This is a genomic window from Paenibacillus sp. Soil522 (assembly GCF_001428245.1).
In the GTDB taxonomy this organism is placed as follows: Bacteria; Bacillota; Bacilli; order Paenibacillales; family Paenibacillaceae; genus Pristimantibacillus.
Genome location: NZ_LMRV01000051.1, coordinates 1 through 49,839 on the forward strand (window position 1 = coordinate 1; position 49,839 = coordinate 49,839).

The 49,839-nt window shown below is 41.5% G+C and carries 55 protein-coding genes and 4 pseudogenes; 57 read left to right on the forward strand and 2 right to left on the reverse strand.

Annotation, left to right across the window (positions count from 1 at the left end; all coding sequences use genetic code 11):
• The 43 genes and pseudogenes from ASG81_RS16740 to ASG81_RS16955 all read left to right on the forward strand — a co-directional run.
• Positions 1 to 476: GyrI-like domain-containing protein (locus ASG81_RS16740; protein WP_327205174.1), on the forward strand; the 476-nt coding region annotated here is incomplete at its 5' end.
• Between the two features lie 623 nt (positions 477 to 1,099).
• Positions 1,100 to 1,573, forward strand: coding sequence for a TetR/AcrR family transcriptional regulator (locus tag ASG81_RS16745; RefSeq protein WP_081417392.1), 474 nt, complete (start codon positions 1,100 to 1,102; stop codon positions 1,571 to 1,573).
• A 37-nt stretch (positions 1,574 to 1,610) separates the two neighbouring features.
• The gene (locus ASG81_RS16750) at positions 1,611 to 2,072 is read left to right on the forward strand and encodes a DUF2269 family protein (RefSeq protein WP_056636503.1); all 462 of its coding nucleotides are present in this window, start codon (positions 1,611 to 1,613) and stop codon (positions 2,070 to 2,072) included.
• Positions 2,073 to 2,086: 14 nt separating this feature from the next.
• A complete protein-coding gene (locus ASG81_RS16755; protein WP_056636505.1) occupies positions 2,087 to 2,521 on the forward strand; it encodes a DoxX family protein in 435 nt (144 codons plus the stop codon).
• 349 nt (positions 2,522 to 2,870) lie between these two features.
• On the forward strand, positions 2,871 to 3,419 hold the full coding sequence (locus tag ASG81_RS16760; protein ID WP_056636507.1) for a nucleotidyltransferase domain-containing protein: 549 nt from the start codon (positions 2,871 to 2,873) through the stop codon (positions 3,417 to 3,419).
• A 173-nt stretch (positions 3,420 to 3,592) separates the two neighbouring features.
• On the forward strand, positions 3,593 to 3,892 hold the full coding sequence (locus tag ASG81_RS16765) for a PepSY domain-containing protein (RefSeq protein ID WP_056636509.1): 300 nt from the start codon (positions 3,593 to 3,595) through the stop codon (positions 3,890 to 3,892).
• A gap of 279 nt (positions 3,893 to 4,171) precedes the next feature.
• On the forward strand, positions 4,172 to 5,746 hold the full coding sequence (locus ASG81_RS16770; RefSeq protein ID WP_056636511.1) for a class I adenylate-forming enzyme family protein: 1,575 nt from the start codon (positions 4,172 to 4,174) through the stop codon (positions 5,744 to 5,746).
• Positions 5,747 to 5,785: 39 nt separating this feature from the next.
• A complete protein-coding gene (locus ASG81_RS16775) occupies positions 5,786 to 6,013 on the forward strand; it encodes a hypothetical protein (protein WP_056636513.1) in 228 nt (75 codons plus the stop codon).
• A 793-nt stretch (positions 6,014 to 6,806) separates the two neighbouring features.
• Positions 6,807 to 7,196 (forward strand): VOC family protein, encoded by a 390-nt coding sequence (locus ASG81_RS16780; protein WP_056636515.1) that lies wholly within the window; start codon positions 6,807 to 6,809, stop codon positions 7,194 to 7,196.
• A gap of 127 nt (positions 7,197 to 7,323) precedes the next feature.
• Entirely contained in the window at positions 7,324 to 7,719 is a 396-nt protein-coding gene (locus tag ASG81_RS16785) for a hypothetical protein (protein WP_056636517.1), read from the forward strand.
• Positions 7,720 to 8,038: 319 nt separating this feature from the next.
• Positions 8,039 to 8,749, forward strand: coding sequence for a nucleotidyltransferase domain-containing protein (locus ASG81_RS16790; protein ID WP_056636519.1), 711 nt, complete (start codon positions 8,039 to 8,041; stop codon positions 8,747 to 8,749).
• Between the two features lie 157 nt (positions 8,750 to 8,906).
• Positions 8,907 to 9,284 carry a hypothetical protein gene (locus ASG81_RS16795; protein WP_056636521.1) on the forward strand — a complete coding sequence of 126 codons (378 nt, stop codon included), beginning with the start codon at positions 8,907 to 8,909 and terminating at the stop codon, positions 9,282 to 9,284.
• Between the two features lie 290 nt (positions 9,285 to 9,574).
• On the forward strand, positions 9,575 to 9,910 hold the full coding sequence (locus tag ASG81_RS16800) for a PepSY domain-containing protein (protein ID WP_056636522.1): 336 nt from the start codon (positions 9,575 to 9,577) through the stop codon (positions 9,908 to 9,910).
• An 875-nt stretch (positions 9,911 to 10,785) separates the two neighbouring features.
• The gene (locus tag ASG81_RS16810) at positions 10,786 to 11,082 is read left to right on the forward strand and encodes a hypothetical protein (protein WP_056636528.1); all 297 of its coding nucleotides are present in this window, start codon (positions 10,786 to 10,788) and stop codon (positions 11,080 to 11,082) included.
• A 147-nt stretch (positions 11,083 to 11,229) separates the two neighbouring features.
• Positions 11,230 to 12,216 (forward strand): annotated as a pseudogene (locus ASG81_RS34020) (DUF3885 domain-containing protein).
• 214 nt (positions 12,217 to 12,430) lie between these two features.
• Positions 12,431 to 13,669, forward strand: a complete 1,239-nt coding sequence (locus ASG81_RS16830) for a DUF5050 domain-containing protein (RefSeq protein ID WP_056636535.1) — start codon at positions 12,431 to 12,433, stop codon at positions 13,667 to 13,669.
• A complete protein-coding gene (locus ASG81_RS34025; RefSeq protein WP_442952897.1) occupies positions 13,606 to 13,794 on the forward strand; it encodes a DUF5050 domain-containing protein in 189 nt (62 codons plus the stop codon). Before ASG81_RS16830 ends, ASG81_RS34025 begins: the two co-directional genes overlap by 64 nt.
• 445 nt (positions 13,795 to 14,239) lie before the next feature.
• On the forward strand, positions 14,240 to 14,503 hold the full coding sequence (locus ASG81_RS34030; protein ID WP_056636539.1) for a copper amine oxidase N-terminal domain-containing protein: 264 nt from the start codon (positions 14,240 to 14,242) through the stop codon (positions 14,501 to 14,503).
• A gap of 234 nt (positions 14,504 to 14,737) precedes the next feature.
• Entirely contained in the window at positions 14,738 to 15,076 is a 339-nt protein-coding gene (locus ASG81_RS16845; RefSeq protein WP_056636541.1) for a VOC family protein, read from the forward strand.
• A gap of 16 nt (positions 15,077 to 15,092) precedes the next feature.
• Positions 15,093 to 15,239, forward strand: coding sequence for a phosphotransferase-like protein (locus ASG81_RS32845; RefSeq protein ID WP_235548907.1), 147 nt, complete (start codon positions 15,093 to 15,095; stop codon positions 15,237 to 15,239).
• Positions 15,240 to 15,441: 202 nt separating this feature from the next.
• Positions 15,442 to 15,771, forward strand: coding sequence for a DUF3892 domain-containing protein (locus ASG81_RS16850; RefSeq protein WP_056636606.1), 330 nt, complete (start codon positions 15,442 to 15,444; stop codon positions 15,769 to 15,771).
• 178 nt (positions 15,772 to 15,949) lie between these two features.
• On the forward strand, positions 15,950 to 16,948 hold the full coding sequence (locus tag ASG81_RS16855; RefSeq protein ID WP_056636543.1) for a S41 family peptidase: 999 nt from the start codon (positions 15,950 to 15,952) through the stop codon (positions 16,946 to 16,948).
• Between the two features lie 370 nt (positions 16,949 to 17,318).
• Entirely contained in the window at positions 17,319 to 18,245 is a 927-nt protein-coding gene (locus tag ASG81_RS16860; protein ID WP_056636608.1) for a phosphotransferase family protein, read from the forward strand.
• 400 nt (positions 18,246 to 18,645) lie between these two features.
• Positions 18,646 to 19,047, forward strand: coding sequence for a hypothetical protein (locus ASG81_RS16865; RefSeq protein WP_056636544.1), 402 nt, complete (start codon positions 18,646 to 18,648; stop codon positions 19,045 to 19,047).
• A gap of 315 nt (positions 19,048 to 19,362) precedes the next feature.
• A complete protein-coding gene (gene hisB, locus ASG81_RS16870) occupies positions 19,363 to 19,947 on the forward strand; it encodes an imidazoleglycerol-phosphate dehydratase HisB (protein ID WP_056636610.1) in 585 nt (194 codons plus the stop codon).
• Positions 19,948 to 20,211: 264 nt separating this feature from the next.
• Positions 20,212 to 20,766 (forward strand): RNA polymerase sigma factor, encoded by a 555-nt coding sequence (locus tag ASG81_RS16875; RefSeq protein ID WP_235548908.1) that lies wholly within the window; start codon positions 20,212 to 20,214, stop codon positions 20,764 to 20,766.
• Positions 20,727 to 21,743 carry a hypothetical protein gene (locus ASG81_RS16880; RefSeq protein WP_056636548.1) on the forward strand — a complete coding sequence of 339 codons (1,017 nt, stop codon included), beginning with the start codon at positions 20,727 to 20,729 and terminating at the stop codon, positions 21,741 to 21,743. The genes ASG81_RS16875 and ASG81_RS16880 overlap by 40 nt, the downstream gene beginning before the upstream one ends.
• A 334-nt stretch (positions 21,744 to 22,077) precedes the next feature.
• On the forward strand, positions 22,078 to 22,938 hold the full coding sequence (locus tag ASG81_RS16885; protein ID WP_056636550.1) for an AraC family transcriptional regulator: 861 nt from the start codon (positions 22,078 to 22,080) through the stop codon (positions 22,936 to 22,938).
• Between the two features lie 40 nt (positions 22,939 to 22,978).
• On the forward strand, positions 22,979 to 23,971 hold the full coding sequence (locus ASG81_RS16890; protein WP_235548909.1) for a phosphotransferase enzyme family protein: 993 nt from the start codon (positions 22,979 to 22,981) through the stop codon (positions 23,969 to 23,971).
• A 162-nt stretch (positions 23,972 to 24,133) separates the two neighbouring features.
• Positions 24,134 to 24,988: pseudogene (locus tag ASG81_RS30985) on the forward strand (IS1595 family transposase); the annotation flags it as partial.
• 316 nt (positions 24,989 to 25,304) lie between these two features.
• Positions 25,305 to 25,832 (forward strand): hypothetical protein, encoded by a 528-nt coding sequence (locus ASG81_RS16900; RefSeq protein WP_056636556.1) that lies wholly within the window; start codon positions 25,305 to 25,307, stop codon positions 25,830 to 25,832.
• Positions 25,833 to 26,152: 320 nt separating this feature from the next.
• Positions 26,153 to 26,455, forward strand: coding sequence for a winged helix-turn-helix domain-containing protein (locus tag ASG81_RS34035; RefSeq protein WP_056636558.1), 303 nt, complete (start codon positions 26,153 to 26,155; stop codon positions 26,453 to 26,455).
• Positions 26,456 to 26,539: 84 nt separating this feature from the next.
• Positions 26,540 to 26,915: pseudogene (locus tag ASG81_RS16910) on the forward strand (SMI1/KNR4 family protein).
• A gap of 154 nt (positions 26,916 to 27,069) precedes the next feature.
• Positions 27,070 to 27,726: an HD domain-containing protein gene (locus ASG81_RS16915; protein ID WP_056636561.1), complete on the forward strand. Its 657-nt coding sequence runs from the start codon at positions 27,070 to 27,072 to the stop codon at positions 27,724 to 27,726.
• Between the two features lie 156 nt (positions 27,727 to 27,882).
• Complete coding sequence (locus tag ASG81_RS16920) at positions 27,883 to 28,389, forward strand: hypothetical protein (protein WP_056636563.1); 507 nt, start codon at positions 27,883 to 27,885, stop codon at positions 28,387 to 28,389.
• A gap of 460 nt (positions 28,390 to 28,849) precedes the next feature.
• Entirely contained in the window at positions 28,850 to 29,221 is a 372-nt protein-coding gene (locus ASG81_RS16925) for a hypothetical protein (protein ID WP_056636565.1), read from the forward strand.
• A 984-nt stretch (positions 29,222 to 30,205) separates the two neighbouring features.
• Positions 30,206 to 31,819, forward strand: coding sequence for a group II intron reverse transcriptase/maturase (gene ltrA / locus ASG81_RS16930; RefSeq protein ID WP_081417400.1), 1,614 nt, complete (start codon positions 30,206 to 30,208; stop codon positions 31,817 to 31,819).
• A gap of 100 nt (positions 31,820 to 31,919) precedes the next feature.
• On the forward strand, positions 31,920 to 32,489 hold the full coding sequence (locus ASG81_RS16935) for a hypothetical protein (protein ID WP_056636567.1): 570 nt from the start codon (positions 31,920 to 31,922) through the stop codon (positions 32,487 to 32,489).
• A 412-nt stretch (positions 32,490 to 32,901) separates the two neighbouring features.
• A complete protein-coding gene (locus ASG81_RS16940; RefSeq protein WP_056636569.1) occupies positions 32,902 to 34,068 on the forward strand; it encodes a serine hydrolase domain-containing protein in 1,167 nt (388 codons plus the stop codon).
• Between the two features lie 195 nt (positions 34,069 to 34,263).
• Positions 34,264 to 34,779, forward strand: a complete 516-nt coding sequence (locus ASG81_RS30990; protein WP_056636571.1) for a site-specific integrase — start codon at positions 34,264 to 34,266, stop codon at positions 34,777 to 34,779.
• 76 nt (positions 34,780 to 34,855) lie between these two features.
• Complete coding sequence (locus ASG81_RS30995; RefSeq protein ID WP_235548910.1) at positions 34,856 to 35,302, forward strand: tyrosine-type recombinase/integrase; 447 nt, start codon at positions 34,856 to 34,858, stop codon at positions 35,300 to 35,302.
• 130 nt (positions 35,303 to 35,432) lie between these two features.
• Complete coding sequence (locus ASG81_RS16950) at positions 35,433 to 36,011, forward strand: GDSL-type esterase/lipase family protein (RefSeq protein ID WP_056636573.1); 579 nt, start codon at positions 35,433 to 35,435, stop codon at positions 36,009 to 36,011.
• 280 nt (positions 36,012 to 36,291) lie between these two features.
• Positions 36,292 to 36,987 (forward strand): HAD family hydrolase, encoded by a 696-nt coding sequence (locus tag ASG81_RS16955; RefSeq protein WP_056636574.1) that lies wholly within the window; start codon positions 36,292 to 36,294, stop codon positions 36,985 to 36,987.
• Between the two features lie 319 nt (positions 36,988 to 37,306).
• On the opposite strand, the gene ASG81_RS16960 is transcribed toward ASG81_RS16955, so the two are convergent.
• Positions 37,307 to 37,621: a PepSY domain-containing protein gene (locus ASG81_RS16960; RefSeq protein ID WP_056636576.1), complete on the reverse strand. Its 315-nt coding sequence runs from the start codon at positions 37,619 to 37,621 to the stop codon at positions 37,307 to 37,309.
• Between the two features lie 250 nt (positions 37,622 to 37,871).
• Between ASG81_RS16960 and ASG81_RS16965 the strand changes: the two genes are divergently transcribed.
• The 14 genes and pseudogenes from ASG81_RS16965 to ASG81_RS17030 all read left to right on the forward strand — a co-directional run bounded on the left by ASG81_RS16965 (position 37,872) and on the right by ASG81_RS17030 (position 48,939).
• Entirely contained in the window at positions 37,872 to 38,279 is a 408-nt protein-coding gene (locus tag ASG81_RS16965) for a DUF2500 domain-containing protein (RefSeq protein ID WP_056636578.1), read from the forward strand.
• A gap of 221 nt (positions 38,280 to 38,500) precedes the next feature.
• A complete protein-coding gene (locus ASG81_RS16970) occupies positions 38,501 to 38,731 on the forward strand; it encodes a hypothetical protein (protein ID WP_056636581.1) in 231 nt (76 codons plus the stop codon).
• A 495-nt stretch (positions 38,732 to 39,226) separates the two neighbouring features.
• Positions 39,227 to 40,245 (forward strand): annotated as a pseudogene (locus ASG81_RS16980) (S66 family peptidase).
• A 59-nt stretch (positions 40,246 to 40,304) separates the two neighbouring features.
• On the forward strand, positions 40,305 to 40,820 hold the full coding sequence (locus ASG81_RS16985) for a DNA topology modulation protein (RefSeq protein WP_056636584.1): 516 nt from the start codon (positions 40,305 to 40,307) through the stop codon (positions 40,818 to 40,820).
• A gap of 147 nt (positions 40,821 to 40,967) precedes the next feature.
• Positions 40,968 to 41,468, forward strand: coding sequence for a hypothetical protein (locus ASG81_RS16990; protein WP_056636586.1), 501 nt, complete (start codon positions 40,968 to 40,970; stop codon positions 41,466 to 41,468).
• A 265-nt stretch (positions 41,469 to 41,733) separates the two neighbouring features.
• Positions 41,734 to 42,081, forward strand: a complete 348-nt coding sequence (locus ASG81_RS16995; RefSeq protein WP_162255033.1) for a hypothetical protein — start codon at positions 41,734 to 41,736, stop codon at positions 42,079 to 42,081.
• Between the two features lie 230 nt (positions 42,082 to 42,311).
• Positions 42,312 to 42,776 carry a hypothetical protein gene (locus ASG81_RS17000; RefSeq protein WP_056636590.1) on the forward strand — a complete coding sequence of 155 codons (465 nt, stop codon included), beginning with the start codon at positions 42,312 to 42,314 and terminating at the stop codon, positions 42,774 to 42,776.
• A gap of 321 nt (positions 42,777 to 43,097) precedes the next feature.
• A complete protein-coding gene (locus ASG81_RS17005; protein WP_056636593.1) occupies positions 43,098 to 43,508 on the forward strand; it encodes a GntR family transcriptional regulator in 411 nt (136 codons plus the stop codon).
• Positions 43,483 to 44,364: an ABC transporter ATP-binding protein gene (locus tag ASG81_RS17010; RefSeq protein ID WP_056636594.1), complete on the forward strand. Its 882-nt coding sequence runs from the start codon at positions 43,483 to 43,485 to the stop codon at positions 44,362 to 44,364. Before ASG81_RS17005 ends, ASG81_RS17010 begins: the two co-directional genes overlap by 26 nt.
• Positions 44,357 to 45,388, forward strand: a complete 1,032-nt coding sequence (locus tag ASG81_RS17015) for a hypothetical protein (RefSeq protein ID WP_056636596.1) — start codon at positions 44,357 to 44,359, stop codon at positions 45,386 to 45,388. The genes ASG81_RS17010 and ASG81_RS17015 overlap by 8 nt, the downstream gene beginning before the upstream one ends.
• A gap of 26 nt (positions 45,389 to 45,414) precedes the next feature.
• Positions 45,415 to 45,627, forward strand: a complete 213-nt coding sequence (locus ASG81_RS31000) for a hypothetical protein (protein WP_162255034.1) — start codon at positions 45,415 to 45,417, stop codon at positions 45,625 to 45,627.
• Positions 45,628 to 45,668: 41 nt separating this feature from the next.
• Positions 45,669 to 45,803: an Imm7 family immunity protein gene (locus ASG81_RS31005; RefSeq protein ID WP_235548911.1), complete on the forward strand. Its 135-nt coding sequence runs from the start codon at positions 45,669 to 45,671 to the stop codon at positions 45,801 to 45,803.
• A gap of 522 nt (positions 45,804 to 46,325) precedes the next feature.
• Positions 46,326 to 48,119 carry an RCC1 domain-containing protein gene (locus ASG81_RS31010; protein ID WP_268795786.1) on the forward strand — a complete coding sequence of 598 codons (1,794 nt, stop codon included), beginning with the start codon at positions 46,326 to 46,328 and terminating at the stop codon, positions 48,117 to 48,119.
• Positions 48,120 to 48,366: 247 nt separating this feature from the next.
• Positions 48,367 to 48,939 (forward strand): GNAT family N-acetyltransferase, encoded by a 573-nt coding sequence (locus ASG81_RS17030; RefSeq protein ID WP_056636599.1) that lies wholly within the window; start codon positions 48,367 to 48,369, stop codon positions 48,937 to 48,939.
• 44 nt (positions 48,940 to 48,983) lie between these two features.
• On the opposite strand, the gene ASG81_RS17035 is transcribed toward ASG81_RS17030, so the two are convergent.
• Positions 48,984 to 49,439, reverse strand: coding sequence for a hypothetical protein (locus tag ASG81_RS17035; RefSeq protein WP_056636601.1), 456 nt, complete (start codon positions 49,437 to 49,439; stop codon positions 48,984 to 48,986).
• Between the last annotated feature and the right edge of the window lie 400 nt (positions 49,440 to 49,839).

Here is a 49,839-nt window from a genome sequence, read left to right on the forward strand (position 1 = left end):
GTTTTCAGTTATTGGTAAATTGGGGGAAGGACTTGCAGTTGAAGGCCCAGTTTTCAGTTATTGGTAAATTGGGGGAAGGACTTGCAGTTGAAGGSCCAATGTGGATACCACCATTATGGCAAGAGGCAAATAGTAACTTTGCTGAGATAAGCAATCTCGCGAAGTTGGATGCTGAAGGTAACATTACTGGCATTTGGGGTGCTATGAGTGATGTTGATGAGAAGTTTGAAAGATGGAAAGAAGAAGGTAAATATTTAGCAGGATGCGAAGTTACAGACGACGCTATTGCCCCAAATGGATGGACAAAATGGGTCATTCCAGCATTCAAATATGTTGTAACAAAATGTACTCAAGATTCTTATCAAAACATTTTTAATCATATGATTGCAGATTATTTACCCCAAAACAATTATCAAATCGTTGGAGCAATTCAAGAATTTTACAACCCTAAAGATAATGCCGGTAAACATTTTTAATCATATGATTGCAGATTATTTACCCCAAAACAATTATCAAATCGTTGGAGCAATTCAAGAATTTTACAACCCTAAAGATAATGCCGGTGAATTGTATTTATACTTCCCAGTTGAAAAAATATAATTACCCTCGCATTACGCTCCCATGGAAGAACGCAATTAATTCCATAATCTGTGGTGTCGCGTGAGCGGCATGGATGGCTAACGGGTACGATAGTGGAGGAGCTTGCTTTACTGCAGCTCCTTTTTTTTCATTCGTCAGTACCAAACAAATTTCTAAACGGTTCGGAAACATATTTCGAGTACGCATTTAGAGTGGAATAAAATCAATGGTAGCTGCAATATTTTTTTCATTCGTCAGTACCAAACAAATTTCTAAACGGTTCGGAAACATATTTCGAGTACGCATTTAGAGTGGAATAAAATCAATGGTAGCTGCAATCTCATTTTGATCAAAACCAACTTTCACGCGCTCACAGCCAAGCCTACGATGGTGAGTTCCGAAAAAAACTATGGGAAATAAGCGAGAAATTGATACAGTCTATTTACAGACCGATGGTCGGTATTTATAATGAGCTTATAGACATAAATTGACGAGTATAATCGCATACGGAGGGATTACATTGAAGCAAGAGGAACGCAGGCAGCAAACAACTGGACTGCTGCTTGATTCGACCAAAGAGCTGATACGGGAAAAAGGATGCCACTCCGTCACAATGAAGGACATCATGGATAGATCGGGATTGTCAAAGGGAGCTATCTTCCATTACGTGAAGAGCAAGGACGAAATCTTTGCYTGGGTGCTRCAGCAGCGGCTTAATGAGACCAACGAACGTTTTATGAATGAAGTGGAGCAAGGCGGCAAAACGTTTGATAGACCCATGCAGAAGATCATAGACAGTCTTCCGGCGCTGGAAGATRCGCAGGATGTGACGAACAAGGTCYTGATATATTTGCTTGGAAAAGAAGATCAGCCTGCAGTYGCGGAAGCACTTAAGCAGTTTTATGAACGGTCTGTGCATTTATCCAAGCAGTGGATTTTGCTCCGRTATCTTTTAATACGCAAGATTTTTCTTCGTTTATGGTTACTATTTTAAAGCCCCAATAAGTAGAAGAAGAAAGGAAGAGTGCACCATGAACTTGTGGTTAACGCTGCATCTGATTGGAGTCGTGTTATTCTTGGGAAATATCATTACGGCGGCTTTTTGGAAGGTTCGGGCGGATTTGCTGAAAAACCCCGCCCTCATTCACAGCACGGTAAAAAACGTCATGCTTGCCGATTATGTGTTTACACTCCCGGGTCTCGTGTTCATAATCGTCTCGGGTATTGCGATGGCCGTAAGGGCGGAAATGCCGATGTCGGGGCTGAACTGGCTTTCTCTTTCGCTGATTTTGTTTGCCGTCACCGGCATCATCTGGTTAGCCGTTCTCATTCCGCTGCAGCGCGCAATGATCCGCCACAGCGCTCAATGCATCGAAAGCGGGAACATCTCCAAAGCTTACCGTAAAGCGTCCCTCTTTTGGGCCATTTTCGGCATCGCCGCTACATTGCTGCCGATCATTATTTTATATTTTATGATAACGAAAGGTTTCTAACCGGGGGGATAAAGATGGTACCTTTATTTGCGCTTGTTGCTTCGTTTCTGCTGTTCTGGGTTTTCGGCCTATTCGGCTKGCCATATTTCGAAGGTTGGCATACTCCGCTTCAGGGAGCRGTAGTCGTCATGCTGCTGCTTGCCGCTTCCGCTCACTGGGGAAAAAGACGTCCTGACTTAATCCGCATGGTTCCATCGGCTTTTCCGAATCCGGATTGGATCGTGACGGCCACCGGGTGGCTGGAAATTGCCGGAGCCGTCGGCATTCTGTTCCCYGCAACCTCTCACACGGCTTCCATCTGCTTGACGGTGCTGCTGGCGGTCATGTTCCCCGCCAATGTGCGGGCAGCTCGGGAAAGATTGACGATCGGCGGGAAACCAACGCCTAAGCTGCTTGTCCGAACATTAATGCAGCTCGTGTTTCTTGCGGCGGTCCTTTTGGCGGGTTAAGTCCGGATGGYCACGAGAGCAGAAAAATCACCTGGGGGACGTGCGGTGGACGTATCAGTTTCTTGATGCGTACGGCCGGCATCTGATCGACCCTGACCGGCAACGTCTTTGTGGGTTGGTATCAGCCTTAATGTGATTCAACTAACGGGGACGATAGTTCAATTATGACACGAAGGCAGCCGGCCAGAACGATCGGCTGCCTTTCCACGCTAACTGGCAAGTTTACGTGGTGGCTTCATCAATAGTTAGCTGCTTATGAAGCAGGAAAATCAAGGATAATGACGAAGGGATTCAACTAGTAATAGTATTTTGAGGGGGAGTAGTTATTCATTCTGATTTAGACTTTCTCATGAATGTAATGAAGAATTTTCAGAAGCCATGGTTTATATCCGGAGGTTGGGTAGTCGATATTGCCTTGGGTAGAGTAACAAGAGTGCATGACGATCTCGATATTTGTATATATCGTGAGGATGTTAAAGAAGCACTTGGTTATTTTGAGAATTGGGAAATTAAAGTCGCGGTACCAGGTAAAAACCGTCTTGTTGACTATGAACAGTTTAGTGACTTATCATTACCCAGATATTGTTTACATCTTTTCAGGGATAAGGACTTTATAGAAATTCTACTTACTGAACGTGAGGGGGATAAAGTTCTTTTCCGAAAAAATAAAAATATAACCATGCACACAAATGATTTTGCCCTAAATGATCGTGATGGAAGACCCTTTGTGAACCCGTTATGGCAGTTGCTGTTTAAAAGTTTGAACCCAAGAGAAAAAGATAATGAGGATTTCAATAATTATGTCACAATCATGAATGATAAGCAGAAGCTATGGCTTGCTAGTAAGATACGTATAATGAAACCTGATTCTGTATGGCTAGAGAAACTTGCGTTTTGACCACTAGGATTGATCATTGCGCTAACGGGTACGATAGTTCCATAATGCTTCACAACGTAGGCTGCTGATGATTCGCTCGGCAGCCTGTTGTGGTAATGGGCAGTCAGCAACTTTTTTATGTTTAATTCGTCTAATAACAACAGTAGCATGTCATGATGATAAGGGATGAATTTATGAAGAAGATTTTACTAATTTTTCTCATTGCTTTATTCATGAGTTTAATTACTGCTTGTAATACATCCAAAAAAATTTCAGAAGAAGAAGCAAAACAGATAGCATTAACCCGTGCTGAAGAGATAGATAAATCTCTTTCAAGAACCTATATAGTCCATGAAGTATCAAAAGGCTCAGAATCTTCAAAACCTGTTTGGATGATTAATCTGATAAACGTTGACAAAACATCAGTTTCTTCTTCTCTATGGTTCTATATCGATGCAAAGACAGGCAAAATACTCATGGTAAACGGTTATTAACTGGGATAGAACCAAGGATTTTATTAAGCTAACGGGTACAAGAGCTCAATAAATACCCTATAAGGCTGCCGGTACAGATCAGTGGCCTTTTTGACCTAACGGGGGCAGTTTAGCTCAACATCACAGGCGGTAACCGATTTCTTGGTAGAAGAGCGAATTTATCAGGAGAACTGATGAATTTGATTGGAAAACCTGATTCTAAAAAACTTCCATATTTGAGGTATAATCTTCTTATTCCTTGTTTTCATACCTGAAAAATGAACTATTGGAGGCGACATCATGCTACTATCTGAACGCTTGCCATTGGCAACAAGGTTGCACCCAGCGGCACCAGCGCTTTTACGTCACGGCCAGACTATGAATTATGGGGAACTTCATCGCCTTGCTGAACAACTCAGTAATGCCCTGTATGCCGAGGGTCTCCGTCCCGGTGACCGAATTGCTCTTCTTGGTGATCCTGATCCCCAACTTGTTGTAGCGCTCTATGCCTCGGTTGGGATCGGTGCCATCCCGCTCGCGGTGTCCCCTTTGCTAGCTGTACCTGAAATTGCAGCCATTCTTGAGGATGCGGAACCGTACATCCTCATCCATGACATTCGTCACGCCGATTCCGCTAACTCCACGGTACAACTTCTCTCGAATCCTCCGAAACTGTTCTCCACTGAAGTAGGTTCTACTTCTCCTATGCTGAGTTCTTTAATACAGAAGGATCTTGATTCATCTCCAGATGACGGTTGTAAGCGAAATGCAGATGAAACAGCCGTTCTGATCTATACAGGCGGAACAACGGGCAGACCCAAGGGGGTAATGCATTCGCATCGCGGCATGGCAGCCTGGAATCAGTTTACTCCCTCCGCTGGGTTTGGTTATGATATTGAACGTCGTGTACTGGTGCTTAACATTTCGCATCTTGTCGGGCAATTCCAGCTATGGGCGACCATGGCTGCCGGAGGCTGTTTGGTCTTTTTGGATGATTATCCGGCAAATGTGCACAGCATAATAGAAGCCGTGGAACGCGACCGGATTACGCATCTCAGTACGGTCGGCCAACTGCTTCGCGACCTTATCCGCGAGGTATCCGCAACCGGTAAAGATATGCAAAGCTTGAAAGTGATCGGTTGCGGTGGGTCCATCATTCCACCAAAAACCTTGCGGGACGCGGTTGGACAATTCCCAGCCGCAATAATCGTCAACAACTATTCGCAAGCGGAATGCGGAATGTCTATCAGCCGATCATTTCCCAAACATCATCTAGACGATCCGATTCGTCTTCGATCAGTAGGTCATCCAGCTGATCTAGCTCTCCAGGGGGAACAGGCATTTCAAGTTCGGATCATCGCAGAGGATGACCGGGAGGCGGAAGTAAACGAGTCCGGTGAAATAGTTGTTCGTGGTGCGCAGACTATGATAGGGTATTGGCGCCAACCAGAGGCGACTAAAGAAGCGATGCTCGATGGCTGGATCCGCACAGGAGACGTCGGTTGCCTAGATGCTGATGGCTACCTTTATGTATTGGATCGCCTGAAGGATATGGTTATTGTAGGCGGTTCCAATGTGTACTGTGCTGAAGTGGAGCAGGTGATTTCATCTCATAAAATGGTTAATGATGCAGTCGTCATCGGACTCCCACTTTCCGGCGAAGGTGAGTCGCTCGTCGCTTGCGTAGTTCTTCGGGACAGAGGTAGCCTGGACTTGGCACAGCTGCAGGCGTTTTGCGAACCGAGTCTCGCACGACACAAATGGCCAACTCATCTTTTCATTCTAGATCATTTGCCTCGGACTGCTGTGGATAAGGTAGACAAAAAGCGGCTGCGCAAACAACTATCCTCATCTGTATCCGAAGGGTTAAGCTAACGTGTACGATAGTTCAATGCCGAGAATGGGGGGATAACATTGGAACGTAAAGTTAATTTACTGATTGGCTTCGTTGTTGGATTAGTATTTATGCTTTTGCCTACGCCAGCTATTTTCATTTTAGGGCGATTCTCTTATGAAATTACTGGTGGTGGTTCATTAGAGAATCTCATTCAAACTATCGTTAAGACAATCGGTCTCATAGCTGTTATCACCATTGGTATAAAGTTAATTATAGAGGCATTTAGGGAATTAAAGAGTAAGTAGGCATTCATTAAACTACCATGAAAGAACGGATTAACTTTCATGCTCTGTGGTGCAGTTTAAGAGATGCATGGATGGCTAACGGGGAACGTTAGTGGAAGGAAGCATATTGCAGCGGCAGTCTACTTTTTCATTGAAGTAACGTGCAGGATAGTCCAATAAAACAGCGGCAGTATAGGGCTTTCATGTTATACTGTTTTGGCATCAACCTCAAAGCAATCAACAACAGAACTAACGCTGTGAGAGCAAGCAATATAAATATCAGTATTTTTTTCTTCGTCATGGTTCACCTCATTTTTACAATATATCTTATTATAACAAAAGGAAACAACTGGATAATAATATTTTGAACCCGCAAAGTATTTTGACCAGATAAGGTTATTTGTCTGTCTTCAACAGAGTTAACTCAACAGGTAAATATAGCCTGAGGCTGCCGTTATGAAACGGTAACCTCGTTGAGCTAACGGGTACAAGAGCTCAATAAAGAAAAGTACTGTACTTTGCTAATTTAATTCATCAGGTTCACGACATAGATGAAACTGCATTTATTATAGTGGTCATTGCAGTTACGCTTGTCGTTCGCTCTACTGTAATAAGCAATTCCAGAAAATCGTGAAGAGGTAGCATCTTCGCCTATCTTGTTGAAGTAACGGATACGATAGTTCAATCAGATCAAGGAGCAGACCGCCGCGGCAGCTGCTCCTATTTCATTGCAGTAATTGGTAGGATAGCTCGAAACGGATATCGAATAAAAAGCATTTGTAACCAAAATATGGTTTGTGGAGATGAGGATATAATGTCAGAAGTAATCATTAATCGTGTATCACATGTCATGATTCCAGTAAAACAACTCCCTCAGTCCATTGATTGGTATGTGGAAAATCTCGGATTCCAAGTCAAATGGAAACGAGGGGATAATAAAATGGTCATTCTTGAGCTTCCCTCTGGTCCTCATTTCTTTTTATGGGAAACGGAACATGATACATATGCTCATTTTCAATTGAAAGATGGTATACAACCAGTAATTGGTATCGAAGCAACTGATATACGAACGTTATTACAGAAGCTACGGAACAATGATGTTCGTATTGGCGAGGTCAGAGAGGAAAGAGGGGAAGGAATGGACTTTGAATTCTTTGACCCAAGTGGCAATATGTTAGTTGTCCATGAACTGTTTAAAGGATAAAAGAATTTTTATTACGGATTACGGGTACGAGAGCTTAATCACAATAATGAGGCTGTTGACAGTTTAAATCTTGTAACTTCTATTGCGCTAATAAGCATAGTAATGGAGCATTTTAACGGAGGTAACGGTGAAAAAAAGATACCGGAAAAAATATCATAAGAATTATCTCGGTAGGGTAATGTATGAAATAGAGTTTAATATAGCATGGAGAGAGCTCTATTCCACACTGAAAATTGGGGAATCAATAACTATAAGTCGAAGAAAATTAGTACCTAATATTAAGTGGGGAGGACTTTTTTCCGTATATGCTATTTCGCTTGGAGAAACAATAAAGCCGATAGAGGTTTGGAGTAATGAACTAGGTCAAGGGATTTTCAAAAATAATTTGGTTTTTACTATTAAAAGACTTCCTTTAGAGGCTTGGGTACCAGATAGTGTTAGACCATCTTTTAGATCTATTTGCATTTACTCTGAAGAATTCCCATCAATTAAACGTGTCCTTACATATTATCAAGGAGATTGAGATTTATAGAATGTGTAATGGCTTGGCTCTGATTCACTTAACTAACAGGTACGATAGCTCAATAAGTACGAAGAGACGGCAGCCGGTGAAGTGGCTGCCGTCTTGTCAACAAACGGGCAGGACTGCTTAATAAAATGTGGAATTATAATTACAATTTGGTGTTAGTAGGAGGGGGTTCTATGAAGGTCAGACCTATAGCGTAATGCAACTCCTAAAGAGGCAGCCGATATGAATTGGTTGCCTCTTCAACGCTAACTGGCAGAATTGTTTAATAAGTATCAGTTGGTATACTATTTAAAATAAAGGAGGCGGTTGAAGCATGCAAAGGTTAAACCCATTAGAAGTAGCAAAACAGTTTATCTCTCTCTATTTCCCTAATTGCCAAGGAGCAATATTAGCTGGCAGTGTAGTCAGGGGAGAAGCGACTAATACTTCTGATTTGGATATTGTTGTATTCGATAATAGCTTAAGTTCAGCTTATAGAGAATCGTTATTCGAATTTGAATGGGCAATCGAAGTTTTTGTTCATAACCTAACTTCTTATAAGGAATTTTTTCAATCTGACTACAAAAGAGCAAGACCTTCTCTGCCTAGAATGGTCTCGGAAGGTATTATCTTAAAAGATATAGGAATTATTGATTTGATAAAAAGAGAAGCCAATGAATTACTCGATAAGGGTCCGGAACAATGGTCTCAAGATACCATTACTATGAAACGGTATTTTCTTACTGATGCATTAGATGATTTGATTGGATCTCTAGATAGTGATGAAGAAATTTTCATTGCCAATACATTAGCGGAGGCTGTACATGAATTTGTATTAAGAACGAACGGTCATTGGATTGGTGCCTCCAAATGGATTGTTCGTTCATTAAAACGATATGATGAACGATTTACTGAAGAATTTTTAGAAGCATTCAATGAATTCTACAAAACTGGTGACAAAAAAAGGGTGACGGAATTAGTTGATAAAGTGCTTGAGCCGCATGGTGGTCGATTGTTTGCTGGGTTTTCTTTAGGAAAGAAATAAGCACTATCTCGATGATTCAACTAACGAGGAATGTTAGTTGAACAGCGAAAGAGCTGTCGCGTGCTCTTCGTTACGAACGGGCAGAATAACGCAACTTAATGTCACTTCAAAACGTCACTTTAAGAAAGGTGGCTAGGATAACTTGAGGGGGAGGATTATGAAAAAAATCTTAATGACTGCAATTCTGCTATTTGTCTTGTTTGCTGGGTTTCTTACCTTTAGATTTGGAAGTGCTTTGTCACAAGAGGGAAATCCTTTACCTATACTTTATTCAATATCTAAAATTGAATTTGCGAACAGTAGTTATGAACAGTATTCCAAAACACATAAAAGCACTAGATTCGTATCAGAGAACACAGGTGAATCTAGGTATGATGTAGTCAAGGATATTATGAAGAAAAATGGCTGGGACTTTAAAGAACAAATGGGTGCTGGTCTTATCTTTGAAAAAAACGGTCAGACAAAAGTTGTAGAGACTAGACAATATTCAAGACATTATATCCTGTCAGATATCCCAAATGATGTATTAAGCTAACGGGTACGTTAGTACAATCAATGCCGGCCGTGATAGCCGGCATTTTAAGTATCTATGTTTGTGTAGCCGAACATCTGTCCGACGATACAAACAATCGGTACAAGTTCTTGTCAATAATCGGTACAGGTTAGATCAGAAAAATTACCAAAGATGAATGAAAATTAGTCCATTTTCAGCATTTTCTTTTACTCATTTGGCAAAAAATGCTTATTTGAAATTTGCAACAAAAAGCTTGAGCTTCGTGTCTGATACTACAAACAGCAAACAACACGTGAAAGGAGTCGCTGAACATGAAAAGAACACATCTGTTTCTGCTCGTGGCTGCGATGGCTCTAGCCCTCAACGGCTGCTCCGCCAAAGACGCGAAAAGTGAAACTTCGACATCCAGTGAAGAGATGAACCGCCTGCAAGTGAAGTCCCAGGATGACGCCGTTCGAATCGCCTTGCAGGAATTGAAGACGACGACCAATCCATCGATCGAAAGCGTAAAACTCATCACCAAGGACGGAAAACAAGTATGGGAGGTCGTCCTCCGAGATCGGACAGGTCTGAAACTCGGCACCACGGTTCTCATCGACGCGAGTTCGGGGAAAGTCGTAGACATCATTTCAGAAGTCAAAGGGTAAGCGATTGCAAATTCGCAATCGAGTAGGAAGGAGCGGCTAGCCCCAGTCCTCTCACACCACCTAGCATGCGGGTCCGCACTAGGCGGTTCGCCAGCAATTATAAAAAAACCTACTCAGGAGGATCGGCCGCTCAGACATACTCATAAAATTATCGAGTCTTTTTCATGCATCTTGATGTTTAAGGGGCAGAATTGCGTATCATTTGGTTGGATATCATCGAATGGTAGACAATTCGTGTGCGTGCTGCCTTTCTTGATTGAACTAACGGGTACGATAGTGAAGAGTTTATGACATGAGCAGGCGCCGCGGCGACCTGCTCATGATCGTTGAAGTAACGGGCAAGATAATGCCATAAGGATCTATAACATAATTTGTAACAATAATTACTGTGGGGTGAAGATGTGGCTGGTCTAAGAGAGTTAATTACTTCTTAACAAATTAGAGGATAATAATATATTTTATAAACTTAGCAAAATCCGAAATGAAGCTATTATGGTTGAGGTAGCTGTTCCTGGTCAACGGTGGGAGATAGAATTTTTGGAAGATGGTACAGTAGAGGTTGAAAAATTTATCAGCAATGGAGACTTTTATGATGTTAAAGAGTTGGAGTCTCTGTTTAAAAATTTCAGTGATTAATTCAGAAATTCATTCAACTACAATGAAAGAACGGATTAACTTTCACGCTCTGTGGTGCAGCATAAGAGATGCATGGAGGGACGGGTACGATACTTCAACGAACAAAGGGAGCAGAACGCCGCGGCAGCTGCTTCCTTTGTTCATCGAAGGACGGGCAGTTATCGCTAACGAATTGTCATCAATACCCTTTGGGCATATTAATTTTTGAGTGTTAATTTTATTCAGGAAGTGATATTGCGATGTTTTTTCGTCAAGAAGTTGCGGCTATTGCGGGTATCATCAAGGAAATTGGACTCCGTATTCGGTTCTGGTTCTCAGATGGAGAGAAGTTCAAGCATAATTTAGGATTACTAAAACAAAAATATTGGTTTCAGGAAATGCTTATGAATAAAGCGACACTTGAAAAAGTGATATTAGAAAACCATGAAATAAAAAATTATCTAACCTCAAGTAAAAACACAAGGAAATTGCTGCACAATTCACAGGAACGGAAAAAATTCAAAGAAAGGTTAGAAGAAAAACATAATATTAAATAGCTTTCTTCCAAAAGTTAGTTCATTAAACTAACGGGTACGATAGCTCAATCGAGACAAGAAGGCGGCTGCCCAGTACGACTTGGTGAAATAAAGCTTTAAAACGAAGGGATATTTGCAGTGAATATTGTAAAAGAAATGAAGGCGCATATGAAGGCGCATGGTCCTTACATTCGTTTTGAACTAGGACTTGAAAATTTGAAGGATGAGGTATATCGGTGCGAAAGTCTTCGTCGCGCGCGATCCATTTATCGTTCAATTTTCGATCCTGAAGACGATGTGATTTTTATTCATCGAACCAGCTATGGTACGAATGAAAAGCGAGTCGATAAAATACGATTAAAGCGCTTTTTTATAACGTGATTAAAGCAAACGCGATCGTGCACTTTGCCATATGAGTTTGATGAATCAGATGACGAACTTTACACTAAAGAATGGACCGTTGAAGTTAAAGCGAAAGAAATCCGAATGCCGTATGTACTTGAATCCATTGAAAATGCCGACTTCATACGTAAACCGACCTCCGGCGGTCGGATTTACCTGTATAACAAAACAAAAGGCATTTTGTTTCACATGTATGACGATCGGGGCTGTGATGTTTTCAGTTAGCGTAAACCGACCTCCGGCGGTCGGATTTACCTGTATAACAAAACAAAAGGCATTTTGTTTCACATGTATGACGATCGGGGCTGTGATGTTTTCAGTTCCGACAATGGCACTCTTTTGCCTCTCTACCATTTACACCGAAAATGGATCCTGGATTTTAACCGATACGAAATTGACAGCCTTTTCGGCGAAGGACTCGCCGGTATCATTGAAACGGACGAAGAACGAAAGTTCCGATGGGCACTTAACGACAAAAAAGTTACTGATTCCGGAATCAATCTTAGGCGAGTTAATACCTGTCACATATCGCATCATTTCGAGATTCCGTCCGTAAACGCCGATAAGTTTGCAAGAGAAATCGCGCTCACGTCGTTCGCGATTCGGCGGATTTCTATAACGGATGATCAGGTTACGTTTATAGCTACCAAAACGCAAGCCTTAGCGCTTATTGATTATCAAACGCATCTCATGAGTATGTACGGTAAAAAATATGGGACCTATACCGGCTGGAGCTTTGAAAAAACAGTTTGATTCAGCACAAATTAATAACCATTCCGCTAACGGGTACGATAGCTTAATAAAGAAAGACACCGCGGCAGCCGGCCAAATGATCGGCTGCCTGTTCCATGCTAACGGGTAGTTTAACATAACAGTGTTTGTCTATTKTTTGTGTGAGAATGGAAACATTTTGTTACCTATTTCGTCTAAACATTGTATATAAATTCATTACAATGAGGTGTTTATATTGAGGAAATGGGCTTTCGTTCTTCCCTTGTCCTTTTGTTTACTAAGCTCGGGGACGAGTTATGCAAATTCGGCTGATRACCAATCTACCATCGTTATTGTAAATGATCATGTAATGAATTTTGATGTAAAGCCTATTATTGATCAAGGAATGGTTTTTGTCCCAATCCGTTCTATAGTGGATGRACTAGGGGGYAAAATAACATTTTGGAAGAACAACGAGATTTCCTTATCGAAAGGAGCCATAACGGTCACGTTAARCATCGGCTCTACAATCGTCAAAAAAAATCAGGAGCAATTCTCGCTTAAAGCTGCTCCAAAATTAATAAAGGGGAGAACGTTGGTACCGCTTCGTTTTTTATCTGAAGCGTTAGGAGCATCCGTAAATTACGAAAGCCATCGTGTATCGATCAGAACGACGGATGATTCAGAACAATCCCATGCAGCCAGTGGAAATTCCATTGGTAACTTAAACAACAGTGGCTGGTATGCGACCGACAAAGAATGGATTTATTTCAATAATCAACGGGACAATGGCAAACTGTATAAAGAAAAGATAGATGGCTCTTATAGCCAAAAAGTCAGTGATGAGAAGTATGTGGGCTATATTAACATTGTTAACCAAAAGCTTTATTATACAAGCGACAACAAGCTTTATAAATCCGATTTAGAAGGGTCAAATCAGATGCTTCTAAAGGACTTTGGAATTGGGCTTAACTTGGTAAGTGTTGTGGGGGATTGGATTTATTACACGGAAGGCAGCTCTATGTTTAAACCACTATATCGCATGAAGGTTGATGGCACATCAAAAGTGTTGCTTGAAAAGTATGGTGTATCAAGTTTAGCTGTATCTGGTGGGAAAATTTTTTATACAATTGATGGTCGCAAATTATTCGTTATGGATGCTGACGGTAGCAATAAAAAGAAATTGGTAGATGGCAGCTACATCGCGTGGGTTGACGTAAAGGAGCGTTCATTATTTTWTAATTTAAATGAGCAGCTTTATTCAATGGGGACAGATGGAACGTCATTAACCAAAATCTCGGACCACGATGCTCGCAATATTAACGTGCAAGGTGACTGGCTTTATTACAGTAATTATTCAGAATATAGCAAGAAATTGTATCGAATAAACCTTGTCGACCATACGACTCACACGATGCTCGCAATATTAACGTGCAAGGTGACTGGCTTTATTACAGTAATTATTCAGAATATAGCAAGAAATTGTATCGAATAAACCTTGTCGACCATACGACTCRAAAGCTCAGCGACGAAAAAACTTTTTACCTTCACATCATAAGCAACAAGATTTTCTTTTATAACCCTGATGTCTCTAGYGTTGAAGAGATCATTGTTGAATGAAGAACGCGATTGAGCTAACGGGGAACTATAGTGCAGCCACATCATAAAAATTGGAACCTATTCTTTGAGCTGAACGTCTAACAAAAGAGGGGGGTAAAATGCGAGTTTTGATGATTTCTAWCTTAATGGCGTTTTTGGTTTCCAGTTAAAATAACTATTRAGGAGCAAACGTAATGAAAAATAAATTTGCATTTCTTATGTGTWTTATTATCATGTTTGTTTTTTCCAGTACATCTCATGCAGCCACAAGCATACATGTTGTGGTTAATGGYAAAGYCGTAACGGATCAATATAAGCCGCTCATGGTAAAAGGCGTAGTCTTTGTTCCATCTAATGCATTTAACGAGACACCAGTGCTTAAATTTGGTTATATTTCGGGTATTTAACGAGACACCAGTGCTTAAATTTGGTTATATTTCCATCTAATGCATTTAACGAGACACCAGTGCTTAAATTTGGTTATATTTCGGGTACACTAGACAATTTAATTATCTACGAAAGCAATGAGAAAACGGCCTACTTTACAGTTGGCAATACGAAAGTRATGATTGAAGCCGAAACGATAAAAGCAAAGAATCCGCCGTTTATTAAAAACAAAATTACCTATGTTCCGCTTCGATTGGTCGCTCAAACCTTTGGTTGCATCGTAGACTGGGATCAAAAAACGAAAACAGTTTATATCAATAGAAAGTTGGAGGAGACAGATTAAGCATTAAACTAACGGGTACGATAGTTTTGGTTGCATCGTAGACTGGGATCAAAAAACGAAAACAGTTTATATCAATAGAAAGTTGGAGGAGACAGATTAAGCATTAAACTAACGGGTACGATAGTTCAATGCCGAAGAACTGCCGCAGCCCTTCGTTCAGGTTAACGTGGTAAATCACGCATTTGGTTTGTGGTAGAATAAGGAATAAATCATTAAGAAGAGAAGGTGTAACCTATGAAACTAAACCACCTCAATCTCACGGTCAACGACGTTAAAGCGGCTCGAGAGTTCTTGGAGAAATATTTCGAATTAAAAACCGGGGATACTCGCGGTAATTCATTCGCTGTACTATTTGACGACAACGGGTTAGTGCTTACCTTGATGAAAAGTGCTCAAGTCAGCTATCCCAAGACCTTTCATATCGGCTTCATTCAGGAGAGTGAAGAGCGGGTGAACGAGATAAATCAACGCTTGAAAGATGATGGGTTTGATGTGGAGCCGCCAAAAAGATCGCATGGTTGGACATTCTACGTCGAAGCCCCGGGCGGATTTACCGTCGAGGTTCTCTGTTGAATGAGATACATCCAATATGAATGACGTGGTGGTGGCCTATTGCTCATACGAGAAACTATATCAGGCCATGTATGAAGCTATTGCTGCGCACAGCCGCCTGGGACTGAACGTTATAGTTGATGTCGGTCACCACGATTTCCAACGTCTTGAGGCCATGATGTAGGTGGTGGAGTATCCACTCTGAAACTGCTAGAAAGCGTAACAATCGTATTATCTACCAGGTATAGCGGGGTCAGACTACGTAAGATATTAAGCCTGAACCCCCGTTACTATTCAACTAACGGGCTGGTTGGAAAATTACATTATTCAGGAAAAGGTATATGTTCATTAACCAAGAGAGAATCATGTACTGTAGAGGTGAGTGTATGCCAAACTTCAATTCCAACAATAATAATTTAAACTTCGAGGAAATTTACAACCAATACCGCCAAGAAGGTCAACAAAGAGCTGCTCAAGAAATTAAAATTGAACCGGATAAGGAACAAATTGTAGCTGTTCGGAAAAATGAAGAAGGTGATATCATTGCGTTTAAAACTGATTCCGGTAGAGAACTCGATTATGTAACTGCTTTAAACGAAGCGAAAAGTGGAAATTTGGCGCATGTGGATGTATTCCATAAATACGGTCGCGATATCATTCGCAGTGAACCGGACGGATTTGATGGGAACAACTTAGATAACCTACCCACTTTTTAATTTAGTTTCATGTACAAAAAAGATATCCCGCCGCGTAGCATAAACGGCGGGATTTTTCCGGTTTACGTTTTGATATATATCCTCTACTTAAAGCAGGTAAACTTGAAAATACAGAAAAAGGAAATGGATTAGAAGTATCGAAATTAGTAGTAAATGATATTACACAGGAGGGACGATAATGGACCACGACTTTAAGACCGATACAATGAAGACACTAATAGAATTAGTAATTGAAAATTATGTTTTTCCAGAAACGGCTGCTAACATTCGAAGTGACCTTACCCAAAGATTAAATGACCGCGAATACGAAGATATCAATGACCACACATTGTTTGCAGAACTGTTAACATCGCAGTTGCAGAACCTTTCTCAGGATAAGCATCTACAAATACGGCATAGCACGGAAAAACCTCAAGTAGAGAATACTCAGAAGGATAATAACGTACATCACGATAATTTCTTAACAATGGTGAGGTTGGATAACTACGGATTCACCAAAGTCGAGCGGTTACCAGGGAATATCGGATTGTTAGACTTCCAAGTATTTTTACCGCCTGAACATGCTGGCGAAACGGTTTCTAGCGCAATGACTTTCCTTGCAAACACATCCTGCATGATAATTGATTTACGGAAAAATTTCGGCGGCTCTCCGCACATGGTAGCATTCCTCTCGAGCTATTTGCTAGAACCATCTCCAACGCATCTAAATAGTTTCTATAGAAGGAAAAATGATGAAACTCAGCAGTTTTGGAGTCTACCCTATGTTCCTGGAAAGAGATTCGGTGGTACTAAGCCACTTTATATATTAACGAGCCAAAAAACATTCTCAGCCGCTGAGGAGTTTACTTACAACTTACAGTCAATAGGTCGAGCGATTGTTGTTGGGGAACGTACTGGGGGCGGGGCTCATCCGGGACAAATTCATAGAATAAACAGGGAGTTTGAAGTGTTTATCCCTAATGGTCGTGCAATAAATCCTATAACCAAGGGCAATTGGGAGGGAGTGGGAGTTCTTCCTGATCTCGAAGTTCAGCAAGAGAAAGCATTCGATGTTGCTTATATAACTCTTCTTCAAAGTGAATTGAAACGTCTGTCTGATCAGCCAATCCTAGGAGGATATGAAAGATTGATGGATGAAATAAAACAAATACTTGAGAAAAAAAGTGTTTTGGCTTGATATACTATGAGGGCGGGGAAGTTGGATTGTTTTTAGCAATTCCCACGCAACAATTGTTCAACTCACGGAACTAAACTAACGGGTACGATAGTTAAAATTTACCACCTTATGGAAAAGGAAATCAACATTGTAATATAACAGAGCCATTATAATAAAAGCCTTTGGAGTCGAGCTCCAAAGGCTTTTCATTATGTTTTCGTATGCTTATTTTTGCCGAGACCTTATTCAACATCATAGCAGAGCGTAGAGAAACAGTCTATATTTTTTTCGAAAATAGCCCTATAGTAGGGAAGCCGGCAAAACCGATAGAATGGAGCGATGGATGTTGGAATTTCAGTGTCACCTTGATCAGACCGATCTTCAGGAGTATGTGGGGAAGATTCTGGGGACTGGCTATGTTGTTGCGTATGTATCGAAAATGCACGGCGGAGCACAGAAGGTTGTCTATAAAATCGACTGCGGCAATGGATTTTCATGCGTACTGTATGTCTGGGATCTGACGCACAATTATTTTCAAGAAGAAATTAGGAACGATACGCTAGATGAGCTGTCTTACGGCAGTCATCTATTCGAATTGAACCATACATTTTTAACGAAAAAAGGCATTCGAACCCCGGCTCTTTATGATCTAAATAAGGAACGAAACCGTTATTCGTTCGATTATGCGCTTGTCGAGTATATAGACGGGCAGAAAGCGGAAGCGTATTTTGAGCATTCGGATTCACAGGTTCGGCATCAACTGTTCGAGCGGCTAGGGGAAATACTGACGGGCATGCATGCGATTGAAAGGCAAGCCTATGGCAAGCTGGATCGAATCGGCAGGAATACGGACGGGTGTCACCTTCAACAATTGAACAATGCTGCGGTACAGTTGTCATATGCCGCTCAGCATATTGACAGTATCCGTGCTAATCAAGGCAAGCTGTTGGATACGCTGCATGAGCTTGAAGCTCGAATCGAGCCTCGAAGCCGGTACGGATTTATACACGGAGAGCTGGGACCCGATCATGTATTGGTCAACGAGCGTTTGGAGCCTTATTTGATCGATATTGAAGGAGCCTCGTTCTTTGATATCGAGCATGAGCACAGCTTTCTGGAGTTCCGGTTTCGGGACCACTATCGCTATCTGAAAAATGATGCTCTTGATCCGAACCGGATGTTATTCTATCGGCTTCATCACCATATTTCGCTCACGTCAGGCGGTTTGAAGCTGCTCCATCGCGGATTCCCCGACCAGCAGTTTGCAAAAGGGCTCGCCGAGTACCACTCGCAACGCGCATTGTCTTTTGTTCCTTAAAAGAACGCAGCGGCGGTATAGGACGCAATAATAAAGCCCTATGCCGCCGCTAACTTTCAATTGGTATTTTCCAATATATTTCGTATTTTATCCGTATAGATTTATCCAAATGCTCGATGCTGTATTTGAAATTTTCCATGCTTGAAACTAAGCGATCGACAACGCCACGGCAGCGCCGGTCGGTCAATACGAGGAGAAGTTTGAAGAACCAGATATCGGTGAGATAGATATATTATTTAATTATTTCATCATATAACAGTAATTATGGCTCAAATAATATTATGATTACGCTAACGGGTACGTTAGCTCCATAAACAATTAGACGAGGCTGCCGGCATGGAACGGCAGCCTCGTTGAGCTAACGGGCAATAAAAATTGATAACTATGGAGGTTTAAACATATGGATGAAATAGTCGGAGCATGGTCTGCAGATGCTTTATTTGCACCGGGAACAAGTGATGAGATAATTTATTTTCTTGAATCCGGAGAAGGGTGGATAGAATCCCTAAATTGGTCACTCTCCGAAATCGAAACATTTAAATGGTGGCGTAATGAGGAAGGGAGAATTAATATTAAAGGGGAAATCATCCATTCAAACTCCGAACCTCTGAAAAAGTCAAACAAAGTACATTCAAATTTAATAATATGTATCCAACAAGGAACTACGACAACAGATAAACCCATAACTATCCTGTCAGTAGAAAACGATAACCTATTCGAAACAAATAAATATGGTTTAGTGAAAAGAATAATTGAAAAGAACTATTTTGCTAAAAGACTGATACTTTTAAATAAAAGTTAATTTTAACTGTGCACGACTTTTTAAGCGAATTATATACAAAAAGCAGTTTACTACGGCAGCTACTCATTTCTTTGTTAAGCTAACGGGTACGATAGCACAATGATGACATTACGGCAGCCGGCCAGAACGATCGGCTGCCGTCGTTGCGCTAACGGGCAGTTTAGCGTGGCTGACCGATTTAAATAAGTTTACATTATCACTTTATCACGGTAATATATTAGAGAAGTAAAGTGATAAAGGATGTGGTCTTAATCGAATTCATTCGGCTAGCAATACCAAAAGGCAATACCTCAGTTAAGAAGGGAGTTTGTTATGGTGCGAGAGGCATTAATTAACAGAAAAACAAAAGAAACAGAAATTAAACTGGAGCTTAATCTCGATGAATACAGTGAAGGCAACATCAACACGGGAATTGGATTCTTTAACCATATGCTCACGCTTTTTGCTTTTAGGGCAGGAATAAAACTAAATGTGGATTGCAAAGGTGATTTAGAGATAGATGGGCATCACACGGTTGAGGACATTGGAATATGCTTGGGGCAAGCAATCAAAAAGGCTATAGGGGATAAAAAAGGCATAAACCGTTATGGTAGTTCGCGTATACCTATGGATGAGAGCTTAGCATTAGTGGATTTGAGTATATCTAATCGCTCTTTTTTAGTGTTTAACGTGGAAATGCCGTCAACACGAGCAGGCGAGTTTGAAACCGAATTAACCGAAGAGTTTTTTCTCGCTGTAGCGCATAATAGCGGGATAACCATGCACATCAATTTGGAATACGGCAGAAATACACACCATATAAATGAGGCAATTTTCGTGGCATTCGGCGATGCGTTGAAGAAAGCAATTAGGATAACAGGCGATGTTATTCCGTCTACGAAGGGTACGTTATCATTATGAAAAAAATATGTATAGACGCTTACGTGTAAAAAATTATGGGGGAGGAATTTGTTTCATTGGACATCTGACGATTACGCTAACGGGTACGATAGCATTCAATAAACATTCAGAAAAGGCTGCCGGCAGCCTTTTCTGGATTAACGGGTAGAATATCGGTTTATGTCCCTTTTAACCATGTTCGTGTGTTATATAAGTAATAGACTGAATTCATGAAGGGAGGGGATCCCAGCGAGAGACCACACCATAGAACAAATGATTTTTAATGTGCAGAATGGCTGTTCAAGCGAGTATGCAGCTGTCGTTCAGACTTATCAGCAATCAATCTATCGCTACTGCTTGCGTTTATTAGGAAACCGGCAGGACGCTGAGGATGCTGCTCAAGATATTTTCATCAAAGCGTTCGAATCCATCGGGCAATATCAACATACAGCAAGCTTCTCATCATGGTTATTTAAAATTGCATATCGACATTGTCTAAACCTGTTGCGCAAACGGAAATATCAGCTTCGTCTGTTGCACCGATTATTTAAGCCTGAAGTCGTGGTGGAGAGTCCGGAGCAAGAGATGGATAAGAGACTTTTCAGTCCACAATTAGCGACTGCACTCACATTGCTGTCCCCGGAAGATCGATCGTTGCTCATCATGTATATTTTTGAGGAACGAACATATTCGGAATTGAGTGAAATCATGGGCTGTAAACCGGAAGCACTTAAGAAAAGACTAAGCAGGATGAAGGGAAAAGTAAGACGTATCTTGCAAGACTGGCGGGAGGATGAGAAATGGGAAGAGAAGAAGAAAACGTTGGATTTGAAGATATAAAGCAATACGCGTTACCAGATTATCGGTTGGGCGAAGTCGATATTACAGAACGAGTGATGACCCGTATAACTGCCGTGAATGCAGGCGGAAGAGTGCGAAGCTTCAAACCTGTTCCCCGATTTTTGGTCTTTGTAATGTCATTATTCATCATACTGATCGCCTCTGCTTCGGTATATGCGGTGAGTGAATACATTGAAATTCGCAATCGTGCGGGAGAGTTGAAAATTCAATTCCATGTAAAAGAGACCGAAGCACCGGCAATCCAACTGGTCCCGACGGGGAACCCGGGGCGGAAACCTACATATAGAGAACGGGTATTGGAAATCATTCAACCAGGGCAAGTTCTGGCATATTACGTCAAAGGTGATCGTCATCCGGCCATACAGTATGTAGACCATACGTTTATTTACTCCACGTATAACGAGTTTAAGGAGCTCATGGTTCGCACATCAGCACCTGTAATCAAGGAGCCAACGAACTTGCCGGTTGGATTTAAATTCACTCAAGGGAGCGTTATGCCGAACATTCCGATGAAGTATTACGATCAAAAGTCAGAAGAGTATTCTCGGTTGCAGGAGTTATTTCAAAAGAGAGCAGAAGCCGAGCCTGAGCAGGATTTATTCGTAGAACAAGTACCGTGGACGGAAGCGAAAATGTCGGAACTTTATTATGAGGGCTATTCTGAGAAAGGTAACATACAGTTACGAATCCATGCAGCAAAAGGCATGATTATGGCGGAAAGCACACTCACAGCGGATGATCATTATGAGAAAATAAATATTGAAGGCATTGAGGTCATTTACTGGAGCAGAAGCCAGGACTATATTTTCGATAACAAGGAAGTGCAGCGTGACTATTTTTATGCAGTGTGGTATGACGAAAGGCAGGATACACACTTTAGCATGAGTACTAGCGGCACAGGGAAATTGACCGAAAAACAGTTCAAACGCATTGTCGAAAACATGGTCGAGGGATAAGCGCCGTCAACCCTCAGATTTGTGATCGCAGCAGATTCACGCTTCGGAGCAAACATTAAGCTAACGGGTACGAGTTAGTTCAATGAAGGACTCTATACAAACGAAGAAGGAGCTGCCGTGGCAGCTCCTTTTGCTTCTTCACAAAATAATGCTTTTTGTACAGAATGTACCGCTGGGCGTTAAGCTAACAGGCAGTATAGTATGGTGAAAGGAGTCATATTATCACTTGCTCAAACCTGCGTTTAGATACTGGCAACCATGATATTTCGGTGCATGGATTGCAAGGTTTCAATTTTCTTTATCCCCTATAATTAATCTTGAAAGGATGGTCTGTATGGATTGGCTGGATCGCATGAACAGCGCAATGGAATATATAGAAACACACCTGTCTGAAGCAATTCATTACGACCAAGTGGCTAGAATTGCCTGTTGCTCAACTTACCATTTTCAGCGGATGTTTTCGTTCATAGCCAGTGTGCCGCTTTCAGAGTATATTAGGCGCAGACGACTGACTCTTGCCGCATTTGAACTGCAACAAAGCGGTGTAAAGGTCATCGATATCGCTTTGAAGTATGGTTACGAATCGCCAGAGGCATTTTCTAGAGCGTTCAAAAAAATGCACGGTGCGATGCCAAAGTCAGCGTGCGACAAAGGCGTGGCACTAAAGGCCTATCCTCGGTTATCCTTTCATATATCGATTCGAGGAGATGTAGAGATGAATTACAAAATCGAGGAAAAACAAGCTTTTGAAATGTTCGGCGTATCGACTGTGGTCAGTGTCGATGGGTTTATTGAAATACCCGCTTTTTGGACTAAGTGTGTTTCCGACGGAACCGTTGATCGAATTCGTACTGCAGCGGAATTGGGTGAAAATGGTCAGATTCATGGGATAACATACAACAAAGGCAAGAATTATTCCTACATGATCGGTTATTTTTTACCTCAGAGTGGCCTGCAGGGAGGGTTTGAAAAGCTTCATATCTCACCTCAAACCTACGCAATTTTCTCAACCGGCATCAACCCAGACGGACAGAGTGGTCTTCTTGAATTGTGGAAGCGTATTTGGGGGGAATGGTTTCCGACCTGTAATTACGCACTCGTAAATGCCCCCGAGTTTGAAATGGTTTACGATAGGGGAAACAACATGTATGAAACGGAAATTTGGATCCCTATCGTTAAAAAAAGTGAGTCGTAGGCGTAGTATATCATTACCTTAGTGTTAGGGGCGAATTCCTATGGAAAGTGTGAACAGAATGGATAATGCAATCATTGCGCAGCATGCGCTTGCACAGTACGATATAAACGTTGTATCCGTATCGCCAATAGCTCAAAGTGGTGCTGCGGTGTTCAAAATTGAAGATAATCGTGGGTTATTATACAGCCTGCGTGTTCACGAATCTAAAAGCAGTACGCTTGAAAAGATATGGATGAGCCCAGATGTGCTGGATTCCGAGTTGGTATGGCTGGATGCGCTTAATCGTGATACTAGCCTCACCCTCCCTGTACCAAAACGCAATCAGCAAGGATCGTATGTTACGCAGATGGGCGATATGAATTGCACGATGCTCAGTTGGGTGGCAGGCGATCAAAAGCCATACTTTACCAATGAACAAGAATTGAAATCCACCTCTGAAATGACGGCAGCTTTGCACCACCATGCCAGTAAGTGGCAGCCCCCTTCATCTTTTATCCGTCCAACGATTAATAGTGCACGCATACGGACTGCTCTGGACTTGCTCAAGCAGGAGGTGAGGGAGGGATTATTAGATGCACATGATGTTCAGATACTTGAAGCCGCTGGGGAAAGAGCAATGGCCATGCTCGACACACTGCCTAAAAACAAGTTGAATTGGGGCGTATTGCACGGTGATATCGTTCCTCCCAATATCGTGTTTGTAGATGGGGTTGCAAATCCCATTGACTTTGGCGCGAGTGGATTCGGTTTTTTTCTCACTGACTTGGCCATCACATTCTTTTTTATTCACCCCAATGCCAGACAGCAATACATTGATTGGTATGGAAAGCACTTTCCGCTACCGAATGATTATGTGGCACAAATAGAAGGATTATTTATTGCATTACGGCTAATTGTGATAAGGAACGCTCTCGGTCTGCCTGACGCGAATAACTGGCTACCGACGCATGTGCAAAAGTCTGCGTCTCGTGAATTTGGCAGGTATGCAAATAGGGAAGACTTTTTATTTACAGGTACACCATTTTGGGAATGAAAAGAAATTTTATATATAAAAATAGTCCACGATCCCTGAAAAAGATCACTTGATTACGCTAACGAGTACGATAGTTCAATCAGATCAGGGAGCAGACCGCCGCGGTAGCTGCTCCCATTTCCATTGAAGTAACGAGGGTGTATTTATGGCAACAGCAAAAAAGTGATATTAACGAAATTTCAAAAAGAATTCCGTACGGAAGAAGATTGTGAGTCATATTTAGCAGCTCAACGATGGGCTAATGTATTCAACTGTCCGAAATGTAATCACGACCAGTCAGACACGTTCCCTTTTTGAATGTAAATCATGTTGCCATCAGGTCTCCGTGACTGCAGGTACGATCATGCACAAAACCAAGCTCCCATTACTAACATGGTTCTGGGCGATCTATCTTGTTGTACATGACAAGCGGGGGGACGTTCCGCGCTCTCACTTTCCGATGTCTTAGATATCAACTATCGTACGGCTTCACGGTTGCTTCAAAAAATTCGAGAAGCGATGAAGCAACGCGATGCGAACTACCAGCTGTCTGGACTCGTTGAAATGGATGACGCTTACTTTGGCGGACGGAAAAAGGGGACCGATGGTCGTGGAACAACCAAAGCAAAAGTTGCCATTGCCCTCTCAACGGATGATATGGGCCGACCGCGTCATTTGCGAATGCAAGTGATCAGTAACGTAACCATCGAAGAAATTCATCGTGTAGTCGAAGCCTGCATTAAAAAAGGCTGGACCATACTATCCGATGGTCATGTTTCGTATAAGCAACTTAAAACGATTGGTTATCAGCACATCTCCAAAAACTTTTACAAAGAAGATGAGAACAAGTTTTTGAAATGGCTGCATACCATTATCAGCAATGCAAAAGCCTATATCGAAGGTACTTATCACGGTCTCGGAACAAAATACCTACAAACGTATCTAGATGAATTTTGTTATCGTTTTAATCGTCGTGCCTTCTCCGGTCAATTATTCGGACGATTGTTAAATGCGTCCATCTCTACTGGCTCCTATAGCTGTCGAACGACAAGAACTTGTACCGTTTATAGATGTACGACAAGAACTTGGTCGATTTCTCGGAAACACGACAATAAGACATCTAGTTAGAAGAACAACAGGGCTACAATTTCAAGGTATTGGCGACGTAATACGCAATTTAAGCCGTTAAAGCCAAAGCTCCTCAGGTTTATTCGTTCAAGATCAAACCAAAAGAGAACTGAATAAGGAACAGAGAACTTACATATAATTGTTTTCTCTATCCTTTTTATCCGATAAAGGTGTTAAACTACTGTTGTTGATGGCATCAAAGGAAAAGGATTAGGGAGGAATTAATATGAGTAACAATCATGCTAAAATATATGTGATTACAGGTCCATGCGCCGCCGGAAAGACCACAATATCAGGAATGATTGCAAGTAAGATGAATAATAGTGCATTCATTCAAGGGGATTATATTTACCTTATGGTTGTCGGCGGATTCGTAGTGCCATGGGAAGATGACGGCACATATATTGATTTATTTTGGGAGAATATATTGGCAATTACTGAAAATTTCATTATTAGAAATATATCCGTTGTTCTAGAATATGTTATTTTTCCCGAGCAAACGAAACGGATTGTAGACAGGTTCAAGGAAAAAAATATTCCCATAAAATATACGGTACTAATGGCTGATGAAAATACGATCAGAGAGCGAGATAGCAACAGAGATGTACATGAAAGAATGGGTGAGAGGGCGATCATCCTGTTGAATGAATTGAAAGAAATGAACATTGAAGAGAAATATATACTAGATACAACAAATTTAAGTAAAGATCAAGTTGTGAATACAATAATGACTGAGAATAGGTTTCTCCTATAAAGGCACGGTGATTTCAGGTTCACATTAATGGATCATTAGTCAATAGCAATGCGGAAAATCAACTCGTGGAAAAACACCAGCTATAACCTTACATACATACAATGAGTACAAGTTCTTGTCGTCCGACAATAGCGTTTCCTGAGGTATGTGCATAGTCAGAACATTTGTTCTTATTATACACCGTAATGTATGTGATTGATCAAGAACAGAAATTTTTAACTTTCTGGAAACACTATGAGCGGTATGGATGGCTAACGGAGAACGATAGCTCAATGAAGCACGGAGGATGCTGTTTAATTTTATTGAAATGAGGAACTAAAATGTCTAGCATCCCCCCTTATAGGGATTTCGTACTTCCGTTCCTTCAGATACTAAATGATCGAGAACTCTACACTACAGATGGAATAATAAATAATTTAGTTATTTTGTTTGGGCTATCGATGGAAGACATGAAAGAGATGGTTAAATGCGGAAGGCAATATACATATAAAAATCGAATTATTAACGCAAGAACTTTCCTACTAAGAGAAGGATACATTCAGTATGATGGAGAAAAAAATATATTTATAACTGATAAAGGATGTCAGTACTTAAAGAGTCAGACATTAAACGGGACACAATGATAGCAGAATCTAAGAGAGGAACGATGTAGCCTGAAGGATATAGAGGCGTTATTACAACAGATAGCGAGCTTACCGAACTGCAGAGTGATTCCGCCAAATGGATTGGTACAAACGGATCAGCAAAATTGTCCCTCCTAACGAGTTCGTCTTATCCAATCCAGTCATCGTAGGAGAACAAGTTGATGAGGACATATCTTCTCATTGGTTTATAGTTGGCCATGACGGGAATGGAGACTATATTTCAATTGATTTACATCAAGAGCGATCGGGGAAATGCTACGATAGTTTTTGGGATCGACATGGAGTTTTGGGAGATTGTCCTGTAATTGCTAAATCATTTACTGAGTTGCTTAATCAGTTAGTTAAAAATAAAGGTGAACGATGGTACTGGCTGAAAGAGGATTTTGAATCACTTGGCGATGCTTACGATGATATTGTTGAAAATGAATCGTTACGCTAACGGGTACGATAGTTCAATCAGATAAGGGAGCAGACCGACGCGGCTGCTCCCTGTTTCATTTAAGTAACTGGCAGTTTAGCTCAACAGTAACTGAAATATTGTGTTTGTGTTATTATTTGGAAAAGGGCTAATAAAAGAAAATGGAGTTGGTTAAATGAAGTTTGTTGAAGATAGATTATATGCAGAGCAATTGTTAAATGAAGCAGCAATATTAAATCCTGGAACTTGGGTTCAACACTCAATAAACGTGGCAAAAGCGGCGGAATATATAGCAATAGATTTACTAAAGGCAGGATACGAAATTGACCCAAATATAGCTTATACAAGTGGACTATTACATGATATTGGTCGGTATGTAGGTTTTACCCCGTCAGTCGTTCATTCACTGGATGGTTATTTATTTATGATTAATAAGGGCTTCGAGGGAACTGCTAATGTTTGCGTTACGCATGAAATTCCATCAACAGACTTAGAGGTAATTAATGGTTGGAAGGAAATCCCCTTGCACGTACAAATACAATTAAGTGAGATACTAAATCAAATTGAATGGACTATCTATGACAAACTAATTAGATTATGTGATGCATTAGCAGATGATAAGGGATTTTCAACAATAGAAAAGCGAATTGTATCGGCTGCCATTAGAAATGGAATCAATTCCAATTCACCAATTTCATGGAAAAACTACTTCACTATTAAGCAAGAAATTGAAAATATAATACATAAATCAATTTACAGGTTGCTTCCTAATATTGAGGAATCTATATATACGGATATGGCGTTAATAGGAACAGTAAGAATAATAAAATAATCCAACTCAGAACTGCCATATAAGCACTCATTAATTCAACTAACGGGTACGATAGTGGAATAACGGTTGCCCTCGACAGCCGTTTTTAATTTTTCCGAACGGGCAGGATACTTCAACCGAAAATTGAATAAATATTATTAAAAAGGAGCGTTGTTCATGGGCAATGAACTACTTGAATTTACACGCATTTCGATATTTAGAATGTACGAGCACTACCTTCCTAAATTGAAGATAGCTTTGGATAGCGTGGATAAAGAAGTTCTTTGGAAACATGAGAAAGAAACGCTTAATTCAATTGGCGGCATCGTGTTACATGTAGGACAGCATATTCAACGGCATGTCATCAAATATTCAAATAGTGGGAAAGTCGAGGGCGGAATAGAAAATTACTTTCCTGATGAAGTTGCTGCTTCCTCATCGGACTTAATCCAACTTATAACTGAACGTTTTAATTCATGGAGAGAAGTCATGACTGGTTATATAGAAGGGAACAAGGATATAAAGAACCTCGATATGTTTGATATTTATCATTTAGTCGAACACACTGGATATCATTTAGGACAAATAATCGACCGAGTACAAAGATTGACGGACAGGAATTTCCAGTTTGTTCAAAATGGAATTAATGAAAGAAGTTTAAAAGATCTAATTTATAGAGATTAACATTAAGTTCCCATGGAAGAACGCAATTACTTCCATAATCTGTGGTGTCACGTGAGCGGCATGAATGACTAACGGGTACGATAGCAATAAACAAGAAGATACGGCAGCCGGTATTTAGTGGCTGCCGTTTTCTCAACTAACTGGCAGGATTGCGCAACAAACCTATTAACTTTTACGTATTGGAATTAAATGGAATCAAAGGTGGAATACAATTGGATTTTCAACTAAGTACGGCGGTAATTCAGGTTATAACCTTGATATTAATAGTATTTTTGGGATTCGTAGTCTATAGGATTGTAAAACGGAGAAAATAGGCATGCAATATGCGATTGAGCTAACTGGTAACAAGAGCTCAATAAAGACACGTAGGGTAGCCAGCCTGAGATGGCTACCAAGATTAGAAAACTGATACGTATTGGGAACTGACTACATTCAATACATAGGAGAAAGAGGTTGCAAAATGACTGAAGGTATTTACAAAGAGTGGCCAACTGATGAACACGCCAGATGGATTAAAATGGGGCATTTCTTTGGTAAGACCCTTATGGAAAACGTTAAAGGATACGCAAAAGAGAAGATTACTTCTAATTGCTCTGTAGAGGAAAGACTTGCTGCTGAAAAAGCTATTAGTGATACTTTGTACGGTTTCATGATGCTACTAGATGGTGTTATTGACAGTAGCATCGATAAGGACCATGGAGTTGAATTTGCGCTGATAGCAAGAGTATTTGACCAGAATACAAGAGAATATCTTGAAGAAATCGAATTGGCTCCAGACGGAGATGGTTTGTGCATGGGGATTCATATGTGGGAAGATGGGGAATTTGAATAGAGTTGATGTTCAACTCCCTCGGTACGATAGTTAAACATCAGAGGGGCTGCCTTGTGGCAGCCCCTCACTCCGCTAACGGGCAGTGCGCGCCTAGCCAAGCTAGGCACAACTTACTGATGCAAGTTCAGTCGGGGTAGGGACCAAGCCGCCCCGTAGCTAGCAGGCAGACGTCGGCGAAATCCGGCGGTTGAAGCCCTGTGAAAAGTCGCGTTCTACGCGGTGAAGCAAATCTTGTGTGCATTTAGCATGCAGCGATAACATTTTCATAAAATGAGATATTTTGTACAGATGTACTGCTGGGCGTTAAGCTAACGGGCAGTGCGCGCCTAGCCAAGCTAGGCACAACTTACTGATGCAAGTTCAGTCGGGGTAGGGACCAAGCCGCCCCGTAGCTAGCAGGCAGACGTCGGCGAAATCCGGCGGTTGAAGCCCTGTGAAAAGTCGCGTTCTACGCGGTGAAGCAAATCTGCAGGCCGTAATGAAAATGAATCCTACCGCATCGTGAAAGTGAACCYGAAGGGGATAAGAGGGAGCCGAGCCACGACTGCCMCGGCGAAGGCCATGGAACGCGCGAAGATCTTGGAATGCAGCGCAGAAGAACCCTCCGGTGTAAAGGGATCGGCATGTAGAGACAGTTGTGTCTGGAACTAGGGAGACCCTACCCCGCACGAAGTTTTTTTTTCGGCGAAGGCCATGGAACGCGCGAAGATCTTGGAATGCAGCGCAGAAGAACCCTCCGGTGTAAAGGGATCGGCATGTAGAGACAGTTGTGTCTGGAACTAGGGAGACCCTACCCCGCACGAAGTTTTTTTTTTCGTAACGAGCAAACCTATAAGCCCCAAAGGTGAAATGGCGAGCTGCGGGAAGGGAGTCGGAGGGGGCCATACTACCAATGATCCGGCGGACAACATAACCCCGGGGAGGGAAGGGCGCCGAAAGGCAATACCCCACTTCGTTCACGGGATATCAAGGAGGTAAGAGCAAGTGAATGCCGAATACACGGCTAACGCCACCAATGAAAACGCTCGACAACTCCAAAATACCCTCTATYTTGCGGCTAAGGAAAACCCCAAGCGTAAGTTCCATGCACTGTACGACAAAGTATTCCGGAAAGATATCCTGCAAGAAGCATGGGCAAGAGTGAAAACAAATCGCGGCAGTGCCGGCATTGATGGACAAACGATCCAATTCATCGTTCGAGAGATTGGCGAAGAACCCTTCATCGAAGAGATCAGACAACAGCTTATGAATGGGGAATACCGACCGTTTCCGGTCAAACGGAAAGAGATTCCGAAGCCGGACGGAAAGACACGTCCCTTGGGTATTCCAACAATCCGTGACCGGACTGTTCAGATGGCAACTAAACTGGTGATCGAAGGCATATTCGAAGCGGATTTCAAAGATTGCTCTTACGGATTTCGCCCCAAGCGATCGGCTCATCAGGCTATTAAGAGCATCAGAGAAAGCATCAATTGRGGTGTCGTCAACTGGGTGGTCGACGTAGATATTACAGGCTACTTCGATAATATCTCCCACAGYAAGCTGATGAAACTGGTCGAAGAACGCATCTGCGACAGGCGTATTCTGAAGTTAATTAGACAGTGGCTTGAAGCAGGTGTAATGAAGGATGGCGTATGGCACAAAACGGAGATCGGCAGCCCACAAGGCGGCGTAATCTCTCCACTTTTGGCTAACATCTATCTCAATTACCTTGATAYGATATGGGAAAAACGGTTTTCTCATCTCGGAAAGCTGGTAAGGTATGCCGACGATCTTGTCATTCTGTGCCGATACAAACCGCAGGCGCTCGAGGCGATTCGTACCCTTAAAGCGATCTTTGGGAAACTGGAATTGACCATGAACACGTCCAAATCAAAGCTAGTATGTCTTTGGAAGAACCAGGACGGGTTCGACTTTCTTGGCTTTCATCATCGGAAGATGCCTTACCTCCACAAAAACGGGACAAAGTATCGACTGCGAAGCTTTCCATCGAAGAAAGCAATGAAGAAGATGCGCAATCGTGTGAAGGATGAAACGGCAGCCAGAGGCAGATTAAACTGGCCGTTAAAGCTAATGGTCGAKCTGCTGAATCCTATGATCCAAGGATGGCGTAATTTCTACGCTCATCTGGATGTGGATCGAAGTATGGCAAACCGGTTCCTTTCAAAAGTAGACTGGTATATCCTGAGGAGATTAAGACTGTTCTGGAATAACAAACACAGGAAGCGCAAGCAGAATTGGTCAGGGATGCATTTTCTGCTTCAACGTACAGGACTGAAAACATTATGCACATGGAAAAACCGTACTGCCCTGGATGAAGAACGTCGGAAAGCCGTATGCGGGAAAACTGCACGTCCTCATCTGGATGTGGATCGAAGTATGGCAAACCGGTTCCTTTCAAAAGTAGACTGGTATATCCTGAGGAGATTAAGACTGTTCTGGAATAACAAACACAGGAAGCGTAAGCAGAATTGGTCAGGGATGCATTTTCTGCTTCAACGTACAGGACTGAAAACATTATGCACATGGAAAAACCGTACTGCCCTGGATGAAGAACGTCGGAAAGCCGTATGCGGGAAAACTGCACGTACGGTTTGATGAGGAGGGGCTGGATCCCCAGCTCTTTACTCTACTTAACGCAACCATATCCTTATTGAAATCGTCTAATTAATATAAAATTTGTAAGTGGGGGAATGGAATGAAGACGTTATTAACCATCGTTGTAATATGTGCAACCTTTACGTTTTTATCGGCTTGTACGAACAACATCGAACCGGAAGTAAAACCGACGGATGTTCCTGTAGAAACGAGTCATCCGATTGAAAGCGAGGTACCTACGGAAGTTCCTTCAGAATTATTGAAATATCAAAGTAAAGATGGTTGGACTATTCAATATCCTGCATCATGGGATAAAATCACTGATAGTACTTTGCAAGAAAGTGCCACCGAAAAATATATCTCTTTTCGAACACATGCTATCCCTGAAGAGGGTGTGGAAAAATGGTTGGATTCAGAGATCGAACGAAAACTCTCATCTGAAGAAGCGGATAATAAACTTTTTGAGGACGTAACCAAGGAAACAAAAGGTGATTTTACGATTTATAAATATGCCTTACAATCAGCATATGTCCGAGCTACTAATATTTCCGAGCTTAGAAATATCATTTATGTCGGCAATGAGCATATTTATGAATTTCATGGTAACGTCCCACCATTATCAAAAGAGGAATTTGAAAATATCGTTGAGACATTTACATTCGAAAAGTGAGAAGGTAAAGATGTATCACACTCATATATTGAAGTACCGGATAAGGTGACACAGCCACAGTATAAAAAAACAAAAACTATCGGGGCATCTCGTTACACTTTGTTACACAGCAGCGGCAGTCTTGGAAAGGTGGCTTTAACAATGAGCAAAGATAATACAAGGATCTTTTTCTACGGCTTTGTAGTCGGTACCGTTCTACTGTTAATGCCTATAGGGGTAGCGCCAACAATTTGACGAATGTTGGCTGGACCCCAGAAATAAAACATGACGATACAAACGGAGTCGTCCTAATCTAGCAGGCGTCCCATAGCTTGCAGTATTTGATAGTCCGGCCATGCGCTTTATGTTAATATAAATATATATCGATAAATATATTTATTAACTATTAACGGCGATGGGGGCGACTTAAACCATGAACGATTATGTGTTGAAAGAAGGCAGGGCAAGCGAATGCGGGATGTCGCAGGAAAGAGTGGAGCGGGTCAAGCGGGTGGCTTCGGATATGGAGCATCAAGGCATTACGCCGGCTCAGGTCGTCGTAGCTGCCCGTAGAGGAACGGTTGTGGTCCACCAAGCGGACGGCAAGTTCGGCGGGGAACAGGGAACGAAGGGATTATCGATCAATGCTTTATTTCCGCTCTGCTCCGTAACAAAATTGTTTACGGCAGCGGCTATTTTGATGTTGGTAGAGGAAGGGAAAATCGGCTTGAACCGTCCCGTCGTCGATTACATACCGGAGTTTACCGGAGAGGGCAAACGGGCCGTAGCCGTGCATCATTTGCTGACGCATACGTCGGGTATCGATCCAGAACGCCTCTGGGAGCATAAGGACGGCAAGCGCGGAAGCGTTGATCTCTCGCTTTGCCCGGACAATCAGCAAGCGGATATATACGAATCGTTGACGCTTGGCTACGATGCTCCGTTGGCGAACAAACCGGGAGAGGTGATGGCCTATTGCGGCTACGGGTACGAGCTGCTCGGGGAAATCGTTCGGCGGATCAGCGGACAGTCGTACGCTTCATTCGTGACAGAGCGCATCTTTCACCCGCTTAGCATGCGCGATACGTTTTTCAACGTGCCGGAGGAGGAGCGTTACCGCATTGTTCGGCGTCCTGCCGATGCTCCGTGCGCCGAATGGATCGAGACGCCGGGCATGATCGCTTCGGAATCGGCGGGCGGCGGCGCGTATGGTACAGCTCTGGATCTCGCTGTCTTTGCGCAGCTCTTTTTGAATGGCGGGGTTTATGGCGGAGTACGTTTGCTTAGCCCGGTTACGGTCAAAGAAATGACCAGAAACCAAATTGCGGGGGTTGCCTCGCATTATCGGGATGAGGTTTTCCCTGAAGCGTATTGGGGCTATGGATGGGCCGTTAACGGTACGAAACGGGACGGCGGCGACCTATTCTCCGGCGCGGCCTATTCGCATTGGGGAGCTGCGGGACCGTTCGTGTGCGCCGATCCGGTATATGGAACGGTAACCGTTCATTTATCCGTCGAGCTCGATCACAATCGCCCGTTCAAAAATATGTACGCCGACTATTTCAACAATACGGTGCTTGCGGCGATTGAAGAGCTGTAATGAGATGACTGACGCCTCTGCGAAGGAATAAGCGCGGAGGCGTTTTTCGTTGTTGAACTAAAGGGCAACGATAGCATCATCGAAAGGATGCCGACTAATCGACAGCCTTTGCTCACCTCCCTCGGGAATACTTCATAGATTAAATCCTCCCATTTCAAGCAAAGCTAGAATTAAAAATAATTGGGAGGCTTTTTCATGAAGTTAAACGATTTGTGGGCACTGTATGAAGCTGATAAGCGAATTCTAGGGTTTAGTCCTCATACCTTAAAAGCGTACTCTCTTCAATTGAGAATTCTCATTCGGGAAATAGGTGACATTGAAATTGAGGAAATATCTTTGAGCTTGCTTAAGGAATATTTGGCAAAAGAAGCAGAACGGTTAAAACCAAGCAGCTTAGGACACCGTATTCGATTTGTGCGATCCCTATTTCGTTTTGCATTTGAAGAAGGGCATATTGCCCGAAATCCCGCAGAACGGTTAAAACCAAGCAGCTTAGGACACCGTATTCGATTTGTGCGATCCCTATTTCGTTTTGCATTTGAAGAAGGGCATATTGCCCGAAATCCATCTCTTAAATTAAGAGAACCAAAAACGGAAAAACGCATTCCTAAATTTCTGATTGAGGAAGATGTTATCCAACTTAAGATTTCTTGTCTGTCGAATCGAGAGCGTGCTCTTTTAGAATTTTTAAACGGAAAAACGCATTCCTAAATTTCTGATTGAGGAAGATGTTATCCAACTTAAGATTTCTTGTCTGTCGAATCGAGAGCGTGCTCTTTTAGAATTTTTGTATTGTACAGGTTGCCGCGTTGGTGAAGTACAGAAAATAAACATCGAAGATATAGATTGGGAACATTGCTCAGCAATTGTAAATGGAAAAGGATCAAAACAGAGAGAGATTTATTTTACGACTGAGTGTAAGGTATGGTTAAAGAGATATATGGGAGATAGACAGGATTCGTGTAAAGCCCTATTTGTAACAGAAACATATCCGATCCGTAGGATGGCGATCCCTACAATACGATGGACAGTCAAAAAAATGGCAAGCCGCGGCGAGGTTGCGGTGAATGTTTACCCTCATCGATTTCGTCATACATTCGCTTGCATACTACTGGATAATGGTGCACCGTTAGATTTCATCCAGGGGATGCTTGGCCATGAGAAGGCATCCACTACCCAAATATATGCCCAACTTCGGGGCGAACGTCGTAAAGAGTTGTATCGTCGCTATTAGTTGTATCGTCGCTATTTTTAAGTGCTTCTTTGGGCTCCTCTAAACTATCTGGCAGTTTAATGCAGGAGATGCTTATTTATCGTCAAATATTTTATTAAAGATTTTTTTGTTGTAGGAAGGAAGCTAAAAAATGATATTAGTCTGTTTAGGTGACAGCATCACCGCTAGAACAGAAGGTCACGATCACCCCTTATTAACAAAAAAACTGCAAGGTAAACTTAGCGGAAACTGGGAAGTCATTAACGCTGGTGTACCTGGTGACAATACATTTGATGCGCTTGAGAGAATTGAAAAAGATGTCTTAATTCATAACCCTGATTTCGTGACGGTTCTACTCGGAGCAAATGATGCAGCCTTTCACAAAATGGTTCAGTTACAAGACTATAAAAGCAATCTCATGAAAATTGTAGCAGCGATTACTCCAAAAAAGATGATACTTATTAGCCCTGCACCTGTTGATGAGAGGTTACAACATGCTCGTACCAACGCCGTGCTTAAGGAATATTCGGAGGTCGTTCATGCAGTTAGTGTAACAACAGGCAGTCATTATGTAGACTTGTTTTCAAGTATGAGTGCCCTACATAATTTGACCGAAATTTTGAGAGGAACGCGGAACGATGGACTTCATTTCGGTGAACTTGGTTATGAGCATTTATCCCATGAAGTGAGTAAAAAGTTACTGGTTCTGACAAGAAAATCATTGCGCTAACGGGATACGATAGTTGAGGAGCACTGATTTTAACAAGCAAAGCATATAAAAGGAAATAAGCGATTGTTTTGCTATATAAACAAACGGTGATTTGTGAAGTTTGTGAAATCATTTGAACAAAGCTGTTATGGAGAGTTTTTTTAATCTTAAAACAAACTATAATAATCGAGGATGAAAACATGTACAAAGCCGTTATTTTTGATTTGGATAATACATTATTAAATTTTAGTTCATGTGAAACAGAATCTATGAAGAAAACCTGTAAAGACCATAATCTTTCATGTACAAAGCCGTTATTTTTGATTTGGATAATACATTATTAAATTTTAGTTCATGTGAAACAGAATCTATGAAGAAAACCTGTAAAGACCATAATCTCTTTATTGATGATGCTGTTGAATGGAATTTGTTTTGGAGAAATTTTTCGGAGCATAATTTTCGTCATTGGATGAACTTTGTAAATGGCATTGAAGTGAAAACAATTGGCGATGTATTGAGAAATTCATTTAGAGACGCTTTAAACCTGGACGAATTATTTCATAGTAATTTATCAGACACTTACTGGGATTATTTTTGTAATAYATGTTTATTTGAAGAAGGAGCAGAACAAATTCTGTCTACCTTTAAAGATAAATATCCACTAGGAATAATCACAAATGGAATAAGTGAATCTCAAAGAAAGAGGTTAAGATCTGGGAATATTTATGATTTGTTTAAGTCCATAGTGATATCTGATGAAGTGGGAATTAGGAAACCCAAAAAAGAAATTTTTGAAATTGCTTTAAACGATTTTAAGCTCAGCAACAAAGAAGTTCTATTTGTAGGGGATTCATTACAAGATGATTATCATGGAGCTGTGAACTCGGGAATCGACTTCTGCTATTACAACCGTCAAAACTTAGAGGTATCTAATGATATTAAACCCAAATATATTATTAGAAATCTTTTAGATCTTGTAGATGTAGTGGGATTGTAGCTACATATACAACCGTCAAAACTTAGAGGTATCTAATGATATTAAACCCAAATATATTATTAGAAATCTTTTAGATCTTGTAGATGTAGTGGGATTGTAGCTACATGGCACCATGTAGCGGATGTGCTCACGCGAATCTGTAAGAGAAATGATTGGCTGGAATTATTAATAATATTGAAATTTTTTAATTTTGTTTCTGCAGCGCGCTACTCGAGTTGTTCAACTAACGGGTACGATAGTTCAATATAAAGCCGACACCGCTATCCATTAGTTGGTGTTTTTTGTTTATCTGGTTAGAGAGGTACGGTAGTGGGAGTTATTAGTTAATTTCTTTGATTTCCACGACTTCTTTTGTTTTCGCATCAATTTCAACTTTATATTCCCGGTGTTGAAATCCTGATTCGGTTTTAATAGCAATCACATTAAACCTGTAAACGGGATTAGTAGCAAAAAGAAACGACCAATTATTTCTGCCACTTATCTGACTTATATGATACCCATCTGATATTGGAGTTACCTTTTCGGCAATTTGAGCGGCTTCTTCGAATGATATTGACGGTTTATTGAATATGGACAAAGCAATCAAATAAGCGAGAAGGCAAAAGCCAATGCGTAGAATAAATCTTTCCTTCATGAAGAACACTCCCTAATTAAATAGCAATCGTTCACATCGTATGCAAACATTGTTACGGAAGTTCTTAGATAACTGACTTTGTTGAACTAACGGGTACGTTAGTTTAATAAGCAGGTGTTATCCGGTCTCTTTTGAGTACCGGATTTTTCCTCCTATTTTCAATCCAAAAACATCTGACCAGACGGCAACCAAACTGGCTGCTTCACCGTACATATAGAAAAAGACAGTAAGATTGGGGAGAGTACGTCGTATGATTAACACTGGACCGTCCATGGGCGGAGGCTTTGGCATTATGTTTACAATTGTTCCTATTTTGATAGTGATTGTATTCGTAATCGTCATTATCAGCATCGTCACAAACGGCGCACGCTATTTCAAAAATGCGAGGTCGCCGCGCCAATCCGAGTTTGCCAGGGTCGTCGCCAAGCGGATGGAGGTTCGCAACCATAAGAGCCATCACAGCAATGGCAATGGAGGGGTGCACCCTGTGAACTCTTCCAGGACGTATTACTATATCACGCTGGAATTTGACAATAGCGAGCGGAAAGAATACCTCGATGTGAAGAACTTGTTCGGTCTTGTTATCGAAGGAGACGAAGGATATGCCGCCATTCAAGGTGATTGGATCGTCGCTTTTGAGCGAGAAATAATCCGATGAAGTAGACGAACCGAAATACGCCTCGATTCAGGTTTTGAACTCGGATCGGGGCATTTCTTGGCTTATCAGAGTATTTTCGGAAACGATAATTGAACGCCGAAAGGGCTGCCGCGTGGTAGCCCTTCGTTACGCTAAAGGGCAGGCTAACGCAACTTCCGCATTTTGTTTTCGTCCTATTTTATAGGATATTTTTCATCATTTACATTGAAGGAGAGAAAATATTGAATAACAAATTAGCTGGTGTTATTTTAATCGGATTTTCTTTACTAAGTATTGTTATAGCTTATGGTTTTGATCAACTATCGGAATCGATAAAGAAAGGAGCTGCATTTGTTCAGGGTGGTGGATCGATTAGTTCTGGAAACCCCACAATTCCAGGTATTTCTTTGACTTTTATAATAATAGTTGTCTGTTTAGGTATATTGTTGATGAGTATTAAAGAGAAAAAGTAGATGGGGCTATTCTTTATTCTAACGGTGAAATGGAGGTTCTAGGGGATGTCTCTGAAAGCAATTTCATATTTCTCTTTGATAATCGGAACGGCTCTGATTTTTTATGGAGCACTACCATCGGTCTTTGCTTATCCATATAGTGACGATCCCAATTCAGGTCCATCAAACATTTGGGAGCTTACTCTTATGATTTCTTACAAGGGATGGATATGGTTATTAATTATTGGGCTTGTCTTATCAGTGTTCTCGGTCCTTAAACTACGAAGAAAATAAGAAATGAATGCTCACTGGATCTAATGATCATTGAGCTAACGGGTACGATAGTGGGGGAGCTGCCGTAACGGATACGAGAGTTCAATAACATCAGGTGAAGGCTACCGATTGGCAGCCTTCTGTGCTAACCGACAGTCTAGTTGAATAACGATTATGAAATAGTTCTTGTTCGACTAACTTCGGTTTGGTAACATCATGTAAAGTATTTTTTGGGGGTTAAGTATGATTAAATATCCACTTTTAGAAAAAGGAGCAACTATAGGAGTAACAGCATCCTCATCTGGAGTACAAGTTGAATTACATGATATGTTTAGACTTGCATGTAGTCGTATGGAGATGAAAGGATTTAAGGTCATTTGTGGAGAGACTGTTTGGACTCAAAGTAAAGCAAAATCATCAACTGCCAAAAAGCGTGCAGATGAGTTTAATAAAATGATGCAAAATGATAACATCGGTATCATCATTCCTCCTTGGGGCGGAGAACTATTGATTGAGATGCTAGAATATGTTGATTTTGAAAATATAAAAGAAAAGTGGATATTAGGTTATTCAGATACAAGCGAGTATTGTTATTGGCAATCACTTTAAAAACAGGAATAGCAACTGCTCATGGAACTAATTTAATTGATTTAAGAGGAGAATATTCGGATGATACGACAGCAATGTGGCAATCTGTCTTATCAACTGAAACTGGAGGATCAATTCTTCAATATTCCTCATTAAAATATCAAAAAGAATGGCATCATAATATCCCTTCACCTTGTGTATTTCAACTAACTGAACAAACATATTGGAAAACTACTTCAAATAATAGTGTAAAGATAAAAGGTCGGTTACTTGGCGGGTGTATAGATGTAATAAGACATTTGATTGGAACACAATTTGGCGATGTACAGGGCTTTAGAAAGCAATTTCTCAATGATGAATCTGTGTTATGGTATTTAGAAAATTGCGAATTAACAACAACGGATTTACGTAGGTCATTAGTGCAAATGAAGTTGGCAGGTTGGCTTGAACAATGTTCAGGTATTATGTTTGGTCGGAGTCCTGCAAATCATACTGTTGATGGCTATACAGTTGAAGACGTGTATAAAGAACTTTCTGATGAACTAGAGATACCAATTATTTATGACATTGATTGTGGTCATGTTCCTCCACAAATCACATTCATTAATGGGACATATGCAGAAATAATAGTGGAAGATGGTAAAGGGGTCGTTTTGCAACACTTCTATCCGTAGTCAGATAGTTTTTAATTAAGGGAATATCAGTTTATAAGATTCATTTGACGGGGGTCAATATGAAAAGAATTGTACTTGTAGGTTCTGGAGGTTCAGGTAAATCAACTTTGGCTCGCAAGCTGGGCGGGATTTTATCAATTGAAGTTCATCATCTGGATGCAATCTTTTGGAAACCAGGCTGGATTAGCACACCCAAAAACGAGCAAAAAGATGTTCAAGAGGAGCTCATAAGTCATACAAGTTGGATTATCGACGGCAATTATGGAGGCACTATTGACATTAGGTTGCAGGCGGCTGACACGATCATATTTTTTGATCTGTCGAGGTGGATCTGCATTATCCGCGTGCTGAAGAGAAGATTCCAGTACCGTAACAAGAAAAGAACGGATATGGCTGAAGGTTGCGAAGAAAGGGTCAGTCTTGAATTTCTGAAATGGGTCTGGGAATACCCTGAAAAACAAAAGCCAAAGATCTTAGAAAAACTTCGGAGTTTATCGAATGAAAAGAAAATAATCATTTTAACGTCTCCGAAAGATGTTCGAGATTTTGTAGTAAATGTGGAATTGTTGAAGTAACGGGTACGATAGCGCAAAAACCACAGGAGAAGGCAGCCAGTATTATCGGCTGCCTTTTCCCCGCTAACGGGCAGGTTATCGCAACTTCATTTACTTCGAATCCGTCTAAATCATTAGAAGTAATGTTCCTAATTGGGGGTATTAAAAATGAGATATTTAAAATTCGGTATTTTGATTGGTTTAATGTTTCTAATTCTTGTTGGATGTAGCAATGAGGTCACTGGTGATGAAAAAATTGCCGAACAATACGTTAGGGCACAAGGTTATAATGTTACATCCTACAAAGGTGAAGTTAATAGGTACAGTTTAGATAAAAGAAAACTTTTTGGAAATACGGAATCTATACCATTTCAACAGGCATGGGGCGTTCAAAAGGTAGAGCCCGATAAGTATTTTGGAAAAGAAGTAACAATATATGCCTTCACCGTTTCAAATCATCCTTTGGAAAAGATATATAAAGCGAAGAGCAATGTTTATATAATGCTTTCTGAAGGTAAAGTAATTGGTGGGTATTCTTTTCCTGATGTCGATGGTATGGTGGGGGGATATTATTCATTGGATGGAAAAACATTAGAGGAAGTAACAGGATTGAGTTATATAGAATGGAGTGATAATTGGAAAAAGAAATATGGAGATTCATTGAACTAACGGGTACGATAGCTGAACAATGACACGAAGACAGCTGAACAGAAAGATCAGAAGCCTTTATTTACCTAACGGTCAGGATAATGCAACAAATTGTGTTGCTAAAGCGGTACGTGTAAAGAAGGAATTACTAATATCGTGGCTTAAGAAGAGTCCCGCTGTTACGGGCGGTTAGTTTAAATCGAATAATCGACTGGTGGTGTAAAACCTGAATATTTCATTCAAGAAAAAAAGTATCTACTTGTTTATCTTTTCAGTGATTACCTTGGTGTTGATTTTATCGCTAACTTTCTATTTTCAAGTTAAAAGAGAGAAATCTTTTCAAAGCATAGCTATGGAAATGCATATTGAAAAGAAAGATAGCCTAATTGAACCTGGTAAATACCTTAAAATGTGGGTTATCGGGTCAAATGCCAATGACACAACAAAAAATAAAACAAAATATAAAGTAATGATAGATGACTCAAGGCTTTATAACCTGATAGAAGAAGGCAAAGAGTATTTCGTTTCAATCCAAGGCAGTAAGGAAGCCCAAAAAACAGATTATATTTATACGTTCGGTCAGATAGGTGTTGTTGGTGGTACTCAATTGGCTGGAAAGGGAAAAATTGAATAGGATATATTCTTGTTATCACATAGCTGTTGGCGGTCCTATTGCGCTAACGGGTACGATAGTGGAGCAAGCTGCCGCGGTGCAGATGCTCCATTCTTTCACTCAACTACTATGAAAGAACGGATTAACTTTCTTGCTCTGTGGTGCAGTATAAGAGATGCATGGATGGCTAACGGGCAGATTACTTGAAATTCGTGTTAAGATAAACATAAAGAGCAAAAGGATTGATTTTAATGGCTCGTATTAAAATTGGAGACGTGTTTGAGATTTCAACACCAAAGGGGAAATCATATCTACAATATGTGCACAAGCACGAAACCATTGGTGAATTGATAAGAATATTAGATGGCTTGTATATAGATGGATGCGAGAGACTAGATGAGTTGGTTGAAAATAAGGAACTGTACTTTATTCATTTTCCTTTAGGTGCTGCTTACAATCGAAGAATAGTAATTAAAATGGGTAATTATCCATTACCAACCAACTTTAAATTACCAAGGAAATTTAGAGATGATCATTTTGTCAGAGGCGAATTTATTTGCTGGCACATAGTTGATTATGATAGTTGGCAAAGAGAGAGCGTTAAAGAACTAAGCGAAGAACAAAAAAAATTTTCACCTTGGGGAACATGGAATGATACTTTGCTTATTGAAAAATTAGTGGATGATTGGACTTTGGACGAGTGGAGTTATTATTGAAATAAGTGGAAATTGTATTAGGTAAAAGATGAAGCACAGATTTTATTGAAATAAGTGGAAATTGTCGTCAAAGTGTTGATGAATGATTTTGTCGTTATTCAACTAACGGGTACGTTAGTTTAACTTCGCTCAAGCCCCGATTACGAATACCGGATTCCCTTGTAGAGTAAAGGGTCCGGTTTTTTTCATGCAACGAATTGCTTAGCGTACGATTCTTTCCGTTTCGTGAGGTGGCCCCAAATTGACAAATAACAATCAAGTGTGTATTGTGTGTACTATACCAACTAATACGCATAAAACACATGGAGAAAGGAGGACCTCATGTACTTACACTTAGACGAACGAAGTCAGACTCCGATCTGGGAGCAAATCGTGCAGCAGACCAAAGAACGAATATTACAAGGTGTTATACAGAAAGGCGATAAACTGATGTCTGTCCGGGAATTGTCAGCCACACTTCTGATTAATCCGAATACGGTCAGCAAGGCATATCAAGAGCTGGAACGCCAAGGAGTTATCGAAACGCGCAGAGGAAAAGGTACATTCGCCGTCGGAGCGACAACCACTAAAGGAGACAGTGCGAAAATGGAAGAGATTCAGAAAATGTTGCGGTTGATCGTCATGGAGTCTTCCTATGCAGGAATCGATCGTGAAACGTTGCTACAATGGATCGAGCAATATTGGAGAGAGCTGGGGGGTGGAGACCATGTTAAGCGTACGGAACGTCGGTAAAATGATCGACGGAAGAAACATTTTGGACAATATCAACTTCGACATCAAAGAGGGAGAGATCGTCGGCTTGCTCGGACGTAATGGCGTGGGAAAGACGACGCTGCTTAATACGCTGGTGGGCATACTGGACCCGGACAGTGGGGACGTCCGTTTCGAAGGGCGCGATGTCGCAAAAGATCATAACGTACGCAAGTTATTATATTTTGTTCCTGACCATACCGCTATGTTTAACGGGTATACCGCCAAAGAAATCATCAAGCTTCACCAAGTCCTTTATACCGAATTTGACAATGCGAAAATGACCACATTCCTCAAACAGTTCAACTTGCCGTTCAACCGATCGCTTAGAAGCTTTTCCCGCGGGATGAAGGCATTGTTCTTTATCCTGTTATCGATCTGCAGCGGTGCCCGGTTAATTGTGCTGGACGAGCCGACGAACGGACTGGACATCGTGGTCAAGAAGCAAATCATGCAAATCCTGCTAGAGGAAGTGTCGGAGCGCGGGTTATCGCTGATCATCTCGACCCATCTGCTACATGAGCTGGAGAAGATAGCGGATAAAATCCTCTTGATGAAAGGTGGTAGATTGGAGATGACCGTAAGCATGGAAGAAGTGAAGAGGCACTACAAGAAAGTGCAAGTTGCATATAAAGATGGTTCCCTGGAAAACGTAGCCGAATGCGACTATGTCGAGTTAATCGGCCAAGTCGGCCGCGTAATGACGCTGTTGATCAAGGAACAGCCGGAAGAAACCATGAAAAAAATATGGTTGACGAACCCGATTTTGCTTGAAGAGCTCCCGATCACGCTGGAGGATATTTTTGAGACCGTGTTAGGGGAAGATATATATGTTTAATAAAGCATTGTTATATAAAAATTATAAACAGGCCAAATTCGCGATTTGGGCGTTCTGGCTGGTGACGTTATGGATCACGTTTAAGTTTAATAATCATGCGCAAGATGTACAGTATTCTTTTGATCATTGGAAAGGGGGCAGTAATGAGGAGTTTAATTATTATTTTGCCTTCGCCAATATAAGTTCGGAATCTATGATTCAGATATTGCTTTGTGTTGGAATGGCGGTGCTTATGATCGGTCTGGCCAGATCGAATCGAAGCTTCGATTACTCGTTTTCATGGCCTGTACGTAGGGTCGATTTGTTTCTGTCTGCATGGTTGATCGGGACGGTCCATATCGTTGCCGCAGTGCTTGTCAGTACGTGCTTAAATTTTTACATTCTGAATAACACCATTCTCTCCGAGTATGTTAAACACAGTGCCTTATGGTATTACCATGTACATGAGTTGTTCATCTTGATCGGTGTGTTCAGCTTCAGTTTGTTCATGGGTTTGATTTGTGCAAGCGTCGTTTCGCAGTTCGTAGTCGGATTTGTTAGTATGTATATTCCGGTAGTTCTTTCCAGTCTTATCTACGTTTTCTTAGACAAGCATTTTGGTTCATATATTTTCTGGGGAAGACGCATGTTAAATGATTTTATGTCCGTTGTCTCATTCCCGCTAAGATTGTACGATATTGGTTCCAACATGCATTTAATAAATAGCAATCAATATGTCTACATCGGATACGGTGGAGTGTACATGGCCTTGATCGTTACGGTGGTGAGTCTATTGTTAATCGTTCGTATGGCCGGTAAGTCAATCAACGAGAACAACGGCAAATTGCTGCTCTATCCAAAGCTGGAGCCGGTTTTGAGAGCAGGTGTCATCCTTTGTGCGTTTCTGTATGGCGGGGCGATGTTCGGTTCGCAAATAAGTCAATCCATTTTCAGTTACTATGCAGGAGGGGGCTTCTTCACCTTCATCGCGTGGCTGATTCTACGGAATATAACGGGGATTAAGCTCATTTTCGGCAGAAAATGATGGATATTCATCAACGTGTTTCCATTTTGAAACAACATGAAATTGAATGCTACCGCATCTGTTTTTACTTACTGCAATCTGAAAAGATGGCGCGTGAAACGGCAAAGGATGCATTGATCAAACTATTCAAGCAGGAGATGTTTTTTGCATCGGAAATGGGAGCAAGAACGGAGCTGCTGCGTAAACAATCGATAAAATCCGCACTCGAAGCGAAAGTTTCCATGTCCGGAGGTGATTGAATTGCGTACGAGAAACCAACCATATGTCTCATCTGAGGTCCATGCGGAGTCGGAAAATCGACCGTTTCAAAACAACGGAGTTCGTAGTCTGGAAACTGGCTCGCGGGGCATTAACTCGTGAGACGGACAGTTTCTTGTCACCGTATATCCCAGTAGTTGAGGATGAGTACGAATAAATTTAGTTGATTACGCTAACGGGTACGTTAGTTCAATCACGACATTACGGCAGTTGGTCAAACGACCGGCTGCTTTTTTTGTTGAAGTAACGGGCGAAGTAGTCCCATAAGCGCACGGCAGTTGGTCAAACGACCGGCTGCTTTTTTTGTTGAAGTAACGGGCGAAGTAGTCCCATAAGCGCATAGAAAACCGACTAATAAGTGGTAAAATTTRRTCAGAAAAGGAATGATGGGCGCTTGTAATCCGAAGGARTGAACGTCCGAGGGAAACGAGAGCTTTCTCCTATCCAACCGTTTCAGCTAATTCTAATATGGGGCGGTTTGAGGTGTTTGCCAAGTAAGGCTCTAAAGGGTTTAGACGCATCTGAACATGATGGGAGGAGAATCAAGATGATAAAACAATCTCAACGATTTATGGCCATGGTCATCATTTGGCCAAGTAAGGCTCTAAAGGGTTTAGACGCATCTGAACATGATGGGAGGAGAATCAAGATGATAAAACAATCTCAACGATTTATGGCCATGGTCATCATTTGTYTGCTTTTTAGTCTTRTATCTGTATCAAACATAGCGATTGCTGCTGAAAAAACGGTGCAACAGGTTGCAGGAGGGGGCGCTCATAGTCTCGCACTCCAAAATGATGGGTCCGTATGGGCKTGGGGWRCAAATAKCAGAGGCCAACTGGGTGACGGGACTACAATTGCTCGATTGACTCCCGTTCAGGTAAAGGACGTAAATGCAGTAGCCGTAGWTGGGGGCAATGGATATAGTTTGGCTCTAAAGAGCGATGGGACGGTCTGGGCGTGGGGAGCGAATCACTACGGCCAATTGGGCGATGGGACCACAAATGATCGATTGACTCCCGTGCAAGTGCAAGATCTCGATTCGGTAGTCGCTATCTCTGCGGGCTTTGCACATAATTTGGCTCTAAAGAGCGACGGGACGGTCTGGGCGTGGGGATTTAATAATTCTGGCCAACTGGGCGATGGAACGACGTACTACTATCGTACAGTTCCGTTTCAGGTGCAAGGTCTCGATTCGGTGACCGCAATCGCTGCGAATGGTTTGCATAGTTTGGCGGTCAAAGCCGACGGAACCGTATGGGCATGGGGAGAAAGGAGCTATGGTCAATTAGGCATTGGATTCACCGAAGAGTATAATATAAGGATTCCCGTTCAGGTGAAAGATCTCAGTTCGGTAGTCGCTATCTCTGCTGGCGATCTTCATARTTTGGCAATCAAAAGCGACGGTACCGTCTGGTCATGGGGAGCGAATKYGYATGGTGAACTCGGYGATGGAACGAATCACACTCGTTACACTCCTGTTCAAGTACAGGGTCTCAGTTCGGTAGTCGCTATTGCAGCGAATTCTAATTATAGTTTGGCGGTCAAAAGTGATGGAACTGCTTGGACATGGGGAACGGGCAAACTGAGCGACGGAAGCACTGTAGATCGTTATACTCCCTTTCAAGTACAGGGTCTCACTTCGGTATCTGCCATMTCTGCGGGTGGATACCATAGTTTGGYGGTCAAARGCGATGGAACTGCTTGGGCGTGGGGAAATAATTTGGTGGGACAACTCGGCGATGGAACAAMGACAGAACGTTACATTCCCGTACAAGTTCAAGGACTTGGYGAATCYAGTCCTGAAGCGCCAGAGTGGCCTGCGGGCGACGTGCTGACGGTTACCGATGTGACCTATAACAGTGTACAGCTGAATTGGCAGCCGGCTACGGATGAAAAGGGTATAGACAAGTACTTGCTATACCAAGACAACACGCTGCTGGATACCTTGAATGGGGATGTGAACAGCTATGAAGTGAAGGGGCTGTCTCCAAACACGTCCTACCTYTTTTCATTGGTTGCCGTCGATGCCGATGGCAATCAAAGTGTGAAAAAAGACGTGACGGTCACTACTACAGCATATACGGCTCCCGGCTCTTTTCAGCTTTCCGATTCCAAAACTTATTCATACGGCGGATCCAATTATGAGTTTTTGTTATWTTAYGGGTACATTTCGTCCTCAGGACAAGAGTTGAGTGGATCTTGGAGCCCCCCTGAAGGTTTCCATGGAGTCGTTAAGGTCTCCATGGGTTCTCCGGAAGGGGAAGATTATGACCTTAGTCTGGAGACTGTGGGCGAGGGTAACCGATTGCCGGAAGAGACGACGGAACTCCCGGATGGTACCGAGTACAGTGCTACCGAGGTACCCGGAGGTTACACAGCGGAGTGGAGGGTTAAGGGACATACGGGCAATGATTATAGTCGGGATAAGAAGGTTTTCGTCTATGTGAGCATCAAATATGACAATCACTGAAGATTATTACTCTGTTTACGATACTTAATGATCGGTTTACACCCGCGATTTGGTGATAAGGCCGGATCCTCCCCTCTTTGAACAGACGCAAACCGTTCGGCAGACTGCTGAACTAACGGGTACGATAGTCCGGTAACGCGGCTGCCTAGGCGGCCGTTTTTATGTACTCCGCTAACGGGCAGGTTACGTGGTGATGCCCCATTATATTAGGTTGTTTAATTAAAGGAAAAAGGAGTGTTTTAATCAAATGAACCAAGCACCTCTAATTGAAGGCCTAAAGGTTAAGCTAAGACAGCCAATTGATACTGATATTAATGACCGTTTCCGATGTGGAAGGAACAAAGAGCTTGTGAGAATGTATGGTGGTGATACAAGAAATTTAAAACCTCTGACAATCGAAGATGCAGTAAATTTTATTGAACAGATTAAAGCCAATAAACTTGAGTGGTGTGTGGAATTTCAAGATCGCTGCATAGGTCAAGCAAGACTGACAGTCAGTAAGGATGACCGTCGTGCAAGATATGCTGTAGGATTGTTTGATTCGTCTGTTTGGGGGAAAGGCTTGGGAACAGAAATAACTCAAATAGTACTTCAATATGCATTCGAGGAATTAAAGTTACACCGAGTTGATTTGAGAGTTATTGAGTATAACCATAGAGCGATAGCTTGTTATGAGAAGTGCGGCTTTGTTAAGGAGGGTATCGAACGGGAAGGAGCATTAATTGAAGACAAGTATGAAACGGATATTATGATGAGTATTTTAGATAGAGAATACATCGCAATACGAGATATCTTTATTAAAATGAATTCGTTGAACTAACGGGTACGATAGTGGAGGAGCTGCTTTTAGAAACGACAAATCCATTATCCTTGTTGGAGAATATTTATTTCTACAGCTTCTAACAGGCTCTCTACTGATGGATAAGGCCGAACCCAAAACACAATCTTATCTCCCTTAGTTAATTCAGAAGGTAAAGTTGAGATTTTATTGCTTTGGCTATCAACTATATAAATTCGGGTTTGATCAGTAATTTGGATTTGTCTTATTTCTCGACTCTGGCCWTGGTAGGACTCATTAAACTCTTTAAAAGCTTCATCTGTTGGATTAAAATTCTTAATGCTTAGAGAATAATTGATCTTAAAGGAATCTTTTTCTGTATTATTTTTAGTTTGGTCTGTGAGTGCATCTACTTCTGAAGTAAAATGATAATATTTTTCGTTTACAGGTTGAACTTGATCAGAACTAGAACATCCAACAAGAACAAGAAGAAATATTATACCCAAAATAACCGAAAGTTTTGTTATTTTAATCACATCCATTAAAGAGTCCTCGTTTCAAAAGCATTGATTTTCGGTGCTTAAGCGTTTACCAATCACGTTTACATTATATTTTATCTTAAGCATCTTTTCACAGTAGTATTTTTTGGAGATTCATAACACGGGAGTGAGGGACTTTCTGTTTATTTAGTGCATTTAGCATGCAGCGATAACATTTTCATAAAATGAGATATTTTGTACAGATGTACTGCTGGGCGTTAAGCTAACGGGCAGTTTAACGTGGTACAATAGGATGCTAAAAAGGTATAAGCATGCGGATATAAAGTAGATGACATGAACTCTTTGATGGGACCTAACAGAAAAATAAAGAATCACATCACAATTAAGATAAATAATCAAACGGTCAAAATACTCAAGTATAAAAAAGAAACACACGAGGACG

Excerpts from the sequence above, each read along its gene's own strand:
- ASG81_RS16750 (WP_056636503.1), top strand. The coding sequence starts at position 1,611 with ATGAACTTGTGGTTAACGCTGCATCTGATTGGAGTCGTGTTATTCTTG.
- ASG81_RS16760 (WP_056636507.1), top strand. The coding sequence starts at position 2,871 with ATGAATGTAATGAAGAATTTTCAGAAGCCATGGTTTATATCCGGAGGT.
- ASG81_RS16765 (WP_056636509.1), top strand. The coding sequence starts at position 3,593 with ATGAAGAAGATTTTACTAATTTTTCTCATTGCTTTATTCATGAGTTTA.
- ASG81_RS16770 (WP_056636511.1), top strand. The coding sequence starts at position 4,172 with ATGCTACTATCTGAACGCTTGCCATTGGCAACAAGGTTGCACCCAGCG.
- ASG81_RS16780 (WP_056636515.1), top strand. The coding sequence starts at position 6,807 with ATGTCAGAAGTAATCATTAATCGTGTATCACATGTCATGATTCCAGTA.
- ASG81_RS16790 (WP_056636519.1), top strand. The coding sequence starts at position 8,039 with ATGCAAAGGTTAAACCCATTAGAAGTAGCAAAACAGTTTATCTCTCTC.
- ASG81_RS16795 (WP_056636521.1), top strand. The coding sequence starts at position 8,907 with ATGAAAAAAATCTTAATGACTGCAATTCTGCTATTTGTCTTGTTTGCT.
- ASG81_RS16800 (WP_056636522.1), top strand. The coding sequence starts at position 9,575 with ATGAAAAGAACACATCTGTTTCTGCTCGTGGCTGCGATGGCTCTAGCC.
- ASG81_RS16810 (WP_056636528.1), top strand. The coding sequence starts at position 10,786 with ATGTTTTTTCGTCAAGAAGTTGCGGCTATTGCGGGTATCATCAAGGAA.
- ASG81_RS16845 (WP_056636541.1), top strand. The coding sequence starts at position 14,738 with ATGAAACTAAACCACCTCAATCTCACGGTCAACGACGTTAAAGCGGCT.
- ASG81_RS32845 (WP_235548907.1), top strand. The coding sequence starts at position 15,093 with ATGAATGACGTGGTGGTGGCCTATTGCTCATACGAGAAACTATATCAG.
- ASG81_RS16850 (WP_056636606.1), top strand. The coding sequence starts at position 15,442 with ATGCCAAACTTCAATTCCAACAATAATAATTTAAACTTCGAGGAAATT.
- ASG81_RS16855 (WP_056636543.1), top strand. The coding sequence starts at position 15,950 with ATGGACCACGACTTTAAGACCGATACAATGAAGACACTAATAGAATTA.
- ASG81_RS16865 (WP_056636544.1), top strand. The coding sequence starts at position 18,646 with ATGGATGAAATAGTCGGAGCATGGTCTGCAGATGCTTTATTTGCACCG.
- ASG81_RS16880 (WP_056636548.1), top strand. The coding sequence starts at position 20,727 with ATGGGAAGAGAAGAAGAAAACGTTGGATTTGAAGATATAAAGCAATAC.
- ASG81_RS16885 (WP_056636550.1), top strand. The coding sequence starts at position 22,078 with ATGGATTGGCTGGATCGCATGAACAGCGCAATGGAATATATAGAAACA.
- ASG81_RS16890 (WP_235548909.1), top strand. The coding sequence starts at position 22,979 with ATGGAAAGTGTGAACAGAATGGATAATGCAATCATTGCGCAGCATGCG.
- ASG81_RS16900 (WP_056636556.1), top strand. The coding sequence starts at position 25,305 with ATGAGTAACAATCATGCTAAAATATATGTGATTACAGGTCCATGCGCC.
- ASG81_RS34035 (WP_056636558.1), top strand. The coding sequence starts at position 26,153 with ATGTCTAGCATCCCCCCTTATAGGGATTTCGTACTTCCGTTCCTTCAG.
- ASG81_RS16915 (WP_056636561.1), top strand. The coding sequence starts at position 27,070 with ATGAAGTTTGTTGAAGATAGATTATATGCAGAGCAATTGTTAAATGAA.
- ASG81_RS16920 (WP_056636563.1), top strand. The coding sequence starts at position 27,883 with ATGGGCAATGAACTACTTGAATTTACACGCATTTCGATATTTAGAATG.
- ASG81_RS16925 (WP_056636565.1), top strand. The coding sequence starts at position 28,850 with ATGACTGAAGGTATTTACAAAGAGTGGCCAACTGATGAACACGCCAGA.
- ASG81_RS16935 (WP_056636567.1), top strand. The coding sequence starts at position 31,920 with ATGAAGACGTTATTAACCATCGTTGTAATATGTGCAACCTTTACGTTT.
- ASG81_RS16940 (WP_056636569.1), top strand. The coding sequence starts at position 32,902 with ATGAACGATTATGTGTTGAAAGAAGGCAGGGCAAGCGAATGCGGGATG.
- ASG81_RS30990 (WP_056636571.1), top strand. The coding sequence starts at position 34,264 with ATGAAGTTAAACGATTTGTGGGCACTGTATGAAGCTGATAAGCGAATT.
- ASG81_RS16950 (WP_056636573.1), top strand. The coding sequence starts at position 35,433 with ATGATATTAGTCTGTTTAGGTGACAGCATCACCGCTAGAACAGAAGGT.
- ASG81_RS16960 (WP_056636576.1), bottom strand. The coding sequence starts at position 37,621 with ATGAAGGAAAGATTTATTCTACGCATTGGCTTTTGCCTTCTCGCTTAT.
- ASG81_RS16965 (WP_056636578.1), top strand. The coding sequence starts at position 37,872 with ATGATTAACACTGGACCGTCCATGGGCGGAGGCTTTGGCATTATGTTT.
- ASG81_RS16985 (WP_056636584.1), top strand. The coding sequence starts at position 40,305 with ATGAAAAGAATTGTACTTGTAGGTTCTGGAGGTTCAGGTAAATCAACT.
- ASG81_RS16990 (WP_056636586.1), top strand. The coding sequence starts at position 40,968 with ATGAGATATTTAAAATTCGGTATTTTGATTGGTTTAATGTTTCTAATT.
- ASG81_RS17000 (WP_056636590.1), top strand. The coding sequence starts at position 42,312 with ATGGCTCGTATTAAAATTGGAGACGTGTTTGAGATTTCAACACCAAAG.
- ASG81_RS17005 (WP_056636593.1), top strand. The coding sequence starts at position 43,098 with ATGTACTTACACTTAGACGAACGAAGTCAGACTCCGATCTGGGAGCAA.
- ASG81_RS17010 (WP_056636594.1), top strand. The coding sequence starts at position 43,483 with ATGTTAAGCGTACGGAACGTCGGTAAAATGATCGACGGAAGAAACATT.
- ASG81_RS17015 (WP_056636596.1), top strand. The coding sequence starts at position 44,357 with ATGTTTAATAAAGCATTGTTATATAAAAATTATAAACAGGCCAAATTC.
- ASG81_RS31005 (WP_235548911.1), top strand. The coding sequence starts at position 45,669 with ATGCGGAGTCGGAAAATCGACCGTTTCAAAACAACGGAGTTCGTAGTC.
- ASG81_RS17030 (WP_056636599.1), top strand. The coding sequence starts at position 48,367 with ATGAACCAAGCACCTCTAATTGAAGGCCTAAAGGTTAAGCTAAGACAG.